Consider the following 57,671-nt stretch of genomic DNA (forward strand, 5'->3'; position numbering starts at 1 on the left):
GGCAGGAGTTCAGCGAGAGCGTCTTCCAGCCGCTGCAGGTCGCGGTAGTCAGGGACCACCACCACGGCGCCGCGGCCTGATCCTCGCACAGCAGCCACGGCTTCGGCAATGAGCCGGGGCCATGCGGAGGGCCCAAACCCTTGCAGCGGGCTGAAGACAGCACGTGGCGCGCCGCCATCCTGCAGGTGCCGGATAAAGGGCTGGCCATTGGCGTAGCTTGCCCAGCCGCCTGCGGAAGCAGGGAGGGTGCCGGAAACAGCCGCGGCGTCCGCCCCGGGCCCACCGTCCACAGCGGATCGGCTGTCCACATCGGGCCCGCTGGCTTCGGCCAAAAATTCCTTTTCGAGCCGGGCCACCCTGGGCGGAATGGCGACCCGAAGGACGTCGCTGACTGTCCCTGCATAGCGGGCGGCTACTGCCGTGATGAGCTCACGGACCTCTGGTGTGAGGACGGATAGCGGCGAGACCACCTTCTGCAGGGGCACCAACGTATGGCCCGCATCGGATTCGGCCACGCGCTCAATGATGAAGCCGGACAAGTCCTGGCCGTTGAACCGGATCTTGACCCTCACGCCGGCCTGGGCCTCAGCATCCAGCCCTGCAGGCACACTGTAATCAAAGGGACGGTCCAGATGCGGCAATGAGGATTCGACGAGCACCCTGGCCACGGGCAGGTTCGCGGCCAGAGCAGGGCCTGACTGAGGCGCCCTGGACGGGAATCCCTGCAGCAGGGAAAGCTGGACAGCGCCATTCTCTTCGGCGGTCATGGGTTCAGCCAATCACGTGTCGCCGACATTTACGGCGGGCAGCACGCACTTAGGCGTTGAAGAAGGCCTTGAGGTCGTCCACACGGTCCAGCCGCTCCCAAGTGAAGTCAGGGTCATCCCGCCCGAAGTGGCCATGAGCGGCCGTTTTGGCATAGATGGGCCGCTTGAGGTCCAGGGCGTCGATGATGGCGCGCGGGCGGAGGTCAAAGATCTCAGCGATGGCCTCGCTGATCCGCAGCGGGTCCACGGTTTCAGTGCCGAAGGTTTCCACGTAGGTGCCCACGGGGCGGGCCTGGCCGATGGCGTACGCAATCTGGATTTCGGCCCTTTTGGCCAGCCCGGCCGCTACAACGTTCTTGGCGACCCAGCGCATGGCGTATGCAGCGGAACGGTCCACCTTGGACGGGTCCTTGCCGGAGAAGGCGCCGCCGCCGTGCCGGGCCATGCCGCCGTACGTATCAACAATGATCTTGCGGCCGGTCAGGCCGGCATCGCCTACGGGCCCGCCGATGACAAATTCGCCGGCCGGGTTCAGGATGTTGGCCGCGCGGGAGATATCCAGGTTGGCGGCGGCGAGCACCGGCTCGATCACAATTTTTGCGAGGTCCGCCCGCAGCCTGTCCAGGCTGGTGCCTTCGGCGTGCTGGCTGGAAATCACGACGGTTTCGACCGAGACGGGCACGTCGCGGTCATATCCCACTGTGACCTGGGTCTTGCCGTCGGGCCGAAGGTAGGAGAGTTCGCCTGACTTGCGGACTTCGGTGAGGCGTTCGGAAAGGCGGTGGGCGAGCCAGATCGGCGTCGGCATGTAGGACGCCGTCTCGTCGCTGGCGTAGCCGAACATCAGGCCCTGGTCGCCGGCACCCTGAAGGTCGTAGTCGTCCTCCTGGCGGCCTTCGCGGGCTTCGAGGGAGTTGAAGACTCCCCCGGCGATGTCGTTTGACTGCTGCCCGATGGATACGGAGACGCCGCAACGGGCACCGTCGAAGCCGTTGGCCGAGGAGTCGTAGCCGATTCCGAGGATGGTCTCGCGGACGATCTGCGGAATTTCGACATAGGCGTCGGTGGTGACCTCACCGGCAACATGGACCAGGCCGGTGGTCGCCATCGTCTCCACGGCCACGCGGGACTCCGGGTCTGCCGCAAGCAGCGCGTCCAGGATGGCATCGCTGATCTGGTCGCAGATCTTGTCCGGGTGGCCTTCAGTGACGGACTCCGAGGTGAAGAGCCGGAGTGCGGAGGGCGTAGCCCCGTGGGTCTGGGGAATGTGCAGCGGTAAAGTCACTCAACTACCTTACTGGTTGGGAATCGAACGTCCGTCGGCGTGTGTCCCCGTGCTAAGGAAACGCTGTTTCGACTGCTGTCAGGCGCGGGGCGAAACGTGGTTCAGTTCGAGGCCGATCCGGCTAATAATGGCGGCCGAAACCTCGCTCTTGGTTCCCGAGGCAAGCTGCGGATCGGAGCCGGAACGGGCCAGGATGACGATGGAGTTGGTGTCCTGGCCGAAGACCTTGTCGGTTCCCACATGGTTCACCACCAGGAGGTCGCAGCCTTTGCGTTTCAGTTTGGCCTCGGCATAGGCGAGCACATCCCCGTGGCCGTCGCCGGTTTCGGCAGCGAACCCGACGATCAGCTGGCTGCGCTGGGACATCCCGCGGACTTCTACCAGCTCCTGGAGGATGTCCGGGTTCCGGATCAGCGTAATGACGGGGTCCGCGGTGTCATCGCGTTTTTTGATCTTTGTGTCGGAGATCTCGGCGGGACGGAAATCCGCCACAGCCGCCGCCATGATCACGACGTCGGAATCGGCTGCCGCTGCCAGCACCGCTTCGCGCAGCTGCAGGGCAGTTTCCAAGGTCACGACCTCGACGCCGGCCGGCGCCGGAACGTCCATGTGGGCAGCGAGCAGCCGCACGGTGGCGCCGGCGTTGCGGGCAGCCACGGCCAGGGCAACGCCTTGCTTGCCTGAGGAGCGGTTGCCCAGGAAGCGGACGGGATCCAGCGGTTCACGGGTTCCGCCCGCGCTGATGGTGACAGTGCGCCCGGCCAGGGGAAGCTGGTAGTCCGACTGTCCCTGGGTCAGGGCGATGGCGGCGTCGAAGATGTCCTGCGGCTCCGGCAGCCGGCCCGGCCCGGAGTCGGTGCCGGTCAGGCGGCCGCTGGCAGGATCAAGCACGGCGATGCCCCGTCCGCGCAGCGTCTCCACGTTGGCGCGGGTGGCCGCGTTGTGCCACATTTCCGTGTGCATGGCGGGGGCAAAAAGGACGGGTCCCCGGGCCATCAGCAGGGTGTTGGTGAGGAGGTCGTCAGCCAGGCCGGCTGCCGCGCGGGCGATGAGGTCCGCGGTGGCCGGCGCCACGACAACGAGGTCCGCCTCATGTCCCAGCCGCACGTGATTGACCTGGTGGACGTCATCGAAGACGCTGTTGCTGACCGGGTTGCCGGACAGGGCCTCCCAGGTGGCAACGCCGACAAAGCGCGTGGCGGCCTCGGTGGGAACCACCGTCACGTTATGGCCCGCTTCAGTAAAAAGCCGGAGGAGCGATGCCACCTTGTAGGCGGCAATCCCTCCCCCGACTCCGAGGACTATGCGCACGTGACCTCCGTCAACAGGCAGTCTGTCTGGTTTTCGACAACTGCTGTGTTACTCCGCAGCTTCGATCGGCGTGGATACAAGCTTGCCTTCGTTGATCTCGCGCAGGGCGATGGACAGCGACTTCTCGTTGAGCTTGGTGTCAACGAGCGGGCCGACGTATTCAAACAGGCCCTCGTGCAGCTGGGCGTAGTAAGCGTTGATCTGACGTGCACGCTTGGCGCCGAAGATCACCAGGCCGTACTTGGAATCAGCTGCCTCAAGCAGTGAGTCGATCGGCGGGTTGATGATGCCTTCAAGGTTCGTGGCCACGAATTCTCCAAATTCTAACGGGCTGATGCGTTCCGGCGCCTAGCGCGGGTTCGGGGTCAGCCCCATGAGTGAAACAAGCTCGTCCGCTGCCCGGCGAACGTCATCATTGATGACGGTGTGATCGAACTCCGGTTCAGCGGCAAGCTCTAGTTTAGCGGTTTCCAGCCGCTGCTGCTGTTCCTCGGCCGTTTCGGTGCCCCGGCCCACCAGCCGGCGCACCATTTCGTCCCAGCTGGGGGGCGCCAGGAAGACGAATTGGGCGTCCGGAACGGCCTCCTTGACCTGCCGGGCGCCCTGCAGGTCGATCTCCAGCAGGACGGAACGGCCGTCCGCGATGGCGCGGTCAACGGTGCTCCGCAGCGTGCCGTAGCGGTTCTTCCCGTGGACCACTGCCCACTCCAGGAGTTCGCCTGCCTCGATCAGCCGGTCAAACTCCTCGGCGGTCTTGAAAAAGTAGTGCACTCCGTCGCGCTCTCCGGGCCGCGGCTCACGGGTGGTGGCTGATACGGACAGCCAGACGCCGGGGTAGTTGTCCCGGATATAGGTGGACACGGTGCCTTTGCCAACAGCCGTCGGACCAGCGAGGACTGTCAGTCCCGGTTTCTTGCTCACGTATTCCTTTGCCGCGCAGTTTCGGATACAGGCGGCCGGTGGTCCGCCCTACTTCTCGTCTATAAAATCTACCAGCGCCTGGCGCTGGTGAACGCCCAGGCCCCTGACCCGCCGCGAGGCCGCTATGCCCAGCTGGTCCATAATGGCCGCAGCCCTGACTTTTCCGATGCCGGGCAGTGCCTCCAACAGCTCAACCACCCGCATCCGGGCAAGGGCGTCGTCCTGGGCAGCGGAGCTGATAAGGTCCGCAGCCGAGGTTTCGCCGTTCTTCAGCCGCGCTTTCGCTTCAGCCCTGGCCGCGCGGGCGGCAGCGGCTTTGTTGAGAGCGTCAGCCCGTTCCGACTCGGATAAGGGTCGCAGGCTCATCTGGTTCACCTCCGGATTCGTCGGATCGATCCAAGGCGTCCGCCGTTGGACTTTTCCTGAACCTACCCTTTGGTGCCCCCTGAATCAATGCGTCCGCGCAAACGGGCACCTATTCTCCGCGCAGGCCGTCCAGGGTGCGCCGCGACGCATCGCGGAGCCCCTGGATTTCCGGTCCGGCGGCCAGGATGTCACGGCTGGACGTGCCCAGAACCTGCGGATACGCGGGGCCGAAGGTCCTGCGCAGATCCGCCGGGGTGGCACCCTGGGCGCCGAGGCCAGGGGCAAGGATGGCGCCGCGAACAGCCTCCAGGTCAAGGTCGAGTTCGGCCAGCGCGCTGCCAACGGTAGCCCCGACCACCAGGCCAACGGAGCCGAGGGAATCCGCATACCTGCGGTTTTCAGCAGCGGCTGCCCCGATGATCCGGCGGGCCACCGAATCGCCCCCGCCGACGTGCTGCACCGAGGCGCCCTCCGGATTGGAGGTCAGCGCCAGGACAAACACACCACGGCCATGGTCCGCTGCCAGGTCCAGGGCAGGCCGGAGCGACTCGAATCCAAGGTATGGGCTTAAGGTGACCGAATCAGCGGCCAACGACGAGCCGTCCCGCAGCCAGGCATCCGCGTAGGCAGCCATGGTGGAGCCGATGTCGCCGCGCTTGGCGTCGGCGATGGTGAGGACGCCTTCATCCCGGGCAACGGCCAGTACCTCCTCAAGTACGGCCATTCCAGCGGAACCGTGGCGCTCGTAGAGCGCCACCTGCGGTTTGACCGCGGCAGCGAGGAAACTCACAGCCTCCAGGACCGTCAGCGAAAAGCGGCGCAGCCCGGCGGCGTCGTCGTTCAGCCCCCAGCTCTGCAGCAGCGCCGGATGCGGGTCAATGCCCACGCACAAGGGACCACGGGAGGCCATGGCCGCCCCCAGCCGGGAGCCAAAGGACTCCCGGCCGGGGTTGGCAGCGGTGGCTGCAACCTCAGGCATTCTGGGCGACTGCATTCTCCCGTGCCGCATTCTGTGCTGCGGCCTTCTCCAGCGCAGCCTCCTGTGAGGCTGTCAGCGCTGCAGCGTGCTCCTGGAGGCTGGTCACGGACCATTCGTACGTGCGCATGGCCTCGATCGCCTGCACGGCGGCGTTGAACTCGGCCACCGTGGTGATGCAGGGGATACCGATTGAGGTGGCAGCGGCGCGGAGTTCGTAACCGTCGCTGCGGGCTTCGCCGCCTGAGGGTGTGTTGAAGACCATGTCGATCTCACCGGCAATGACGAGGTCTGCGATGGTGCCCTCCCCCTCGGCGCTGCTGCCTTCGGCTACCTTGCGCACCGGGGTGGCCTGGATGCCGTTGCGGCGCAGGACGTCTGCGGTTCCGCCGGTGGACACGATCTCGAAGCCGAGGTCGGAGAGGCGCTTGACGCCCATGATGACCGAACGCTTGTCCCGGTTGGCGACAGAGACGAAGATCTTGCCCTCGGTGGGCAGCGCGTTGTTGGCAGCCGCCTGGCTCTTGGCGAACGCGGTGTCGAAGTGCTTGTCGATTCCCATGACCTCGCCGGTGGAGCGCATCTCGGGGCCGAGCAGCGAGTCCACTACCTTGCCCTCGGGTGTGCGGAAGCGGCTGAAGGGCAAAACGGCTTCCTTGACGGATACGGGCGCGTCCAGGGGCAGGGTGGAGCCGTCGCCGGTTTCCGGCAGCATCTTGTAGGCGCTGCGGAGCTGGCCGATGGTGACCCCGGTGCCGATCAGGGCGGCGGCCTTGGCCATTTGGACACCGGTGGCCTTGGACACGAAGGGCACGGTCCGGGAAGCGCGCGGGTTGGCTTCCAGGACGTACAGGACGTCCGAGGCCAGGGCGAACTGGATGTTGATCAGGCCGCGCACTCCCACACCTTCGGCGATGGCCCGGGTTGCGGTCCGGACCCGTTCCAGGACGTTGGTGCCCAGCGTGATGGGAGGCAGGACGCAGGCGGAGTCGCCGGAGTGGATGCCGGCTTCCTCGATGTGCTCCATGATGCCGCCCAGGTACATGTCGGTGCCGTCAAAGAGCGCGTCGACGTCGATTTCGACGGCGTCCTCCAGGAAGCGGTCGATCAGCACCGGGTGGTCCGGGGTGATCTCCGTGGCGTTGGCGATGTAGCGGGAGAGGTTGGGCTCGTCGTAGACGATTTCCATGCCACGGCCGCCCAGCACGTAGGACGGGCGCACCAGGACCGGGTAGCCGATCTCGTCGGCGATCTTCTTGGCGTCCTCGAAGGATACGGCGGTGCCGTTCTTCGGGGAGACAAGGCCGGCTTTGTCCAGGACCCGCGAGAACGCGCCGCGGTGTTCGGCAAGGTCGATCGCTTCGGGAGAGGTGCCCAGGATGGGAACACCGGCGTCTGCCAGCTGCTGCGCCAGCTTCAGCGGAGTCTGGCCGCCGAGCTGCACGAACACGCCCATCACGCCGCCGGTACGTTCCTCGGCCGCGATGACCTCCAGGACGTCCTCAAGCGTCAGCGGCTCGAAGTACAGCCGGGTGGAGACGTCGTAGTCGGTGGACACGGTTTCCGGGTTGCAGTTGACCATCACGGTCTCGTAGCCGGCCTTGCGCAGCGCCATGGAGGCGTGGACGCAGGAGTAGTCGAACTCGATGCCCTGGCCGATGCGGTTGGGGCCCGAGCCCAGGATCAGGATGGACGGCTTGGAGTGCAGCGCCACCTCGTCCTCCTCGTCGTAGGACGAGTAGTGATACGGGGTGTAGGCCGCAAACTCGGCGGCGCAGGTGTCCACGGTCTTGTAGACCGGGCGGATGCCCAGGGCCTGGCGGACACCGCGGACCACGGCTTCGGAGTTGTGCGTCAGGGCGCCGATCTGTTCGTCGGAGAAGCCGTGGCGCTTGGCGCGCTGGAGCATCTCCACGGTCAGGGCACCGGACTGGCGGATCTCGCGGGAGATCTCGTTCAGCAGCTGCAGCTGGTCCAGGAACCAGGGGTCGATCTTGGTGGCCTCGTAGAGGTCCTCGACCGTGGCGCCGCCCAGCAGGGCACGCTGCACCTGGTGCAGGCGCTCAGTAGTGGGGCGCTTGGCCTTTTCGATGAGCTCCGGCACTTCCCATTCGGGGACGGAGCTGAAGTCCAGCTGCGATCCCTTCTGTTCCAGGGAACGCAGGGCCTTCTGCAGTGCCTCGGTGAAGTTGCGGCCCATGGCCATGGCCTCGCCCACGGACTTCATGGTGGTGGTGAGCGTGTTGTCCGCCGCCGGGAACTTCTCGAAGGCGAACCGCGGAACCTTCACCACCACGTAGTCCAGGGTGGGCTCAAACGACGCCGGTGTCTTCTGCGTGATGTCGTTGGGGATCTCGTCCAGGGTGTAGCCGAGGGAGAGCTTGGTGGCGATCTTGGCAATCGCAAACCCCGTGGCCTTCGATGCCAGCGCCGAGGAGCGGGACACGCGGGGGTTCATCTCGATGACCACAACACGTCCGGTGTCCGGCTCGATGGCGAACTGGATGTTGCAGCCGCCGGTGTCAACGCCCACTTCGCGGATCACGGCAATGGAGATGTCCCGCAGCCGCTGGTATTCGCGGTCGGTGAGGGTGAGTGCGGGCGCCACCGTGATGGAGTCGCCGGTGTGGACGCCCACGGGGTCGAAGTTCTCGATGGAACAGACAACCACCACGTTGTCGTTCTTGTCCCGCATCATCTCAAGCTCGTATTCCTTCCAGCCAAGGATGCTCTCTTCGAGCAATACTTCGCTGGTGGGGCTGTACTGCAGGCCCTGGCCCACGATGCGGCGGAGGTCATCCTCGGTGTACGCCAGCCCGGAACCCAGGCCGCCCATGGTGAAGGACGGGCGGACCACCATGGGGTAGCCGAGGTCCTCAGCGGCCTTGAGGGCCTCGTCCATGGTGTGGATGATGTGGCTGCGGGCTGATTCGGCACCGCAGCGCTCCACCACGCCCTTGAACTTCTCGCGGTCCTCGCCGAGTTCGATGGCGGCAATGTTGGCACCGATCAGTTCCACGTTGTACTTCTCGAGCACACCGTTCTTGTCCAGTGCGATGGCGGTGTTCAGCGCGGTCTGTCCGCCCAGGGTGGGCAGGACGGCGTCCGGGCGCTCCTTGGCGATGATCTTCTCCACCACTTCAGGCGTGATGGGTTCGATGTAGGTGGCATCGGCGAACTCGGGGTCGGTCATGATGGTGGCCGGGTTGGAGTTCACCAGGATGACCCGGAGGCCCTCCTCCTTGAGGACACGAAGTGCCTGGGTGCCTGAGTAGTCGAATTCAGCGGCCTGGCCGATGACGATCGGGCCGGAACCGATGACCAGGACGCTCTTAAGGTCAGTTCTCTTGGGCATTACTTCTTGTCCTCAGTCTTGGTGTCATTTTTGTCTGCTGTGTCCGGCGCACCGGCGTCTGCGGGGTGTGCGGAGTCCACGGCATCCTTGGACAGGTTGGCGGTCCGGCCGTCTCGGGTGCCTTCCATCAGGTCGATGAAGCGGTCGAACAGGTAAGCGGCGTCGTGCGGGCCTGCAGCGGCTTCGGGGTGGTACTGGACGGAGAAAGCGGGAATGTCCAGGCACGCGAGGCCCTCAACAACGTCGTCATTCAGGCTGATGTGGCTGACCTCAACACGGCCGTAGCGCTCCTCGGGGGCCTGCGTGGCGCCGTCGAGCGGTGCGTCCACGGCAAAGCCGTGGTTCTGGGAGGTGATCTCCACCTTGCCCGTGCGGCGGTCCATGACCGGCTGGTTGATGCCGCGGTGGCCGTAACGCAGCTTGTAGGTGCCAAAGCCCAGGGCGCGGCCCAGGATCTGGTTGCCGAAGCAGATGCCAAAGTAGGGCAGCTTCTCGTCCAGTACCGAACGCAGCAGCTTCACCTGGGCATCCGCGGTGGCGGGGTCGCCCGGGCCGTTGGACATAAAGAAGCCGTCCGGGTTGACGGCCTTGACGTCCGCCAGGGTTGCGGTGGCCGGGAGCACGTGGACGCGGACGCCGCGTTCTGCGAAGCGGATGGGGGTCATCGCCTTAATACCGAGGTCGATCGCGGCGATGCTGAACCGCGGTTCGCCGTCCCAGCCGTGGTCCTTGGGTTCAACGACGTAGGCCTCGTCCACGCTGACTTCTTCAGCCAGGCGGGCACCTTCCATGGGTGCGCTGGCCAGGACGGCGTCAAGGAGGTCTTTGTCCGTGGCCTGGGCTGCGTCGCCGGAGAAGATGCCGGCGCGCATCGTCTTGTGCTCGCGCAGGTGCCGGGTGATGGCCCTGGTGTCCACGCCCTGGATGCCCACGATGCCCTGCTCGATGAGTTCGGAGTCAAGGGACCGCTCGGAGCGCCAGTTGGAGGGACGGCGGGCGGCGTCACGGACGATGTAGCCTGCCACCCAGATGCGGCGGGACTCGGCGTCCTCGCTGTTGACACCGGTATTGCCGATGTGCGGAGCCGTCTGGACCACTAGTTGGCGGGCGTAGGAGGGATCGGTAATGGTCTCCTGGTAGCCGGTCATTCCTGTGGCGAAGACGGCTTCACCCAAGGCGGTTCCGGTTGCCCCGTAGCTGCTGCCGCGGAAGATGCGGCCATCTTCCAGTACGAGGGCCGCTGGGGTGGAAATGGTTGCTTGACGTGCAGGCACGGGGTTCGCTGTCACTTCTGTTTTCGTCACTGTCTTACTTTCCACTGTGGGGATCTGCCTGGGGGGCTGCGGAGATCAATTGCTGAAGGGATTCAAAAAGGGCGTCTTTGTCGGCGGCATGGCGGGTCCGGAAACCGGTGTCGAGCTCGTGCGCGCCCAGCTTCCAGCTGACCACCAGGAGCCCGTCCTTTTCGACGAACTTGCCGGCCATGCCGCTGTCCTGCCGGACGGAACTCAGGTCCGCAACCGGAATGAAGACGTCGGGAGCACCGGACCGCTCGAAGAAGACACCGGAGGGATAGACGCTGAGTACGGCATTGGTCCTGATGCCAAGGCCATGCACGGCGATCCGGTCCAGCCAGTCACCGGCGGTGGTGGAGGCGACGTACTGTCCTTCCGCGCTAGTTAGCGGAGTCCCGGGCGTGGCGGGCAGGGCAGGCAACGGTTCGACGTCGGCCTGCCGCCTGAGCCGGTTGCGCCAACCGATCCAGATAAGGACAAAAACGACGGCGATGATGGCCAGCATGGCCAGGCCGGGAAGGATTTTGTCCATCAGGCGCCTGTCCCGGCGGGGGCTGTGACTGTTGGGGCGGTGGCAGCCGGTTCCCGGTAAGGCGTGTTGAGCTTGCCGTCCAGGACGGTGGGGTGGCCTTTGTAGAAGGTGGCAACCACCTTGCCCGGAAGTTCCCTGCCGGCGAAGGGCGAGTTGCGGCCCATGGTTGCCATCTTGGAGGGGTCAACCGTCCAGCGCGCGGCGGGATCAACAAGGATGATGTTGGCGGGCTCGCCTGCTTCCAAGGGACGGCCCTGGTCGGTCAGGCGGCCGATCTGCGCGGCCGCCGTGGAGGTGACCCGGGCAAAGTCGGCCCACGTCATGAGGCCGGTTTCGATCATGGTGTGCTGGACCACGGACAGTGCCGTCTCCAGGCCTGTCATGCCCATGGCGGCCTGCGCCCACTCGCATTCCTTGTGCTCGCTGGGGTGCGGGGCGTGGTCGGTGCCCACAACGTCGATGGTGCCGTCCGCCAGGCCGGCGCGCAGGGCCTGCACGTCCGCGTCGGTGCGCAGCGGCGGGTTGACCTTGTAGACAGGATCGTAGCTCCGCACCAGGTCGTCGGTGAGCAGGAGGTGGTGCGGGGTGACTTCGGCGGTGACGTTGATGCCCCGCTCCTTGGCCCAGCGGACGATTTCCACGGAACCTGCCGTGGAGACATGGCAGACGTGCAGGCGGGAGTCTACGTGCTGGGTCAACAGGACGTCGCGGGCAATGATGCTTTCCTCGGCCACGGCCGGCCAGCCGGTGAGTCCGAGCACGGCGGAAACTTCGCCCTCATTCATCTGGGCGCCGGCTGTGAGGCGGGGTTCCTGTGCATGCTGGGCCACCACGCCGTCGAACGCCTTGACGTATTCAAGGGCCCGGCGCATGAGTACCGGATCGTGGACGCAGAGGCCGTCGTCGGAAAACATGCGGACCTGCGCGCGGGAATCCGCCATGGCGCCGAGCTCGGCGAGCTGCTCCCCTGCCAGGCCCACCGTCACGGCGCCGACCGGGCGGACATCAACCCAGCCTGCGGCGCGCCCCAGGGAGTGCACCTGCTCCACCACACCCGCGGTGTCTGCCACCGGCATGCTGTTGGCCATGGCATGGACGGCGGTGAACCCGCCAAGGGCAGCGGCCCGCGTGCCGGTCTCCACGGTTTCGGCGTCTTCACGGCCCGGCTCGCGCAGGTGCGTGTGCACATCCACCATGCCGGGCAGCGCCACCAGGCCGGACGCCTCGATGACCGTGGCTCCGTCAGCCGATAGGTCAGTCCCGCGCTCAACGATCAGGCCGTCGCGAATGAGCAGGTCCTCGGCGCCGGCGCCCAGGATCGCTGCGCCGCGGATCAGGTAGGTTCCGTTGTTCTCGGCCATCAGTTGCTCTCCTTAGTGGACTGGGCGGTGCCAGTGTTTACGGCTGGTTCGCGGGTATCCCCGGAGAGCAGCAGGTACAGGGCGGCCATCCGGACGGACACGCCGTTGCGGACCTGTGCAAGCACGGTGGACCGGGGCGAGTCGGCGGCGGCAGCGGAAATTTCCAGCCCCCGGTTCATGGGACCGGGGTGCATGATGATGGTGTCCTTCATTCCCAGGGCGTCCAGCGCCAGGAGCCGGTTGTCATCAAAGCCCCAGCGGCGTGAATATTCACGTGTGGAGGGAAAGAAGGAAGCGTTCATCCGCTCACCCTGGACACGCAGCATCATCACTGCGTCCACGCCCTGTTCCAGGGTTTCGTCCATGTTGTAGCTCACCTTGCAGGGCCACTTTTCGACGCCGATGGGCAGCAGGGTGGGCGGGGCCACGAGCGTAACGTCAGCGCCCAGGGTGCGCAGCAGCCAGACGTTGGAGCGCGCCACACGGGAGTGGAGGACGTCGCCGGCGATGGCGACGCGCATTCCCTTAAGGTCGGCGCCGATGGATCCGTTTCCGGACAGTTTCGCCCAGTGCCGGCGCATCGTGAAGGCGTCCAGCAGTGCCTGGGTGGGGTGCTCGTGGGTTCCGTCGCCGGCATTGATGACGGCGGCGTCGATCCAGTCCGTGGCGGCGAGCCGGTGCGGCGCGCCGGAGGCCCAGTGGCGGATCACGACGGCGTCGGCCCCCATCGCCGAAAGGGTTTGGGCTGTGTCCTTGAGGGATTCTCCCTTGGAGACAGAGGAACCTTTCGCCGCAAAGTTGATGACGTCGGCGGACAGCCTCTTCGCTGCGGCCTCAAAGGAGATCCGGGTCCTCGTTGAATCCTCGAAGAAGAGGTTGACGACGGTTCGTCCGCGCAGGGCCGGCAGCTTTTTGACTTCCCGCTCCCCCACTGCCGCCATTTCTTCAGCGGTATCCAGGATGCGGACGGCGTTGGCGAGGCTGAGGTCTTCGGTGGAGAGCAGGTGCTTCACGCGCCGCCCTCAATGACCACTTCGTTGACGGCTGAACCGTCTCCGTTCGTGTCGGTTTCTTCGAGGCGCACGCGGACCTTTTCGGCGGAGGAGGTGGGCAGGTTCTTTCCCACGTGGTCCGCCCGAATGGGCAGCTCACGGTGTCCGCGGTCGATCAGGACGGCAAGCCGGACGATCCGGGGGCGGCCCAGGTCGATGATGGCGTCAAGGGCAGCGCGGATGGTGCGGCCTGAATACAGGACGTCATCGATGAGCACCACAACCTTGTTATCGATTCCCGTGCGCGGCAGCTGCGTGGGGTACGGCGGCCGGGTGGGCTGGTGGGAGAGGTCATCGCGGAACATGGTCACATCCAGCTGACCGACGATGGCGGCGGCGTCCACGGAGGGGTCTGTGGCGGCAATCTTTCGGGCAAGCCGGACGGCCAGCGGGTAGCCCCGGCGCGGAATGCCCAACAGGACCAGGTCCTTGGAGCCCTTGTTGGCCTCGAGGATCTCATGGGCGATACGAGTTAATGCACGGTCTATATCGGCCTGGTTGAGGACAACCCTGGCTGGAACCGGTGCGTTGGTGACAGAAGTCAACGCTCGTCTCCCCTTTCCCCGCCTCACAGGACGGAATTAAAAAAGGAACATTTGCCTTCCAAAATTACCACACCGGCAGCTTCCCTCCTTTCCCCAGCGGGGCGTTTATGGTCACACCCGGGGGTGCCTCCGGTGCGCCCTGTCTTGGTTACCGGATGCAGGAACCATAGGCTTTTCCCATGTCGATGCACCCTTTTCCGCCCGCCGACGGACAACCCGGCCGGCCCGCAGGACCCCCAGGCCCACTCCCCGGCCAGGCCAACCCCACCTGGATGGGCCACGTGGAGCCGCAGTACTACCGGCCGGCACCGGGAAATGCGGCCGGACCAGTCAATGCCGGCCAGGGTCATCCGCTGGTGCCGCCGCAAATGCGCAGCTCCGCCGGGAGCACCATCGGCACCCCGTCCCCCGGGTTGCTTGCGCTGACCATCGGCGGCGGTGTCCTGGCCTTCCTCAGCCTGTTCCTGGTGGTCCCGTTCCTGCTGGCGAACACGGGAACTGCCGGGTTCCTGGTGGGATTCGTTGCCTCCCTGATCCCGCTCTCCGCGGTGTTGCTGGCTGTTTATGTCATTGACCGCTGGGAACCGGAGCCCAAACGTCTTCTGCTCTTTGCCTTTACCTGGGGAGCGGCGGTGTCCATCGCCGTCACGCTCCTCATCCAGCCGTTTTTTGCGCTGGCCTTCCAGTTCGCTGACGAGGCCGATTTCCGGACCTACATGGCCACCATCCAGGCACCGGTGGTGGAGGAGTTCGCCAAGTCGCTGGGACTGCTGCTGCTCCTGCTGATGGCGCGAAAGCACTTCGACGGGCCGGTGGACGGGGTTGTTTTCGCCTTCACCATCGCCGGAGGCTTCGCTTTCACGGAAAATATCCTCTATTTCGGCCGGGCCATTGCCGAGTCCGCGAGTCCCGCGTCAGATCTGGCCCAGATCTTCCTGCTCCGAGGCGTGATGTCTCCCTTCGCGCACGCGATCTTCACGGGAACCACCGGCCTGATTATGGGGTTTGCCGCCCGCCGCTGGCACTCGGGCGCTTCGGTGGCGGCGTTTTTCATCGGGCTCCTGCCAGCCATGTTCCTGCACAACCGGTGGAACAGCATGGGGCAGGGCTTCCTGGTGGAATACATCCTGGTCCAGGTGCCGATCTTTGTGCTGGCCATCATCGGCATCATCCTGCTGCGCGTTGCCGAAAACCGGCTCACCCGGCAGAGGCTGCTGGAGTATGCCGCGGCGGGCTGGTTCACCCCGTCGGAGGTTGCCATGCTTGCCACTCCCAGCGGACGGCGGAGCGCCCTGAACTGGGCCGGCAGCTACAACCGAAGGCCCCAAATGAAGGCCTTCGTCAAGGCGGCAACGCAGCTCGCCTTCACCCGGCAGCGGATCCTCAGCGGCCGCGACGTCCAGTTGCACCAGGCTGAGGAACGGCAGCAGCTGCACAACATCCTGGCGCTGCGGACCGCGGTCGCCGGCTGAAATCCCCGGCTCAGGCGTTACCCTGGCCGAAGCGGGCCACATACTTCCGCTGCCAAGGGGTTTCCGCCGCACGGTGATCGTAGCGCTCCCGTACGTAGGCCACGGCCTCTGCCGGTGGAACGCCGTCGAGCACTGCGATACAGGCAAGCGCTGTACCGGTGCGTCCCCGCCCTCCCCAGCAGGCGACTTCAACCCGCATGTCCACGGCGCAGGCCCAGGCTTCCTCCAACAGCATCCTGGCCTCGGCCTTATCGCTGGGCAGCCTGAAGTCCGGCCAGCGGAGCCACCGCGACGTCCACGGAACCGTCAGCGGCTCGCGGGCCGAGAGGTACAGGCCGTGTTGCGGTTGCTGCCCTTCTGGCCTGGCCTGCCTCAGCGCCCTGCCCCGCACCGCGCGTCCGCTGGGCAGGACCACCACACCGGGACTGCCCGGATCCCACGTTTCTGACACCATTCCATGCTAGAACGGCCCGTGGTAGAACGGCCCCAAGGACATGACGGCGCCGCGCAGCCATGCGGCACCGTCCCTGGGAGAGGGAGTCTGGCTGTGGACGAAGTGCTAGTGACAGGAGGCTCGGGCCATCTGGGGACCGACGTCGTACGGCTGCTTCTGGAGCGGGGCGAGCGGGTGCGTGTTTTGTCGCGTACACCGCGCGCAGGAACCGATGTGAGAACGTTCGAGGGCGATCTCGCCACGGGCCGGGGAATCAGGGAGGCGGTATCCGGGGTCCGCGTGATCGTTCATGCCGCGACACTTTCACCGGCTGCCCGGAGGGGCCATTTCCTGCCGGTGGACTTTGTGACCAGCCCTCCTGACGTGGACGTGCACGGAACCCAACAGCTCCTGGACGAAGCACAGCGAGCCGGAGTGGAGCACTTCCTGCATGTCTCAATAGTGGGAGTCCAGCATTCCAAGGTTCCCTATCTCCGGCGGAAGGCGGAGGCGGAGAACATTGTCCGGAGCTCCGCGGTTCCGTGGACGATTGTTCCGGCCACGCCATTCTTTTGGCTATTGGCAAGGTTCCACGACCATATGAGGAAGCAGCGCGTCTGGGTTGCTCCGTCGAACCTTCGCATGCAGCCCGGTGATTCTGCCGAATTCGCTCCGTACGTCGTCGAGTCTCTGGGGGCGGGTCCGGCGGGTGACCGTCCGTGTTTTGCCGGGCCGGAAGTCTTGTCCCAGGCGGATATCGGGCGCCAGTACCAGGCGGCCCGGGACGTCCACCGGAAAATCCTGGAAATTCCGCTGCCTGGTTTTGCCGTCCGGGCAAGCGGTCCGCAAACCTGCCCCGACGGCCGGCTGGGAACAACCACCTGGGCCAAGTGGCTCGCGAAACATTAAGGTGTGGAAAACCAAAAGCCCCTGCCAGGGTGACCCGGCAAGGGGCTTTGGGTGCTTCGTGCTTTATGGTGGGGCGCAGTGAGGCCGCAGTGAAAGGCTCAGGCCAGCAGCGACGGTTTCAGCTGCTGCAGGCGGCCCAGGAGCCCGTTGATGAACGACGGCGATTCATCAGTTGAGAGCGTCTTGGCCAGTGCCACTGCCTCGCTGACGGCGACGCCGTCGGGGACGTCGTCGTTGTACAGCAGTTCCCAGGTGCCGATCCGCAGGATGATCCGGTCCACCGAAGGCATCCGGTCCAGCGTCCAGCCCTGCGAATACGTCTCGAGGAATTCATCAATGGCGGTCTGCTGTGAGATCACGCCTTCGACGATTTCCAGCGTGTACGGGTTCACGATCTGGTCGGTCTTCTCCCGCCGCGCCCTCAGTACATCAAACGCAGAAACGGAGCGCTGCTCAGCTTCAAAGAGAACATCCAGTGCCCTGTTACGGGCCTTGCCGCGTGCGCTCACTACTCGCTGACCCGGCCGAGGTAGCTGCCGTCGCGGGTGTCGACCTTGACCTTGGTGTTGTTCTCAACGAACAGGGGTACCTGGATCTCGTAGCCGGTTTCGAGGGTGGCCGGCTTGGTGCCGGCGGAGGAGCGGTCGCCCTGAAGGCCCGGCTCGGTGTAGGTGATTTCGAGGACAACGCTGGGAGGGAGTTCGATGTACAGCGGGGTTCCCTCGTGGATGGCGATGTTGACCATCTGGTTCTCGAGCATGAAGTTGGTGGCGTCGCCCACGGTGGCACCGGACACGGTGATCTGGTCGTAGTCGGAGGTGTCCATGAACACGAAGTCGGAACCGTCCTGGTACAGGTACTGGTAGTCCCGCCGGTCCACAGTTGCGGTCTCAATCTTGAGGCCGGCGTTGAACGTCTTGTCCACAACCTTGCCGGACATCACATTCCGCATCTTGGTCCGTACAAACGCACCGCCCTTGCCGGGCTTGACGTGCTGGAATTCGATGATGTTCCAGAGCTGGCCCTCAAGCTTGAGGACCGTTCCGTTCTTGATGTCGTTAGTGGTTGCCACTGGTTTCCTCTGGTTTCTATCTGTCTGGTCACTGGGTCAGACGTTCTATGCCGGCCAGGCATGCCAAACGGCCTGCCAGCGCGTGTTTATCAAAAATCCAAAAACCATTCTACCGGTAAGACGGCAGGGCTTCTGTCAGCCCGGATGGCAAGGCTGTCAGCAGGCGAGGTCCAGGACCTCGCGGGCGCGCTGCAGGGCCACCGTGGACGAGTAGATCTGCGCGGCGTCGGCGGATTCGGCAACCCGCAGGTCCAGCGCCCGGGCAAAGGATTCAACGGCCGCTGACGTTTGTCCGGCGGTGTACTGGGTCTTTCCGAGGAACTGGAGCACCAGCGCTTCACGGGGCGTTCCCTGAACTTCGGCGAGCAACTGCCGGAACAGTTCCACGGCCCGGTCCAGGCGGTTGGAGACCCGCAGCACCTCCGCTTCAAAGGCACGCAGCCGGAACGACTCGGGGTCCTTGAAGCGCGCCTCGGCCAGCAGTTCCGCGGCCTCCGGTGCATGGCCCTCCACCAGCAGGACAAAGATGTGGTCCGCGGGATCTGCAGAGGCGGCAAGGGCCGCACGGCAGACCTCCTCGTTAACGATCTGCGGCAGCAGCGTCTGCGGGTTGATCCGGATTCCCGGGAAGCCTGCCTCCGGCCAGTCTGTGGTTCCCTCGAATGCGCCCTGCATCAGGAAGCGATCTCCTGGTAGGCCGCGAACAGCAGCGAGGTATCCGGGACGTCCAGGATGCCGGGCTTGGCAATGCCGTCCAGGACAACGAACCGGAGCAGGTCCCCGCGGGACTTCTTATCCCGGCGCATTCCGTCCAGCAGCCCCTGCCAGCGGTCCCGCCGGTAGGTGACGGGCAGGCCCAGGGTTTCCAGGATGCTGCGGTGCCTGTCGGCGTCGGTGTCACTGAGCCGGCCCACACTGCGGGCAAGCTCGGCTGCGAACATCATGCCCACCGAGACGGCAGCACCGTGCCGCCAGGAGTAGCGCTCCACCAGTTCGATGGCGTGGCCCAGGGTGTGGCCGTAGTTCAGGATTTCCCGGAGTCCCGATTCCTTGAGGTCTTCGGAAACAACCTTTGCCTTAACAGCGATGGCCCGCTCAATAAGCTCCCGGAGCACGGCGGACTGCGGATCAACCACAGCCTCCGGGTCCTTTTCGACGAGGTCCAGGATGGTTGGATCGGCGATAAAGCCGCATTTAACCACTTCGGCCATTCCGGAAATCAGTTCGTTGCGGGGCAGCGTGTCCAGGGTGTCAAGATCCACCAGCACTCCGGCGGGCGGGTGGAAGGACCCCACCAGGTTCTTTCCCTCCGCAGTGTTGATTCCTGTCTTGCCGCCTACCGAGGCGTCCACCATGCCCAGCAGGCTGGTGGGCATATGGATCACCTTGACGCCACGCAGCCAGGTGGCGGCCACAAAGCCGGCAAGGTCCGTCACTGCGCCGCCGCCCACGGCCACAATGGCGTCGGACCGGGTGAAGTCATTTTGGCCCAGGACCTGCCAGCAGAACGCGGCCACCTGGATGTGCTTGCCTTCTTCGGCGTCGGGAATTTCCGCGGTCAGGGACGTAAAGCCCGCAGCGGCGAGCTCGTCCCTGACAGTGTCCCCGGTGAGCCGCAGGGCCCTGGGGTGGATGACCAGCACCCGCCGGACGCGCTCCCCCAGCAAGGCAGGAACGCTCCCCAGGAGGCCGCGGCCCACTACGACGTCGTAGTTCTGGCTGGCGGCCTCGCCGGTGACACTGATGACTGTTGATTCGTCGCTCAATTTTCAACTTCCTGTTTGGCAGCTGCGAGTTCCCGCAGCGCAGCTTCGAGCCGGCGTCCCAGTTCGGCAACCGAACCGTGGCGGACGTCCAGGACCAAATCGGCCAGGCGTTCGTAGACGGGTTTACGGGTGGCAAACAATGCGGTCCAGCGGGCCATGGCATCGCCGGCGAGCAGCGGACGGCCTGAATTGCGGGCGATCCGGCCTGCCACTGTCTCAGCATCGCATTCGAGGTAGACCACGGTGCAACGGCCCAGCAGTTGTTGCGTTCCCGAATCCAGCACGGCGCCGCCACCCAGGGAGATCACCGCTGCCGAACCTGCCGCGTCCTCCACGGCACTTGCAACCGTCCGCGCCTCGATCTCCCGGAACGCGTGCTCCCCGCGGCCGGCAAAAATGTCAGCTATGGAGCCATGGTTTCCCACGATGACTGCATCGGTGTCCACGAAGGGGACACCAAGTTGCTGGGCAAGCTGTTGGCCGATGGCCGACTTGCCCACGGCCATGGGGCCGATAAGCACTATGGGCCGGTTCCCAACGGAACCGGATTTGCTGCTGGAGGGCACTACTGGCCGATCGAGTCCAGGGATGCCGGAATGTTGTCCAGATAGCCCTTGATATTACGTGCAGTTTCCGCGACTGAATCGCCGCCGAACTTTTCGGTGATGGCCTCCGCCAGCACCAGCGCCACCATTGCTTCCGCGACGACGCCCGCTGCCGGCACGGCGCAAACGTCAGAACGCTGGTGGTGTGCCTTGGCGGCCTCCCCCGTGGTGACGTCGATGGTTTTCAGTGCTCGCGGTACGGTGGCGATCGGTTTCATGGCCGCCCGGACGCGGAGCACGTCGCCAATGCTCATGCCGCCTTCGATCCCGCCTGCGCGGTTGCTGGTGCGGATGATCCTGCCGTCGGCGTCCTTGACGATCTCGTCGTGCGCTGCAGAACCACGGCGTGCCGCGGTACGGAAGCCGTCGCCAACTTCCACACCCTTGATGGCCTGGATGCCCATGAGCGCTGCGGCCAGCCGGGAATCGAGCCTGCGGTCCCAGTGCACGTAGCTTCCAAGTCCAGGCGGAAGTCCGTAGGCCAGGACCTCCACCACACCGCCCAGGGTCTCGCCTTCCTTATGCGCCGCATCAACCTCGGCCACCATGGCGTTGGACGTGTCGCGGTCAAAGCAACGCAACGGGTCCGCGTCCAGCGCAATCACGTTGCCTGGGACCGGCAGGGGGCGGCCTTCCGGCACCATGACACTGGCGATCGAGACCGTGTGGCTGACCAGTTCGATGCCCAGGTGCTTGAGGAATTGGGCCGCTACCGTGCCCATGGCAACGCGCGTGGCCGTTTCGCGGGCACTGGCGCGCTCAAGCACGGGCCGGGCCTCCGCGAAGCCGTACTTTTGCATCCCGGTAAAGTCTGCGTGGCCCGGGCGGGGACGCGTCAGCGGGGCGTTGCGTGCCTGGTCGGCGAGGACCTCAGCGTCAACGGGGTCCGGGGACATGATCTGCTCCCATTTGGGCCATTCGGTGTTGCCCACCTGGATAGCAACAGGGCCGCCCTGGGTCAGGCCGTGCCGCACCCCGCCAAGGATGGTGACGACGTCCTGTTCGAACTTCATACGTGCGCCCCGGCCGTAACCGAGGCGGCGGCGTGCCAATGAATCGGCGATCTGCCCGCTGGTGAGTTCCACACCGGCGGGGACGCCTTCAATAATTCCCATCAGAGCCGGACCATGGGATTCACCGGCTGTCAACCAACGCAACATAATTTCCATCCTGCCACGTATGGCGGTCAGAACGCCCGTCGGGGAAGTCCGACTGCGTCACACATCACATCTATGACAGCTGCGTTAACTTCCTCGCCCCGGCGCGAAAAAAGGCGCACCTGTTCCACGGCCTGATAGAGAAGCATCTCCAGTCCGGGAACCACCGAACCGCCGCCGGACTGCCACACTGCAGCAAGCCGGCTGGGCCAGGGATCGTAGGCCACGTCCAGCAGCACGCCGGTCCCGGTGCCGGCGGAGGCCAGTCCTTTGGCCGGTCCCTTCGCCAGTTCATCCGCCAGTTCATCCGCCAGTCCGTCTGCCGCATGCGGCGGCAATGTTGAAATCACGACGTCGGCACGCGCCATGGCGCTGGCCGCTTCCGTCAGCGGACTGACGTCGATGGCAAGACCCACTCCCGCCGCGGCCGCAAGGGCTTCGGTTGCCCTGGCGGTGTCGCGCACAAATACCTGCACCCGGTCAGTTCCAAGGTCCCTGAGTGCCGCCACCGCAGATGCCGCCGTTCCGCCGCCACCCAGGACTACAGCAGCGGGCGTGGCAGCCACCCCTGCGTTCCGCACGGCATTGACGATTCCGGCGACGTCGGTGTTGTAACCGATTCTCCTGACGATGTCGCCCTGATCCTCGAAGGCAACCGTATTGACCACGCCAAGGACCCGGGCCACGCCACGGACTTCGTCCACCTCGGGAACCATAGCGGTTTTGAGCGGCATCGTGACGGAAAGCCCCCGCCAGCCTGACTGGCCACGGACGTCGCGCATAAACGCGGGCAAGCCGGCCTCGGTGACGTCAATGGCGGTGTAACTGATGTCTATTCCCAGCTTGGCGTAGGCAGCCTTATGCAGGGCGGGCGACTTCGAATGGCTGATCGGATGACCCAGGACGGCGGCCCTCAGGCTCATGCGCAACGGCCCACATTGGCCATGCACCAGGCGTTGTACTGCTCAACGTAACTGTTGTGTTCGGCCAGGGTGCGGGAGAACTTGGTCTCCTTCGTGTCCAGGTTGATGGTCACCCAGTAGAGGTAGTCATTGGACTTCGGCCGGGCCGCAGCATCGATGGCCGTCTTGCCCGGAGAACCGATCGGTCCCGGCGGAAGGCCCGGGTTGGCATAGGTGTTGTATGGGTTTCCCTTGTCCTGGCGCTCGGCGTCCGTGAAATTGTAGCTCTTGGTGCCGAGACCGTACGTGACGGCCGAATCCACCTGCAGGAAGCCGCCGGTTTGGTCGTTGGGTTTCAGCCGGTTGTAGATGGCCCCGGCCACATCACCGTACTCCGCCTGGCCGCCCTCGGCCTGGACAATGCTGGCCACAATCACGGCTTCATACTGCTTTGCAGGGTCAGTAATGCCCTGTGCCACGAGTTCATCGACTGTAATCTTGACCAGCGCCTGCAGAATGTCTTTGGCCGGTGTACCGAGCGGGAAGCGGTGCTCACCCGGAGCCAGGTAACCTTCCAGGTTCTTGGCAGTGGCGGGCAGTCCAAACTGGGCCGGCTGGTTGCTGAGCGCCTGCAGGTCCTGCAACGGCACTCCGGACCCCTCGGAGATGGCCTGCAGGGATTCACCGATGCGCAGGCCGGCGCTCAGGGCGAAGTAGATGACCTTGCCCTTGTCCTTTCCAACCAGGACATTAACGGCGTCGGAATTCTTCATCTCCGTCCGGAATATGTAGTCACCCGGGGCCAGGGTGGCGCCGGAAGCCGTAAAGGCCTGCAGGAAGGTGTCTGCGTTGGCAACCACTTTCTGGCTTTCGAGGTTGGTGGCCACAGCCCGCGGGCCCTGGCCGGGCTCCACCGTCAGCTGGACTTCCCCCGTACCGGGTCCCGGATAATCACTAAGCTTGTCAGTTCCCAGCAGCGGCTTGAGGAACTGCGCACCGACGGCGACGGCAACAACAAACACGGCAAGGGTCAAAAACAGGGCAAGGAAGCGGCGCCGCCGACGGACCTTCTTCGAGGGTCCGGCCACTACGGAGACAGCTGTTGCGCCGCCGAGGACGCCCCCTTGGTGGTGTCCGTCGTGGTGTTCATCGTGGTGCTGGTCCTCGAAGTAGTCCGCAGAATGATAGGCGTCATGATGCTGCCCGTCCGCGTGGTGGGTTCCGTCGGGTTCGTAATAGTGCCCGTACGCCTCAGTCTCGTGTGCGTCGGTCTCATGGTGGACGGCCGCTTGGACAGGAACGGGGTGGACGGCGGTATGAAGCTCCTCAGCGGCGACGTCGTCATACGGACTTCCCACGGCGTAGGCCGGTTCCACTTCCTGGATTGAGGGTGGCGTATCCGGCGCGGCGGGGATCGGGGAACTGGCGGGGGCTGCAGGAGCGGCCTGAGCAGCAGGCTCTGTCCAAGGCTGAATCACCGGCCCCGGCTGAATTACCGGCTCTACATGGGTCTCGGCGGCGGGCCTGGCCGTTGGCGCGATGACGGGTTCAGGAACCTCTGCCGCTGCCGGGAACACGTCGCCGGTTTCGTACGCCTGTTCCGGGACCACACTGCTGCCATCCGTATGCAGGGACTTTTCCCGTGCCCGGATCTCTTTACGGGTCAACGCCCTGGCCGCACCGCTGCTGGTGTTACCGGAGGAGTCGTCAATATTGGCCGGGCTCACTGTAGCCTTCCGTTTTCTGAAGATCGTGTCTTGTCCTCCGGGGCGGCTTCTGCAATCAGATCTGCCTTAACCGACCCGGAGTGCCCCGGACGGACAGGCGCAGTCACGCGGCTGCCAACATCCGTTCCCCTGGCTTTTTGCATTTCGATGGCGTGCTGGAGTATTCCTGCCGCCGCAACCTGATCCACTACTTTACGGTGGTTTCGGCTGCTCATGCCAGCTTCGTGAAGATTCCGGTGGGCTGAGACGCTGCTCAGGCGCTCGTCCACTAGGTTGACCGGCACGTCCAGGCCACGGTTTTCGAGCTCGGTGGCGACCAGCTGCGCGTACTCTGTTGCCATCCTCGCGGAGGCATGTTCCTCCCCCTTCATGGTGCGGGGAAGGCCCACAATGACCTGGACAGCGCCGAGTTCCTCAACCAGGGATCCGATGATCCTGACGTCCGAATTCTTCTTCGGGTTGCGGTCCAGGGTTTTATAAGGCGTTGCCAGAATTGAGTCCCGGTCGCAGATGGCCACCCCCACACGGACGGTGCCGACGTCCACCCCCAGTTTGATGCCCTGGGGGTAGTCGCCGGATGCAGCAGGATTGGTCACGGGATGCTTTATCGCCGGGAGATGGCATCCACGACGGCGGCAAGCGCCGGCGTGATTTTGCCAGCGTCGGTCCCGCCGCCCTGTGCAACATCGTCCTTGCCGCCACCGCCGCCGCCCAGGATGCCGGCAGCGAGCCGGACCAGGGCTCCGGCCTTGACGCCGGCGTCCCGGGCTGCCTCGTTGGTGGCCACCAGGATCATGGGCCGGTCGTTGCTGACCCCGGCCACAGCCACGGTTGACGGGGCCGAACCGAGGCGGTTCCGCAGGTCCAGCGCAAGGCCGCGGAGGTCATCCGCGCCGTTGACCTGGCCTGCGTCATGGGCAATAACACTCACACCGGACGCGTCCTTGGCGGTTCCGGCCAGCTGCCCGGCGGCTGCCGCCAGCTGTTCCTTCCGGAGGCGTTCAAGTTCCTTCTCAGCCGACTTCAGCTTCGCAAGGGTGACGGCGATCCTGTCCGCCAGCTGGCCGGAGGGGACTTTCAGCATTTCTGTCAGTTCGGTCACCAGGGCCCGCTCAGCAGCCAGGTGGCGGAAGGCGTCCATGCCCACGAACGCCTCAACACGGCGGTTCCCTGAGCCTACGGACTGTTCGCCGAGGAGCGAAAGGCTTCCAATCTGGGACGTGCTGGGCACGTGTGTCCCGCCGCACAGTTCACGGGACCACGCGCCGTCGATCTCCACCACGCGGACTTCGCTTCCGTAGTTCTCACCGAACAGCGCCATGGCGCCCAGGGCTTTGGCTTCAGCCAGCCCCATCACCTTGGTTTCAACGCGGTGGTTGTTGCGGATGGCCAGGTTGGAGACTTCCTCGATCTCGGACCGGGTGGCAGGGCTGAGCCCTTCGCCCCACGCGAAGTCGAAGCGGAGGTAGCCGGCCTTGTTGTAGGAACCGCGCTGGGTAGCTTCGGGGCCGAGGATCTGGTGCAGCGCCGCATGGACGATGTGGGTACCTGTGTGCGCCTGCTCGGCGGCGTGGCGCCGTTCCCGGTCCACCGCTGCCCGCACCAGGGCGTCGGAGCCGATCTCGCCTTCGCGGACGATCGCCTTGTGGACGCTGAGTCCCTTGAGCGGGCGCTGGACGTCCAGGACCTCGACGACGAACCCGTCGCCGGTGATCAGGCCTGTGTCGGCTGCCTGGCCGCCGGCTTCGGCATAAAACGGCGTCTCTGCCAGGACAAGCTCAATCTCGTCGCCGGTGGAGGCCTGGCCAACCTTCTGGCCTCCGCTGAGGATGCCGCGGACACGGGACTCGCCGTCAAGGTCCGTGTAACCGGTGAAGACGGTCTCGCCCTGCGCCAGCAGTTCCTGGAAGGCGCTGAGATCCGCGTGGCCGCCCTTCTTTCCCTTGGCGTCCGCCTGGGCACGCCGGCGCTGTTCGAGCATAAGCCGGCGGAATTCAGGTTCGTCCACCTTCAGCCCGGCTTCCTCAGCCATTTCCAGGGTGAGGTCGATCGGGAAGCCGTAGGTGTCGTGGAGCGCGAACGCGTCGGCACCGGACAGCGGACGGCCGGCTGCCTTGGATTCCGTGACTGCATCTTCAAGCCGGGCGGTGCCTGAGGCGATGGTGCGGAGGAAGGCACGTTCTTCTGCATAGGCAATGCGGCTGATGCGGTCGAAGTCAGTCTCCACAACCGGGTAGACGCCCTTCATGGCGTCGCGGGATTCCGGCAGCAGGTCAGGCAGGCAGGCCTTTTCGACGCCGAGCAGGCGCATGGAGCGGACGGCGCGGCGGATGAGGCGGCGCAGGACGTACCCGCGGCCTTCGTTGGACGGCGTCACGCCGTCGGCGATCAGCATCAGCGCGGAGCGGATGTGGTCCCCCACGACCCGCATCCTGACGTCGTCCGTGTGGTGCGGATCATCAGGCGTTTCCGCAGACGTGTATTCACGGCCGGAGAGTTCGGCGGCCTTGTCGATGACCGGCCGGACCTGGTCGGTCTCGTACATGTTTTCGACGCCCTGAAGGATCATGGCGAGCCGCTCCATGCCGAGCCCGGTGTCAATGTTCTTCTTCGGCAGTTCACCCACAATGTCGAAGTCGTCCTTGGACCGGACGTTGTCGATCTGGTACTGCATAAACACCAGGTTCCAGATTTCGACGTACCGGTTCTCGTCGGCGAGGGGGCCGCCTTCGACGCCGTAGGCCGGGCCACGGTCGTAGTAGATCTCGGAGCAGGGGCCCGCCGGTCCGGGCTGGCCGGTGTGCCAGTAGTTGTCCGCCTTGCCCATCCGCTGGATCCGGTCAGCGGGGACGCCGGTGTTCTTCAGCCACAGGTCCTTGGCTTCGTCGTCCTCTTCGTAGACGGTCACCCAGAGGAGTTCGGGCGGAAGGCCGTAGCCGCCGTCGTCCACGCTGGTGGTGAGCAGTTCCCAGGCGAACTTGATGGCGTCTTCCTTGAAGTAGTCGCCAAAGGAGAAGTTGCCGCACATTTGGAAGAACGTCCCGTGGCGGGCGGTCTTGCCCACCTCTTCGATGTCACCGGTGCGGATGCACTTCTGCACGCTGGTGGCGCGGGAGTAGGGCGCTTCTTCGCGCGCAGTCAGATAAGGAATGAAGGGCACCATGCCGGCAACGGTGAACAGCAGGGACGGGTCGCTGGACACCAGGGACGCGGAGGGAACCGCGGTGTGGCCTTTGCTGACAAAAAAGTCCACCCAGCGCTTTGTGATCTCCTGCGACTTCATGAGTTGATTACATACCCTTCTTGGTTCACGCTTTTCCTCGCGTGAGAGTTTGGTTCAGACGGCAGCTCCGGATGAGCGGAACTGCTGGTTTAATTCTCCGCTGTTTCCGCGGGTCAGCGGCGGGCCAGGTCCTGGGACTCAACGCCGAGGGCGGTCCGCAGATCGGTCTCGCGCTCTTGCATTCCGGAACGGACGGCGTCGGCGAACTCATAGAGGCCATCAGTCAGCCTGCCCACGGCACGGTTCAGGCCCTCCGGCCCCAGGTTGGCCTGGAGATTGGACTGCGTTTCGCTAATCTTGCGGAAAGCGATGATGCCGATGGCGACGCCGATTCCCATCCAAACTAGTCGTTTCATGTTCTTCTCCGGTGGCTTAGCGGCTGCGACGGCCGGCGGCGGGCTTCTTGCGGTTGGCCAGGGCGGTGCGGACGCCATAGCTGAAGGCTGCCACCTTGATCAGCGGTGACCCCACCGTAGCGGCAACCAGGGAGGACAGCGCTGAAAGGTTCGCGGAGGCATCGGAAACGTTGGAGGCAATGCCGTCCACTTTTTTCAGCTGCTGGTTGGTGGTGGACACCGTGGCTGTGACTTCGTCCATGAGTGGAGTGGCGCCGTCGCTGATGGAACGGATGGAGGTGCGGACCTCATCCAGCACCCTCCCGAGCTTCAGGATCGGCACGGCCAGCAGCAGCACCAGGAGCGCAAACACCCCGGCAGCGATCAGGCCGGCAATATCGCCACCAGACATAGACATTCATCTCCTCGAAATTCTGTGGATCTGCTCCAACTGCGTCTGCGCACGCCGCGCGTTCCGCAGATGTCCCCCAAGTACCTTACATACAAAGAAGCCCGCGGCGCTTGCCACGGGCTTCTTTGGATGCGCTGCTGAAATCTAGCGTGCGTAGAATTCGACGACGAGCTGCTCTTCGCAGGTTACGGGAACCTCAGAGCGCTTCGGGCGGCGGACCAGGCGTGCCTGCAGGGCGTCAAGCTTGACGTCCAGGTAGGCCGGAACCTGGGGCAGGACGTCGCGGTGTGCGCCGGCTGCTGCAACCTGGAGCGGAACCATGGTTTCGCTGCGGCTGTGGACGTGGACCAGCTGGCCTTCGCCTACGCGGAAGGACGGGCGGTCAACGCGGATGCCGTCAACCAGGATGTGGCGGTGCACCACGAGCTGGCGGGCCTGGGCGATGGTGCGGGCGAAACCTGCACGCAGCACGAGGGCGTCAAGACGCATTTCGAGCAGTTCGATCAGGTTTTCACCGGTCAGGCCCTTGGTGCGGCGTGCTTCTTCGAAGGCACGGGTCATCTGGGCTTCGCGGATGCCGTACTGGGCGCGCAGACGCTGCTTTTCGCGCAGACGTACGGCGTAGTCGGAGTCCTGCTTCTTGCGGGCACGGCCGTGCTCACCGGGGCCGTACGGACGGCGCTCCATGTACTTGGCGGCCTTGGGGGTCAGAGCGATGCCGAGTGCACGCGAGAGGCGTGCTGTACGGCGAGCACGAGTGTTGTTAGCCACTTGTGTCCTTCCAATATCTGCGGTGTGTCAGTGTTACTGGCCTCCACGATGGAGAGCATCGGCCAACCGCTGCCTTTTGCTACTGGGCACAGGGCAACCCCAACCAAACAGCATGGAATACTGAAATCAGCGGGGGTGTGCGTCTGTGCCTTGCCAGACAACGGACAATCTTACCAGCGTTCCCCAGTTTTCCCCTATTTCCCCCAGCAGGCCGGCAATGTCCTTACGACGGGCTCAGTCGCCGCGGACGATCTTTCGAAGCCGTTCAAGCCGTACGGCAATATCCCGTTCCGCGCCGTTGGCCGTGGGTTCGTAGTAGTTCCGGTCCACGAGGTCATCGGGCGGATACTGCTGGGTGGCTACCGAGTGCGGGGCATCGTGGGCGTATTTGTAGCCGAGCCCGTGCCCCAGTTGTTTTGACCCTGGATAGTGGGCGTCGCGCAGATGGGCGGGTATCCCGTTGCCCAGTCCTGCCCGGATGTCGGCAACCGCTTTGTTGATTCCCATGTAGGCGGCGTTGGATTTTGGTGCGGTGGCCAGGTGCACCACAGCCTCGGCAAGGACGATCCGACCCTCCGGCATGCCGATCAGCTGGACGGCCTGCGCAGCTGCCACCGCAGTCTGGAGTGCGGTGGGATCCGCCATGCCCACGTCTTCGGCGGCCGAGATCACAATCCGGCGGGCCACAAACCGCGGGTCCTCCCCCGCCTCCAGCATCCGGGCCAGATAGTGCAGGGCCGCATCCACATCGGAGCCGCGGATGGATTTGATGAAGGCGCTGGCCACGTCATAGTGCTGGTCGCCTGCCCGGTCGTACCGGACAGCTGCCACGTCCAGGGCCCGTTCCGTGTGCTTCAGCTCCACCATGATGGGCGCCTCCGTTCCGCCCACTGCGCTGTCGGCGTCGTCGGCGTCGCCAAACGCAACACCTGCCGCGGCCTCCAGGGCGGTCAGGGCCCGCCGAGCGTCCCCGCCGGAAAGCCGCACCAGGTGGGCCAGCGCCTCCGCGCTGAGCTCCACCTTCCCATTGAGCCCGCGTACGTCAGTGACAGCCCGGACGAGCAGCCCCTCGATATCCTCGTCGGTCAGGGGCTTGAGCGTCAGCAGGATGGACCTGGACAGAAGCGGCGAGACAACAGAGAAGGACGGATTCTCCGTAGTTGCCGCCACCAGGACTACCCACCGGTTTTCCACCCCCGGCAGCAGGGCATCCTGCTGGGCTTTGTTGAAGCGGTGGATCTCATCGAGGAAGAGGACTGTGGTGGTCTTGTACAGGTCCCTGGCAGTCAAAGCGTCGTCCATCACGCGCCGCACGTCCTTGACCCCGGCGGTGATCGCGGACAGCTCCACGAACTTCCGCCCCGGCCCCCTGGCGATCACATGGGCCAGGGTTGTTTTCCCGGTTCCGGGCGGGCCCCAGAGGATCAGCGAGCTGGGACCGGCAGGCCCTGCTGCGTTGGCGCCCGCGGCAAGCTGGCGCAGCGGTGACCCTTGCCCCAGCAGGTGCTGCTGGCCAACAACGTCATCCAATGTACGCGGCCGCATCCTGACGGCAAGGGGGCTGCGCGGCGAGGCCTTGGACCCCGAAGCGGACCTGCCCGCCGTTCCACCGGCCGGCGACGGTTCAGTGCCTTCGTCGTCGTCATTACCGGGCCCTTGGCCGAAGAGATCATCCACATAGATAGGCTACTTCCAGTTCGCCCATCAAATTCCCAGTTCCCCGCCAGCCATCCATCCATTCATTCATTCATCCCAAAGGATCCAGCAATGACCGCAAACGCCCCTACCGGTGGCGGACGTCCCGCGTCCGTCCGGACGGCCTTTGTGCCGGGGTCCAGATTGCTGGGCTGGGCAGGCCGCTTCAGTGCGGCCCACGGCGGTTTCGGACTCACGGAGGAGGATGACGGCGTCCGGCTCACCGCTGCAGACGGCGCCACTGCGCTCCTCCAGGCTCCCTGGCCGGTGGATGGCCGTCCGGGGCGCGGGGCGGACGAATTGGAACGGCTGGCGGCCCTTGCTTCCCAGCCGCGGCGGATCGCCCTTGTGCTGGTCCGACGTGGAGGTTACGGCCTTGCGGTGGCCAGCGAGGGCGTCCTCCTCGCCTCCAAAGTGGGTTCCAAGTATGTGCAGTCACGGACGGCCGCCGGAGGCCAGTCGCAGCAAAGGTTTGCCCGGCGCCGGTCCAACCAGGCTGATTCGCTGTTGCAGGCCGCCGCCGAGCAGGCCCGGCTGGTATTCTCCGGCCAGTCCTTTGAGTATGTTGTGCCGGGCGGAGACCGCACGTTGGTTGGCCTGGTGTTGGAGGATCCGCGCCTCTCGGCCTATGCCCGGCTGCCGCGGCTCGCCTATCTCGATGTGCCTGACCCCAAAGCAGCGGTGGTTCAGAAGGCGGCAGTGGATGCCTGCGCGGTGCGGATCCAGGTAACCGACCCGCCGTCGTAATGCCCCCACCCCCCTGAGTTTTTGTCCACTTATAGCGACTTTGACGGGGGCAGATTCATATGGTGGTTGCAACGCTCTGAATGATGGAGCGTTTGATGCCGAAGTTGTTTCCTGCCAATGTCCGTGGTGATTTTCTTGATCTGGTGTGCTCCGGCGCGTCTGTGAGCGAGGCTGCACGGCGTGTCGCGGCCTCCCGCGGGACCGGGAAGAAGTGGTGGGCCGAGTCTGGTCAGATGAAAGTGAAGATGGGGGTCGTTGGCGGTCTGGCGGACCCGGCGCCGGGTGCGGAAGGCCCGGGCGGGCGGACGTTGACGGAAGCCGAGAGGGGGATGATCCAGATGGGCGTGGAGGCCGGGATGGGTTACGCCCAGATTGGCAAAGCGGTCGGCCGGGACAGGTCCGTCATCTGGCGGGAGGTGAAACGTAACTCCGACGCCGGCGGCAGGTATCACGCCAAAGTTGCGCACGCCAAGGCGCATCAGGCACGGCGCCGGCCCAAGCCCTTCAAGCTCATCGAGGACGAGGACCTGTGCCGGCTGATCGCCTTCTGGATGGATGAGGGGTGGAGCCCGAAACTGATCTCGTCGATGTTGGCGTTTTACTTCGCCGGTGACCAGACTATGCAGGTGAGCCACGAGACGATCTACCAGGCGCTGTACGTCCAAACCCGCGGAAGTCTGCGCAAAGACCTGGCCGAAAACCTCAGCCTGAAACGTAAACAGCGCGTCCCGCACATCGCTGACCGGCGCAAGAACAGCCCCTACAAAGAGGCGTTCAAGATCAGTGAACGACCCGCCGAAGTCCAGGACCGGGCCATCCCGGGGCATTGGGAAGGCGATCTGATCATCGGTTCTGACGGGACCGCTATCGGCACCCTCGTGGAACGCTCAACCCGGTTCACGATCCTGCTGCACCTGCCCGGGGACCACAGCGCCGAGACCGTCGCCGCAGCGATGATCCGGGAGATGGCGAACCTCCCGGATCATCTGCGCCGCTCCATCACCTGGGACCGCGGCTCCGAACTGGCAGGCTACGCGAAGATCCAGACAGCCTTGGAAACCACGCTGTATTTCTGCGACCCGCACTCGCCCTGGCAGCGCGGCACCAACGAAAACACCAACCGGCTCCTGAGGTTCTGGTTCGAGAAAGGCTCCGACCTCTCGGCCCACACACCGGAGGACCTCCGCCGCGTCGCCGCGACACTCAACCGCCGGCCCAGGCCGACCCTGAACCTACAAACCCCAGCCAACCGGCTAAACCAGCTGCTGCAAACAGCGGCATAACCCGCGCGTTGCTCTCACCACTTGACTTTGCCGGGGTCAAAGTCGCTATAAATGGACAAAAACTCCTACAACTTCAGCAGCCGGTCAGGTGCCGTTTGGGCCGCTCCTGCCGGTACGCGTACCGGCCGGTTTCCCGGAAGCCTGCTTTTGCGTAAAGAGCCTGCGCCCCGGAGTTCGCCGCCGTCACCAGCAGCCACAGCTCTTCGGCGCCGGCTTCCGCTGCACCTTCCATGAGTGAATGCAGCACCCGGCCCGCCAGCCCTTGGCGGCGCAACCCAGGCCGGGTAGCCATCCCGTAGATGCCTCCATAACCGCTCTCCCCTGCGGCAGGAAGGGCCAAGCGTCCGACGGCGGCCGGATCGCCGTCGTCGGTCCTCACCAGTGAGTACAGGGAGGGACACCCGGTCAGGATGGTGCGGGCGGTTTCCAGTTCAGGCGCGCCGCCCCGGCCGTCAACGCCCCACCACAAGTCAAGCCACTCAGCGGTGGGCTGGTCCGACAATTCCGCTGCCGGGCCGCCTGGCGGGGTCACTGGAGCCGTTCGGCTCGTCGAACCGGAGCCGCGGGACATGATCAGGGTTTCCGACTGGTGCGTGTAGCCCTGCGCATCCAGCACCGCGTTCAGGGCTGCGTTGCGCGGAGTGTCGGTGACCTGGTAGATCGCGGGCAGCCTCCGGCGCCGGTACCACAGTGAAGCGTCGCGGACGGCAGCGGGAATGTCCCGGGCTTCGGTTTGGGGCCACACAGAATTGGCCCTTTGCGTCACACCGCCCGCGGCCCGGAGCGTCCACTCCCCCGTGTCATGCCGCTCGGGGGCAGGCCAGGCCGCATCCATCAGGGCCTCGTATTTTTCCATCGTGGGCTGCACGGTTTCCTCCTGGCCGATGACTGGGGGCACTAAGCGCTGAAGGCTCCCCTGTCTGAGCAGTTCAGTCCAGGGGAGCCTTCAGTTCATGCTGTTGTGACGGCGGCAGGGCCGCCGGTACTGGGTGCGGGCCGGACCTGTCTCCTACGCCTTTTTGGCTTCCGGCTTGAAGTCCACGCCGGCTTCCTTGCGCTGCTGCGCGGTGATGGGAGCGGGTGCCTGGGTCAGCGGGTCGTAGCCGTTGCCGGTCTTCGGGAAGGCAATGACATCGCGGATGGATTCGACACCGGCCAGAAGTGCCACCACGCGGTCCCAGCCAAAGGCGATGCCGCCGTGCGGCGGAGCGCCGAACTTGAAGCCCTCCAGCAGGAAGCCGAACTTTGTCTGGGCGTCTTCCTTATCCAGGCCCATCAGTTCAAAGACACGTTCCTGGACATCGCGCTCGTGGATACGGATGGATCCGCCGCCGATTTCGTTGCCGTTGCAGACGATGTCGTAGGCGTAGGACAAAGCCGATTCCGGGTCCTTGTCGAACGTCGCCAGGAACTCGGGCTTGGGTGAGGTGAAGGCGTGGTGGACTGCTGTCCACTTGCCGGCACCAACAGCCACGTCGCCAGAGGCCACGGCGGCAGCAGCCGGTTCGAACATCGGCGCGTCAACCACCCAGCAGAAGGCCCAGGCGCTGGGGTCGATCAGTCCGGTCCGGTAGCCGATTTCCACACGTGCAGCACCGAGGAGGGCGCGCGCCGAAGACTTCTCGCCGGCCGCAAAGAAGATGCAGTCGCCGGGCTTGGCGCCCACGGCATCCGCCAGGCCATCGCGCTCGGCGTCGGTCAGGTTCTTGGCAACCGGCCCGGCCAGTTCCCCGTCTTCCTTGAAGAGGACGTAGGCAAGACCCTTGTGCCCGCGCTGCTTGGCGAATTCCTGCCAGCCGTCCAGGGTTCGCCGTGGCTGCGAGGCGCCGCCGGGCATCACCACGGCGCCGACATACGGGGCCTTGAAGACGCCGAAGTTGGTGTCCTTGAAGAATTCGGTGAGCTCGGTCAGTTCCACGCCGAAACGAAGGTCGGGCTTGTCAGAGCCGTACCGCGCCATGGCGTCCGCATAGGTGATGCGCTGGATCGGCGTGGGGATCTCGACGTCGATCAGCTTCCACACAGCCTTCACGATGTTTTCGCCCAGGGCAATGATGTCGTCCTGGTCCACGAAGCTGGCTTCGATGTCCAACTGGGTGAACTCCGGCTGGCGGTCTGCGCGGAAGTCCTCATCCCGGTAGCAGCGGGCAATCTGGTAGTACTTCTCGAAGCCGCCCACCTGCAGCAGCTGCTTGAAAAGCTGCGGTGACTGCGGAAGCGCATACCAGGAACCCGGCGCCAGGCGGGCGGGAACCACGAAGTCCCGGGCGCCTTCCGGCGTCGAGCGCGTCAGGGTGGGTGTTTCGATCTCGACGTAGCCCTCGGTGTGAAGCAGCTCGCGGGCTACCCGGTTGGCTTCGGAGCGCAGCCGGAGGTTGCGGCTGGGGCCAGGGCGGCGCAGGTCCAGGTAGCGGTGCTTCAGGCGTGCTTCCTCGCCCACTTCAACGTGTTCGTCAATCTGGAACGGCAGGGGTTCAGAGGTGTTGAGAATGACCACCTTGTCCGCCATGACCTCGATCTCGCCGGTGGCCAGCGCCGGGTTCTCGTTGCCCTCGGGCCGCTTGGAGACGGTGCCGGTGACCTGCAGGACGTACTCATTGCGCAGACCGTGGAAGACCTCTTCCTCACGCACCACAACCTGGGCAACGCCGGAGGCATCGCGCAGGTCCACGAATGCGACACCACCGTGATCACGACGGCGGCCCACCCAGCCGGCCAGGGTTACGGTTTGTCCAATGTGCTCGGAGCGAAGGGATCCGAGGTCATGTGTGCGCAGCACAGCACGCCTTTCTGAAGGAGACAGCGGGAAAGCAGAGTGAAATTGAATAGGATCGTTCCGGGAACGATCCTGTCTGAGTTTACCCGTTCGAGAGGGACTACCGGCTCCATGACCGCGCATCAGCAACTTCAGCGCAGGCTCGGCGTCTTCGATGCCACCTCCATCGGCCTTGGTTCCATGCTGGGGGCTGGCGTGTTCGTTGTCTTCGCTCCGGCCACGGCCCTGGCGGGCAACTTCCTGGTGCTGTCGGTGCTGATCGCCGGGGCAGTGGCCTATTGCAACGCCGTCGCCTCGGCGGAACTTGCCGCCCGGTATCCGTCAAGCGGCGGCACGTACGTTTATGGCCGGGAGCGTCTGGGCGAATGGCCCGGCTTCCTGGCCGGCTGGGGTTTCGTGACAGGCAAGACCGCTTCGTGCGCAGCCATGGCCCTGACGTTCGGACACTACATCGCCCCGGCCTACGCCGTCCCGGTGGCGGTGGCTGCGGTAGTGGCCTTGACGGTGGTCAACCTGCTGGGGATCACCCGCACGGCGCTGCTGACCAGGATCCTCCTGTGTGTTGTGCTTGCAACCCTCATTTTTGTGGCGATCGCCAGTGTTGTTGGCCCGCACCCTGCCGTAACTGCAGCGGACACCGATGCCTTGGGTGGCGCCGGGGGTGTTCTGCCCGCCGCAGGCCTGATGTTCTTCGCCTTTGCCGGTTACGCGCGGATTGCGACGTTGGGCGAAGAGGTCAAGGATCCGGCCAAGACCATTCCCCGCGCCATTCTCGCGGCCCTTGCCGCTGCCTTTGCCATCTATCTGGCGCTGGCGCTGCTGCTGCTGAACCATCTGCCTGGCGGCCAGCTCGCTGCCTCACGAGCGCCCCTGCTGGATGCTGTTCTGCACTCCGGATTGGCTGCGGGCGCTCCCCTTGTTCAGGCCGGCGCGGCGGCGGCGTGCCTGGGCGCCCTCCTGGCGTTGATTACGGGAGTGGGCAGGACCACCCTGGCCATGGCCCGGGAACGCGACCTGCCCGGCCCGTTGGCGCGTGTTGGGGGCAAGCACACGGTTCCCTTTGTCGCGGAACTGACAGTGGGCGCCGTCGTAATTCTCCTGCTGCTGACCACGGACGTGATGACCGTGGTGGGATTCTCCAGCTTTGGCGTGCTGATCTACTACGCGGTGGCCAACGCTGCCGCCTACACCCTGGCCGAGCACCCCGGACACGCGCCACGGTGGCTCAATGGCGTGGGCTTCTTCAGCTGCCTGCTCCTGGCCTTCACCCTGCCGGCCATGTCGGTGCTGGGCATGGCCTTGGTGCTGGCTGCAGGGGTTGCTGGGCGTTTCCTGGTGCTCCGGCTGCGCCGCTGACTCCAGCCGTCGTGGGGCACTTTGCTCCGCCGGACGACCGAAACCGGCTCACGGCGCGGCGAGTCCGTGTCGAAGTGCCCCGTTTCGGTTGACTGGTCGCTCAGACCGGCTGCGCCGCCACCGTTTTCACCTGGACAGAAAGGTCTTCCGACGGCGGAGTCCACCGTGCGGGGTCGGCGTCGGCCTGGTCTCCGGAACGGATGTCCTTGACCTGGTGATTGCCGTCGTCGTCCGTGAACCAGACGAATGGAATTCCGCGGCGGTCAGCGAACTTGATCTGCTTGCCGAACTTCTCGGCCTTGGCCGCCACCTCGGTGGCGATTCCGCGTTCCCGAAGCTGGGCCGCGACGTCCTGGGCCGCACCCCAGCTGTCGTCGTTGGTGAGGGCGACCAGGACAACTGTGGGTACCGAACGCGACGCCTTGGCCAAGTCCTGGCTGAGGATCCTCGACACCAGCCGTGTGACTCCAATGGACAGGCCGACGCCGGGAAACTTGCGGTTGCCTTTGCTGGCCAGTGCGTCATAACGGCCGCCGGAGCAGATGGACCCCAGCTGCTCGTGCCCCACCAGCACGGTTTCCACCACCGTTCCCGTGTAGTAGTCCAGGCCGCGGGCGATGCTGAGATCAGCCACGACCTTGCCGGGCGCACGCTGCACCGCCGCCTCGATCACCTGTTCAAGTTCGTTCAAGCCCTCTTCCAGCAGGTCGTTGCTGACACCAAGCGCGCGGACCTGCGCCACAAATGACGTGTCTTCGGTGCGGATTGCGGCCAGCTGCAGCGCGGCGTGGGCCTGTTCATCTGTGGCGCCGAGCTCGGTCTTCAGGAGTTCGGCCACCTTGGCGGGACCGATCTTTTCCAGCTTGTCGATGCTGCGCAGCACCCCTGCGGTGTCATCGAGGCCAATGCCCCGGTAGAAGCCTTCGGCCAGTTTGCGGTTGTTGATGCGCAGCCGGAAGTCCGGAATGGGCAGGGCACTGAGCGCCTCGGCAATGACCAGCGCGATCTCCACGTCATAGCGGAACGGCAGCTCGCCGTCGCCCACTACATCGATGTCTGCCTGGGTGAATTCCCGGGCGCGGCCCTCCTGGGGACGTTCGCCGCGCCAGACCTTCTGGATCTGGTAACGCCGGAACGGGAAGGCAAGGTAACCGGCATTTTCCACCACGTACCTGGCAAAGGGCACCGTGAGGTCGAAGTGCAGGGCCAGGGCGTGGGGATCGTGTTTGCCCGCCTTGGAGTCGTCCTCATCATCCTGAAGACGGCTCAGGCCATAGACTTCCTTGTCAATCTCGCCCTTCCGCAGCAGCTGGCCCACAGTTTCAACGGCCCGCGTCTCGATCGAGGCAAAGCCGTGCAGCTCGAAAACCCGGCGCAGCGTATCCAGCACGTGCAGCTCCACCAGCCGCTCCTCGGGAAGCCACTCGGGGAAGCCGGACAGGGAGGCGGTGCGTGCCATGGTGGAAATTCTCCTCTTGATGAAGGGTGCCTGGGACTTGCCCGGCATTCGGGCCGAAACGGAGCCAGAACGGCGGCAGTCCAGCCAGTCATGCATAAACTATGTGCGGCAGTCAGTTTATGCGCCTTCCGCCTGCATCTCTAATGGGGCGGAACAGGGCGCCCTACCGATGCCGTCAGACATCCTGCGCGCGGCCGTCCAGGCGGGCCGTACCGCAGCCAGACAAACAGGAGGATCCCTTGGCGGCCAGTTCACGCAGTGCCCGCGAAGCCAAACGGCGCATCCAGCAGATGGAGGCAAAGCGCGAGCTGCGGCGGGAGCAGGAGAAACGGCGCAAGCGGGACAATATCATCGCCGTCGGCGCGGGTACCGCCGCGGTGGTGCTCGCCGTCGTGCTTCAGCTCACCGCGTTTGCCGGCAATCCCACCGAAGAGGAGTTCGCGGCAGCTGAAGCCGGGCTCAAGACGCCGTCTGCCTCCCCCACGCCGTCCGCCCCACCCACCAACGCCGCCAACATTCCGGCACCCGACATCGCAGCCGACAAGGTATTTACCGGCGAGTTGATGCTGAACAGGGGGACGGTAGGGGTGGAACTCGACGGCACCAAGGCACCGCAGGCTGCTGCCGTTTTCAAGTCCTTGAGTGACCAGGGCTATTACAACGGGTCCAACTGCCACCGGCTGGCTACGGGCGAAACCTTCGGCCTGCTTCAGTGCGGGTCCAAGACCGGTGACGGCGCCTCGGACCCGGACTACAACTGGGGCCCGCTGGAAAACACGCCCGCGGACAACACCTATCCTGCCGGCACCATTGCCGTTGCCAGGTCCGGAAACAATGCCTATGGGAACGGGACCCAGTTCTTCATCGTCTACAAGGACACCGTCATACCGGCCGATACGGCCGGCGGTTACAGCGTCGTGGGCAGGGTGACATCAGGACTGGACGTGGTGACGAATATAGCCGCCGCCGGAATCGCGGAAGGCGGAAATCCCACAGACGGCGCACCCGCGGAACCAGTCACGATAGACTCGTTTTCTCTGAAGTAGGAAGCCCGGTCCTTGGGACTGCGGTGCAGTACGTGAGTATTTCCCTCCAAGCGAAAGACTTTTAGCGGTGACAGACAGTCAGAAATCCGACGAAACAGCAGCAGACCTGACCGAGGCGACGGCGCCTGCGGTAGACGGGACCGCTGCTGGGCAGGCCGCGGCCGGCGACGCAGCACGTGACGAGACCGTGGCCGTCGTGCCTGCGGTCGACGAGGGAGCGGCTGACGAGGCTGTTGCCGAACCGGCAGCCGCGGAGTCCCCCGTGGAACAGGCCCCGGAAGCTAGCGAATCCGCAGCAGCCGAAGCCGAGCCGGCTGAATCCGAACAAGCTGAGTCAGAGCAAGCCGAATCAGAACAGGCTGAAGAGGCCGTGGTGCCGGACGCTGCACCCCAGGAGCCTGCCGCTGAAGAAGCCGCCGAATCCCCCGCGGAGGATGCACCCGCAGAGGACGCCGCCGCTGAGGCGCCGGCCATGGAGGACGCGCGTGCTGAGGCGCGTGCCGAATCCGAGGCACCAGCCGAATCTGAGGCGCCCGCGGAAGCCGGTGCACCTGCTCAGGGCCCCGCTGCTGAAGAATCAGCTGCAGAAGCCCCCGCTACAGAGGAATCAGCTGCAGAAGAAACAGCCGCGGCCGCAGCTGCGCCGGTGCCCGCTCCGGCACCGCGTCCGGCACCGTCGCCCGCAGCTTTCGCAGCCCGTCCCAAGCCGGCCGCCGCGGCACCCGCAGCAGCTCCGGCACCGGTGGCATCGGCAACCTCGCTGGCAGAAGCCGCACGCTGGGGCCGCGTCGAGGGCGACGGCCACGTCTTCCTGACCATCGACGGTGAAGAGCACCCCGTGGGCCAGTACCCCGGGGTCAGCGATGACGAGGCCCTGGCTTACTTCGCAAGGAAATACGACGACGTTGTAGCCCAGATCGTCCTCCTCGAGCAGCGCGTCAGTTCCAAGGCGCCCAGCACGGACATGCAGAAGACCGTGAACCACCTCCGCGAGCAGCTTGCCGAGCGGAACATGGTGGGTGACCTGCGTGCGGCAGAGGCGCGCCTGGACAGGCTCTCTGAACAGATTTCTGAACTGGAAAAGTCCGAAAAGGCAGAGCACGACGCCGTCCGCGCCTCAGAGCTGGCCGCTCGGGAAGCGATCGTGGCTGAGGCTGAGGAAATCTCCGGCCAGGACCCTTCCCAGATCCAGTGGAAGACCTCCAGCGCCCGGATGAACGAACTGTTCGAAAGCTGGAAGACGGCGCAGAAGAGCGGTGTACGGCTGGGCCGCAGCAACGAAGACGCCCTGTGGAAGCGCTTCCGTGCTGCGCGCACCGTTTTTGACCGCCACCGCAGGGCATACTTCTCCCAGCTGGACAGCAACAACTCGGCCGCGAAATCAGCCAAGGAAAAGCTCATCGCTGAGGCTGAGGCCCTCTCCACGTCAACGGACTGGGGGTACGCCGCGGGCGAATACCGCCGCCTGATGGATGAATGGAAAGCCTCCCCGCGTGCCAGCCGGAAGGACGACGACGCCCTGTGGGCCCGCTTCCGCGCTGCACAGGATGTTTTCTTCACATCACGGCAGGCCGCCAACGAGGAAATCGACCAGGAGTACGCGGCGAACCTTACCGTGAAGGAAGCGCTCCTGGTTGAAGCGAACGCCATCCTCCCCGTCAAGGATCTGGCCGCCGCCAAGAAGGCGCTCCAGTCGGTCCGTGACCGCTGGGAAGAGGCCGGCAAGGTCCCCCGTGCGGATATGGGACGGATCGAGGCGGGCCTCCGCAAGGTGGAAGACGCCGTCCGGCACGCCGAAGAGGAAAACTGGCAGCGGTCCAACCCTGAGACCAAGGCCCGCACCAACAGCGCCCTGTCCCAGCTGGAGGCAGCCATCGCCGGTCTGCAGGACGACCTGGCCAAGGCCGAGAAAGCCGGCGACCAGCACAAGATCAAGTCCGCCCGGGAAGCGCTCGAGGCACGGCAGGCCTGGTTGGACCAGATCCAGCGTTCAGCGAGCGAACTCTCCTAGGTTGCCATTCCCTCCGTCCGCCGGGCGGAACCAATGCACGGCATGAGCAGATCAGCGTAACGCAGGTCCGGCGCCGGTTATCCACATAACCGGCGCCGGACCTGTCTCGTTGGGGGCAACCACGGCAAAATAGCTGAATGGCAGCAGCGTCCCCACCCGAATACCCTGACCTCTATTCGCCGGGGCGGCCTTTTAGCTGGCCGGAACTCCAATCGCTTGCTGCGGACGGCGTGCTGGCCAGGTTCCACCAGCAGGGGTATTCACTTCCGGACGTTCACACTTCACCCCAGCTGCGCGCCAGGGCAGCGGCCAACTACGTGCCGGCAGCCATCAGGCAGCGGGTGGTTGCCGGGCGGATGACTGCTGCCTGGATCTACGGCTGTGCGGCGGAGCCGGACCGGCTGGCACTCCTGGTGGACGCGAAACGCCGGGTCTCCAGCCTGCGGAACACCCGCGGATGCACGCTCCACGAAGTCAGGCTCGGCCCGTTCGACGTCGTCAGTCTCGGTGGTCTGATGGTCTCCAGTCCCCTGCGGACAGCCCTGGACATTGCCCTGCATGTGGAACCCCAGCGGGCAATCCCGGCTTTGGAGGGGCTGCTTGCCCGGCCCGAAAAGGACGTGAGGCTGCGCCTCCTGATCCTGGCCATTGAATCGACGCCAAGGGTGCCCCATAAGAAGGCCGCGCTGGAAAAGCTTGCCCTGCTAGCTCCGGCGCTTGTTGCCTGTGGTCCTGTAAACGTCAAAGACGCCGTCGATCCGCCGGACAGCGCTGAGGACGTGGCTCAGGTACTTGGGGTCGCCCATCTCGAACGCGAACTTTGAGATTGCCACCCGGTCCGTGGAGGTATGCACGCTGGCGGCGAGGATGTTCACATGGTTGTCAGAGAGGACCCGGGTCACATCGGACAGCAGCGACTTACGGTCCAGGGCTTCAACCTGGATCTCCACCAGGAAAACACTGGACTGCGTGGGGGCCCAGTCCACATCAACAATCCTGTCCGGCTGGTCCTTAAGGTCCGAGATGTTGGTGCAGTCCGTACGGTGCACTGAAACACCGGAGCCCCGGGTAACAAACCCGAGGATCGGATCGGGCGGAACCGGGGTGCAGCAGCGGGCCAGCTTCACCCAGACGTCCCCCACGCCGCGGACCACCACGCCGGAATCCGAGAACCGGGCCTTGGTGACCTGCGTGGGGATACTGACTTCGGTGATGTCTTCGTCGGTGCTCTCGTTGCCGCCAAGGCTTTCGACGAGCTTTTCCATCACGGACTGGGCTGACGTGTGTCCGTCACCCACGCCGGCGTACAGGCCAGAGATGTCCACGTATTTGAAGTCAGCGGCCACTGCCGCCAGGGCTTCATGTGTCATCAGGCGCTGGAGGGGAAGGTTCTGTTTCCGCATGGCCCGCGTCAACAGTTCCTTGCCACGGTCAATCGCCTCTTCGCGGCGTTCCTTGCTGAACCACTGACGGATCTTGTTCCGGGCCCTGGCGCTCTTAACGAAGTGCTGCCAGTCCTGGCTGGGGCCGGCTCCTTCTGCTTTCGACGTGAAGATTTCTACCCAGTCGCCATGGTTGAGCTCGCTGTTCAGCGGAACCAGCTTGCCGTTCACCCTGGCGCCGATGGTGCGGTGCCCCACTTCGGTATGCACGGCGTAGGCAAAGTCCACCGGGGTGGATCCGGCAGGCAGGGCCATGACCTCGCCCTTTGGGGTAAAGACAAACACCTCCCGGGCATTGATCTCAAAGCGCAGGGAGTCCAGGAATTCGCCGGGATCGGAGGTTTCCTGCTGCCAGTCCACCAGGGACCTGAGCCAGCCCATGTCGCCGTCGCGTGGGCTGCCCGGTCCGGTGGCCGTCCGGTTTGGCTGGTCCTTGTACTTCCAGTGTGCCGCCACGCCGTACTCTGCGCGCCGGTGCATTTCGTGAGTCCGGATCTGGATCTCCACAGGCTTTCCGCCCGGGCCGATCACGGTGGTGTGGAGGGACTGGTACATGTTGAACTTGGGCATCGCGATGTAGTCCTTGAACCGTCCGGGCAGCGGATTCCAGCGCGAATGCATGGTGCCCAGCGCGGCATAACAGTCCCGGACCGAATCCACCAGCACCCGGACACCCATGAGGTCGTTGATGTCGTCGAAGTCCTTGTCCCGCACGATCATCTTCTGGTAAATCGAGTAATAGTGCTTGGGCCTGCCGGTAATGGTGGACTTGATCCGCGCGGTCCTGAGGTCCTCGGTGATCTGGTCCCGGATGACCCCCAGGCTCTTCTCCCGCTCCGGGGTGCGGTCCCCCACCATCCGGACGATTTCCTCATAGACCTTGGGATAGAGGGCCGCGAAGGACAGGTCCTCCAACTCCCACTTGATGGTGTTCATCCCGAGGCGGTGGGCCAGGGGTGCGAAGATCTCCAGGGTTTCGCGCGCCTTGCGGGCGGAGGATTCGGCCGAGACGAAACGCCAGGTACGGGCATTGTGCAGCCTGTCCGCCAGCTTGATCATTAGGACGCGGATGTCCTTGGCCATGGCCACGACCATCTTGCGCACTGTCTCTGACTGGGCAGCTTCACCGAAACTGACTTTGTCCAGCTTTGTCACGCCGTCCACCAGCATGGCGACTTCCGGCCCGAAGTCCCGCTTCAGGTCCGCCAGCGTGTACGGGGTGTCCTCCACCGTGTCATGGAGGAGTGCGGCGGCGAGGGTAGTGCCGCTCAGCCCGAGTTCAGCCAGAATGGTCGCAACAGCCACGGGGTGGGTGATGTAGGGGTCGCCGCTCTTGCGTTTCTGGCCGCGGTGGCTGCGCTCGGCGACGTCGAAGGCGCGCTGGATGAGGTCAAAGTCTTCTTTGGGGTTGTTCGCCCGGACGGTCCGCAGCAGCGGCTCAAGGATGGGTGAATAATTGACCGCACTGCGCCCTGTGAGGCGTGCGAGCCGGGAGCGGGTCCGTTCCCGGCGGCCGGGAAAGGTGGCACGCGAACCGGAATTGTCCACGGGAATCACCGGGCCGGGGCGGCCGGAAGCGGCCAGCCCGGTCTGCGGTCCGGAGCCTGGACTGTTATCCCCGTTTGCCGTTGGCGCCGACGCCGAACGTTCTTCCAATGAAGCACCCCTCACAACCCGTTTAATTACTTCAGTCTATTCCTCCGTCAGTACACATTTGTAACCGGCACTTAAATGCGAACGGGCCGGAATGCATCGGTAGTCCGATACATTCCGGCCCGCTCCTGCAGGTTTCGCTCAGGCTTGGGCGGGCGCTGCCGGAGCAGCTGCCCGTGACGCCGTCTCTGCCCGGCGGTGCTCCACGCGTTTGGCCTGCTTCACCAGTTCTGGTTCGTTCTGGCGCAACCAGGCGTACATCGGTGCGGCGATGAAGATGGTGGCGGCCGTTCCGATCAGGATCCCGACGAACAGCGCCAGCGAAAGGTCGCGAAGGGTGCCCGCCCCCAGCAGCCCGGCACCAATGAAGAGGATGGCACCAACGGGCAGGATGGCAACCATCATGGTGTTGATGGAGCGCACCAAGGTCTGGTTCACGGCGAGGTTGACCTCTTCACCAAAGGTACGGCGGGTTGAGGCATCAATGTCGGCCGTGTTCTCACGGATCTTATCGAACACCACCACCGTGTCATACAGCGAGTAGCTGAGCACAGTCAGGAAGCCGATGATGGCTGACGGTGTCACTTCAAAGTCACTGAGTGCGTAAACTCCGGCGGTAATGAACATGGTCACCGCCATGCCCGCAATCGCGGAGAGCGACATTTTCCAGGTCCTGAAGTACAGCGCCATCAGCACGGCCGCCAAGACCACAAAGATCACAAGCCCCAGCAGGGCCTGTTTGGTGACGTCAGCTCCCCACGTCGGTCCCACAAAGGTGGATGTCACCTCGTTGTCGGTCACGCCATAGGCGGCGGTGAGGCCCTCTTTGATCTTGAGGGTCTCTTCATCCGTGAGCTTGTCAGTCTGGATGCGCATGGTGGTGCCGGCCACGTTGGCCACCCGGGGAATGCTGCCGGCCACAACGTCCTGGACCGCTTTTTCGCCGGCGGCAGCGTCGGTGGTCTTGACATTCGAGACGGTGAACTCGGAACCGCCACGGAACTCGATCCCCAGATTGAACCCGCCCTTGGCGACCGGGATCAGGATGGACAGGGCAACGGCAACCGCCGCGATGAGGAACCAGATTTTCTTGGCACCCACGAAGTCGTAGGAGCGCTTGCCGGTGTAGAGCTCGTTACCGAAATTGGCAAAGCTGGACATTACTTGTTCTCCTTGGCTGCGCTCTTGGAGGAGCCAGCGAGCTGCTCCTGCTTTTCAGCTAGGCGGCGTTCCGCGATGGTCATCCTGCGTTCTGCCTCCGCTGCTGCTCCGCTGTTCTTGGCACGGACCACCGAGGGCTTGGCCTCGGGGGTGCGCAGGCGCCCGGCTCCACGGTAAAGCGGAACTGCGCCAAGGCGCTTCGGGTCAAGGCCGGAGAAACGGTGGCCCTCGCCGAAGAATTTGGTGCGTGCCAGCAACCGCAGCGTGGGGTGGGTGAACATAAACACCACGATGAGGTCGGCGATGGCCGTGAGCCCGAGGGTGAAAGCGAAGCCGCGGACGTTGCCAACAGCCACGAAGTACAGCACCAGGGCAGCCAGCAGGTTCACGGCCTTCGAGGCCAGCACAGTGCGTTTGGCCCGCTTCCAGCCATTCTCGACTGCGGAAACCAGGCCGCGGCCCTCGCGAAGCTCATCACGGATTCGTTCGAAGTAAACAATGAAGGAGTCAGCGGTCTGGCCAATGGCCACGATGATGCCGGCGACGCCTGCCAGGGAGAGCCGATAGTTCTCGGTCCAGCCCAGGATTGCGATAGCGAGGTACGTCAGCACACCGGCTACCGCCAGGGAGGCAATGGTGACAAAGCCCAGCGCACGGTACTGGAACAGCGAGTACACCACCACCAGGAGCAGGCCGATCACACCGGCGAGGAGTCCCATACGGAGCTGTTCGCCACCGAGGGTTGCGGAAATCTGCTGCTCGCTCTGAATTTCGAAACTGATGGGAAGCGCGCCAAAGCGGAGCTGGTCGGACAGTGCCTTCGCTGTCTGCTCGGTGAATCCGCCGGTGATCTGCGGCCGCCCGTCGGTGATGACGGCAAGGGCGCGGGGAGCAGAGATGACCTGGTCATCCAGGACAATGGCGAACTGGGCCTTGGGGTCGGTTCCGGCGTCACCGCCGGCAGCGACGTAGAACTGGTTCAGGCGCTCTGTGACCTCTTTGAACTTCGCGGTGCCTTCATCGTTGAACTGGATGTTGACGGCCCATTCGTTCGTGACAGCACCCTGCGCGCCCTGCTGAAGCTGGAACGAGGACGTCACGATGTTGGTGCCCTTAACCTCGACGGGACCGAGGATGTACTTGACCGCGGGCGACGACGCCGTGGCGGGCTCACATGTCACCAGAGGCTTGGTGGGGTCTGAACGTTCCTGCCGGTCCTGGGACGGGTTGTCACAGTCAAGGCTCTCGAACTGGCGGTAGAGCTCAGGGGTGATCCAGTTGATGTCGCTGCTGTTGGCAGGCTCGGCCGTGGGCTTGGGCAGCTGCTCCTCAGGCGTCTGCGACTCAGCGGGAACAGCGGCGCCCGGTCCATTCAGCAGGACGGGGCGGAAGTTCATGTCCGCCGACGCCTGGATCAGGGCCCGGGTCTGGGATGACGGGGTGCCCGGAAGGCTGACCACAACGTTCCGGCCCGACTGGGTGCTGATTTCCGCCTCAGCCACACCGGAACCATCAACGCGCTGGCGAATGATGGACACCGCCTGGTTGAGCTGCTCCTCATTAATGTCCGAATTGCCCTCAACCTTGGGCGCCAGGATCATCTGCGTGCCGCCTTCAAGGTCCAGCGCCAGCTTGGGAGCCCAGCTTGCCTGCCCGGACATGGTGCCGCCGGCCAGCACTGCGGTCAGCACGGCGATAATTACGCCGAGCCAGACCAGCACCCTGAGCGCTGAGTTTTTGGGGCCAGTTCGTGCCATTGTCGATCTTTCTCTTATTGACGGAGGAACCGCCGGTGCGAGCCTTTGCTCTCACCGGCGGAAGATCCCCCAGCCGTAGACGCGTGGTAGCGAGGGTTGCCTTGCGGCAGCCTGACTAGCTGTCCTTTTTACCTTCGTCGTTGAGGCGCTTGAGGGTCTCGTCCGGCGTCTCGGCAGCAGGTGCGGTCGGCCCTGTTTCCTCAGCAGTCAGGGACGAAGCATCATTGGGGACGACAGACGGCTCATCCTCGGTAACGACGGCCGGCTCAACAATCTTGGTGACGGCCTGGCGGTGAACGGTGGCAAGGTTGCCGGGTGAAAGCTCCAGGACGACCTTGTTCTCTTCATCGTCCATCGAGACGATGCGGCCAAAGAGACCGAAGCTCGTCATGACCTCAACGCCAGGGGCGAACTGGGACTGCAGCGTTGCCTGCTGCTCCTTGGTCTTCTTGTTGCGGCGGAACATCATAAAGACAAAGATTCCGAGCATGGCGAACAAGACGATGTTCATTGGATCCACAGGGAAGTTTCCGTTCTGTACTGGCGTATTTTTGGTGTAGGCAGCGTCCGCTTTGAACCGTGTGGCCTGGCGGAAAACTGTGTGCCGTCCACCGGCGGCTGGTAATGCCGCCTGCGGGAACAAAGACCCGAAGGTGCCGGGCGTCATACCAGTCTAAAGGGAAAACCTGAAAGGACGGTGCTATTGGCCGTTCGGAGCCCAATCGGCCGCAGATTCTTCATCGTCAGGACCGGTCTCGAACAGATCCAGGGGCTCCTGCCCAAACACCCCGGCCGGGACGGCAAAACCAAGGTGCGTCCACGCGGGGGCCATGGCGATACGGCCACGCGGAGTTCGTCCCAGCAGCCCTTCCCGGACCAGGAACGGCTCAGCTACCGTTTCGACGGTCTCTGTCTCCTCCCCCACGGCGATGGCCAGGGTGGACAGACCCACGGGCCCGCCGCCGAATTTGGTGATAAGCGCTTCCAGGACGGCACGGTCCAGCCGGTCCAGGCCCTTCTTGTCCACTTCATACATGTCCAGCGCGGCGGAGGCAGCGCGGGCATCGATCTGCTCAATTCCATGCACCAGGGCCCAGTCGCGCACACGGCGGAGCAGGCGGTTGGCTATACGGGGTGTGCCACGGGACCGTCCTGCGATTTCGCTGAACCCGGCAGAGTTGACCTTGAGGTCCAGCAGGCCGGCGGACCGTCTCAGGACCAGTTCCAGCTCGGCCACGGAGTAGAACTCCAGGTGCCCGGTGAACCCGAACCTGTCACGCAGCGGGCCAGGCAGGAGTCCGGCCCGCGTGGTGGCGCCCACCAGGGTGAACGGCGGCAGCTCAAGCGGAATGGCGGTGGCACCGGCGCCCTTCCCCACCACGATGTCCACCCGGAAGTCCTCCATGGCCATGTAGAGCATTTCTTCGGCCGGCCGGGACATGCGGTGGATTTCGTCGAGGAACAGAACCTCGCCCTCGGAGAGCGAGGAAAGAATGGCGGCCAGGTCCCCCGCGTGCTGGATGGCGGGACCGCTGCTGATGCGCAGGGGCGCGTTCATCTCGGCGGCCACGATCATGGCCAAGGTGGTCTTACCCAGCCCCGGCGGGCCGGAGAAGAGCACGTGGTCGGCGCTCCGGCCGCGCATCCTTGAGGCCTGCAGGACCAGCGAAAGCTGCTTGCGGACCCTGTGCTGGCCGACAAAATCATCCAGGTTCTTGGGCCGAAGCGCAGCCTCGATGGCGCGGTCCTCAGGCTCTTCCACCGCGGCCACCACCGAAGGCTCAGCCACGGCTGCCTACCCGGTTGCCGGCCCGGGCGCCGTCCTGGCCAAGCCAGCGAAGGGTGGTGCGGAGAATTTCTGCCACATTGCCGCGGAAGGAAACCTCGGGCTCATCCGCCAGTGCCTTCTCGATACTCGCCGCGGCGTCCTTTTCGGACCAGCCCAGGCTGGTCATGGCTGCGACAACCTGCGGCTTCCAGGCGGCTTCAGCGGGGGTGGCCGCGGCCTGGGCGCCCGCGGTGCCGTGCGGCACCAGCTTTCCGGCGAGCTCAAGGACGATCCTGCCAGCCACCTTGGGGCCGATCCCGGGCACCTTTGTGAAGGTCTTGCTGTCCCCTGTGTGGGCAGCCACCCGGATGGCTTCGGGTTCGTGGACCGCCAGCACCGCCAGGGCCAGGCGCGGGCCAACCCCGCTGACACTGAGCAGGACATCGAAAACTTCACGTTCGTCGTCGGACGCGAACCCGAAAAGTGTCAGGGAATCCTCGCGCACTATAAGCGAGGTGAACAGTTTTCCTTCTTCGCCCGTGCGGAGCCGGCTGAGGGTCTGCGGGGTGGCGTTCACGCTCATTCCCGCCCCGTTAAGGTCAATCACGGCCGTGGAAAGACCTACGTGCGCTACTGTTCCGCGAAGGAAACTGATCAAGGCCGGGCTCCTGGTGTACCGCCGGTGTTAATGGGTGTGAAACCGGCTATCCGAACATATCTACGAATACCCTAGCAAGGCACCCGGACAATCAGCGTGCGCGGCGCGCCTTCGCCTCCGCGTCAGCCCAGGCCCGCTGGGCGGGTGTCAGGGAGGAACTGCCGGGACCGGTGGTGGCCACAGCGGCGCCGCTGCCCGCACGCCAGGCGTGGGTGATGGCAAGGGCCAGGGCGTCGGCGGCGTCGGCAGGGCGCGGCGGCGCGTCGAGCCGAAGGATCTTGGTGACCAGCTTGGTGACGGCGTCCTTATTGGACGTGCCGCTGCCGGTGACTGCAGCCTTGACTTCCGACGGCGTGTGCAGCGCCACCGGGATCCCGCGCCGGGCCGCGGCGGCGATCACCACTCCCGATGCCTGGGCCACCCCCATCACCGTGCTGACGTTGAGCTGCGAAAAAACGCGCTCAACGGCCAGGACGTGGGGTTCGTATCTGTCCAGCCAGTCATCAATGGCCAGGGCGATGACCAACAGCCGCTGGTCGAGGGTCTCTCCCGGGGAGGTGCCCACCACCCCGACGGCCACCATGGTGGCCCGCCTGTTCCGTTCGACGTCGACGACGCCGATGCCGCAGCGGGTGAGCCCGGGGTCAACCCCCAGGACGCGCAGCGTCACGGCCCGGAAACAGTGCTAGTCCGCAAGGCGGAAAATCACTCGGCTTCCAGGGCGGCCTGGACTTCGTCGCTGAGGTCGGCGTTGCTGTAGACGTTCTGGACGTCGTCGAGCTCTTCCAGGGCATCCACCAGCTTCATGAACTTCTTGGCGGCGTCGAGGTCCAGCGGCACCTGCATGGAGGGGACGAACTCGGCCTCATCGGTGTCGTATTCGATCCCGGCTTCCTTGAGGGCTTCGCGGATGGCCTGCAGGTCGGTGGGCTCCGAGTGGATTTCGAAGCTGTCGCCGTTGTCCTTGACTTCCTCGGCGCCGGCATCCAGGACCGCCATCAGGACGTCGTCCTCGGTCAGGTCCTTTTTGGGCAGGGACACAACGCCTTTGCGGCTGAAGAGGTAGCTGACGGAACCGGGATCGGCGATGGTGCCACCGTTGCGGGAGATGGCCAGGCGCACTTCTGAGGCGGCACGGTTCTTGTTGTCCGTGAGGCACTCGATGAGCAGGGCAGAACCCTGCGGCCCGCGGCATTCGTACATGATCTCGGTGTAGTCCACCACTTCACCGGTCAGGCCGGCGCCGCGCTTGATGGCACGGTCGATGTTGTCTGCTGGGACGGAGGTCTTCTTGGCCTTGGTGACGGCAAGTTCCAGGCTGGGGTTGCCGGCCAGGTCCGGTCCGCCCATGCGGGCGGCAACTTCGATGTTCTTGATCAGTTTGGCGAACGACTTGGCGCGGCGGCTATCGAGGATGGCCTTCTTGTGCTTGGTCGTCGCCCATTTGGAGTGGCCTGACATGCTTTACGCTTCTCCTCTGATCATTCGAATAAAAAGTTCGTGTACGCGTTTTTCCCCAGTCACTTCCGGGTGGAAGGAGGTGGCCAGCAGTTGGCCTGAGCGCACGGCAACAATTCTAGCCGTCCCGGGCAGGGGCGCGGCGTGGGACGCGTGCTCGGGGTCGGCAGGTTCTACCTGGGCAAGGACCTCCACGTCCGGGCCCACCCGCTCCACCCAGGGGCCGCGGATGAAGACAGCGTGGACGGGCGGGGTGCCGGCGCCGGTGGCACTGAAGTCCAGCCCTTTAAAGTCAAGGTCGGTCTCGAACGACTCCCGCTGGCGCCCGAAGGCGTTGCGGCGCACGGTGATGTCCAGGCCGCCGAAGGTCTGCTGGGGTTCGCCGGCAAGGTCGGTGGCGGGGTCCGCGATGTGGTCCGCCAGCAGGATCATGCCGGCGCAGGAACCGTAGACCGGCAGGCCGTCCTTGATCCGGGCCCGCAGCGGCTCCGCCAGATCAAAGGCACGAGCCAGTTTATCGATCGCCGTGGATTCGCCGCCGGGAATGATCAGACCGTCCAGGCCCTCGAGTTCGGAAGCACGACGGATTCCGACGCCGGCAGCACCGGCGGCCTCTACCGCGCGCAGGTGTTCGCGGAAGTCGCCCTGAAGAGCCAGGACGCCGATCCGCAGGCCTGAGCCCACGCGTGCAGGAGCAGCCGAAAGGGGGTTTGTCATCCCTTCAGCATAATGCGGATGGCGGCCCCATGTTCCGCCCAGACCGTCCGGGGCCAGGTTCCATGCCGCTGCTGGGATATATTACAGAGCATGCTTTACATCAGTATTCCGCTCGGCAAGCTGGTCCGTCGGGTATCCCGGCTCAGGGGCGGAGGTTCCGCCCTGCCCGGCCTGGTGGTCGAAAAAATCGATCCGGGCTTTATGCAGCGGACGCTCTCAACCCTCCCTCACGGTGTGGCTGTGGTCAGCGGAACCAACGGTAAGACCACCACCACCAAGATGGTGGTGGAACTCCTGGAAAGCCAGGGCCTGAAGGTCTTCACCAACCGCACCGGAAGCAACTTCACCCGTGGTGTGGCTGCGGCCCTGCTGGGAGAGGTGGACTGGCGTGGACGGCTCAAGGCCGACGTCGCTGTCCTGGAACTGGACGAAGCCCACGCCGTGCACTTTGTGAACAGCGTTCCGCCGCGCTACAGCCTTCTGCTGAATGTGCTGCGTGACCAGCTTGACCGGTTCGGTGAGATCGACAAGACAGCCCAGCTCCTGCAGCATGTCGCCGCCAACACCACCGGAACAGTGGTGCTGAACCGTGAAGACCCGAGGGTGGCACGCATAGCGGATACGCTCACCGGCCAGGAGGTCCGTTACTTCGGCCTGGACGACTCCCTGCTCAGCACTTTTCCCAACGACGACGACATGCGGGCTGCGCCCGGAAGCCCCGCGCCCGCGCCGCTGCCTGACAAGCCGCCGGCCGACGTCGTGCTCCGCCGGGTGGGCCCGGACAGCGCCGATTTTGAGTACGACGGCGTCACAGTCAGCACCGCAATGCGGCTCCGCGGGGTCTATAACATCTTCAATGCCGCGGCCGCACTGGCCCTGGCCCGCAGCATCTGCGGAAGCGGCGCCGCCACTGCTGACCACAACACGCTGCTGACCGCGCTGTCGCAGGTGGAACCGGCATTTGGCCGGGGCGAAAGCCTCACCGTTGACGGGCAGCCGCTGGATCTGGTCCTGGTCAAGAACCCCAGCGGATTCCGCCTTGGCCTGAAATCGTTCCCGGCAGGCGGCTACGCCACCATGATCGCCATTAACGACAACTATGCCGACGGCAGGGACATGTCCTGGCTGTGGGATGTGGAGTTCGAATCACTGCGCGACGGCGGCGTGGACCAGCTGACCGGATCCCGCGCCTATGACATGGCGTTGCGGCTGCAGTATGACGAAGTGCCGATCGGCGCCGTGGAGCCGGACATCGCACCTGCACTGGCGGACTTCATCCGGGACGCGAAGGACAGGCCAAAAAGGATATTCTGCACTTATACGGCAATGCTGGCCATCCGCCGCGAGCTGTCCAAAATCACCACAGTGGAGGTTGTCTCATGACTTCCGGACCCGATGGATCACAACAGGCAGGCAGCAAAGGCACTATCCGGGTTGTACTGCTGTACCCGCGTGACATGAACATTTACGGCGACTGGGGCAACGCCCTGGTTCTCCGCCAGCGCATCAGCTGGCACGGGTACACCCCCGAATTGGTGGAATACAACGTCGGGGACGAATTTCCGGATGACGTGGACATCATCGTGGGCGGCGGCGGCCAGGACAGCGGCCAGCTGGTCATCCAGGACGACCTGCAGTCCCGGGCCGGTGTCCTGACGGAACTGGCCGAGGACGGTGCACCCATGCTGGTCATCTGCGGGCTGTACCAGCTTTTCGGGCGCTTCTTCAAGACGCGCACCGGGGCAGTGATTCCGGGGATCGGGGTTCTGGACGTGGAAACGCATGGCACCGATGAACGGCTTATCGGCAACGTCAAAGTCTCCACCAGTGAGTTCGGCGAAGTGCTCGGGTACGAGAACCACAGCGGCCAGACCACCCTGGGCCCGGGCGTTCGTCCGCTGGGCACCGTGCCCAAGGGAATGGGAAACAACAGCAGCGACGGCCACGAAGGCGCCCGCTACCGCAACATTGTGGCAAGCTACCTGCACGGCTCCCTCTTGCCCAAGAACCCTGCGATCGCCGATTTCCTGATCAGGACGGCCGCCGAACGCAAGTACGGCACTTTCATCCCGGGCAACCCGGATGACCGCTACTCGGTGCTGGCCCGTGAGCACGCTGCCCGCCGGCCCCGCTGAGGCAGCCGTTGCCTTAGCGCTCCTGCGTGATGAGGAGTTCGTGTGCACCGGCAGCGGCAGCGCCCATGGAGTTCACTACGGTGGCGGTCCGCTGCCTGGTGGCTGCATCTGCTTCCGGTGACGCACACGTGCCCTGCGGCGCGTCGGAGGCTACCGGGCACCAGCGGTAGGGGTCCCGGACAATCACTGACGGCACCCAGGCCAGGTCTGCGGGCGACCATTTACCCGATTCGTCCTGGCTGAATTGTGCCCGAACCAGGAGCCCTTCGTTGTTGACCACGTACCAGGGCGAGAGTTCTGTCACGCCGTTGCCCAGGCCGTACACAATCCAGGTGCCTTTGTAATTCTCGATGGGCAGCACGGAATGTGTGTGGTGCCCGTAGATCATGGTGAACTGTCCGCTGTCCACCAGCGCATGGGCAACTTCCTGTTGCTGGGCATTCGCTTCACTGGCGTACTCATCACCGGCGTGCATGGCTCCAAGCACAATGTCCGCGCCCATTGCCCTCGCCTTTTGGGCCTTGGCGATCATGGTTGGTGCATCAAGCATGTCCACCTGCCAGGCGTAATCCGGGTACTGGCCGTTGAGCCCGTACGTCGCCTCGATGATGGCGATCTTCGCGGCCTGGGTCTGCATGATCAGGATTCCCTGGGACTCCGCTTCGGTGCGGTAGGAACCGGTGTGCTTCAAACCCGCAGCGTCCAGGGCATCAAGGGTGCGGAGCAGGCCGTCCGTGCCCCTGTCGATCGTGTGGTTGCTGGCCGTGGTGCAGGCCTGGTACCCGACAGCTTTGGCGGCGGTGATGATCTGGGGTGGAACGTTGAAGGACGGGTAGGCGGAGAATGGCCCCTCCGGGCCGGCCACGGGTGTCTCCTGGTGGCAGATGGCGAGGTCGCTGGCCTGGATGTACCTGCGCTGACCCTCCAGCAGCGGAACGAAGTCCAGGCCGGGCTTCCCTGCCGCCGCCGCATCCGCAGTGGCCTGCTGCCAAAGCTGGGTGTGCACCAGCATGTCGCCTGTGACCAGTATCGATGTGCACCGGATCGTGGGGCAGGGCGGCCCTTCGCCCGGGGTGGGAGTAGGGGTTGGCGTCGGTGACGGCGTGGGGCTTGCCTCGACCGGAACCGGGCCCGCTGACGTTGAGGGAGTGTTTTGCTCTGCCACCAGGCCGCAGCCTGCCAGCAACACCGTAAACACAGCAGCAAAAACCGCGGTGCGAACGCGGACAGCACCAGTGGCAAGCAAGTTCCCCATACGCCACATTCTAGATTCCGGCTCTCCTGAATGACGTGCATTTGGAGCATTGAGAAGCGTGCCGCGCTGTGAAAGGTTTACTTCATGACAAATCCCCTCCTGAGCTCAAGCACGCTGCCCTACGGGCTGCCGCCGTTCGCCGACATCCACTCCGGGCATTATGCCGAAGCCGTCGACGCCGGCCTGGCGGAACATCTCGAAGAGATCCGGGCCATCGTGGAGAACCCGGAGCCGGCGACCTTCCGGAACACCGCCGAGGCCATGGAGCGCGCCGGACAGCTCCTCAACCGGGCGTCTGCCTCCTTTTTCACGCTTGTGTCAGCAGATGCATCCGACGAAATACGCCATCTTGAAACCGAACTGTCCCCACGCTTCTCGGCGCACCAGGACGAAGTGTTCCTCAACCGCCGGCTCTTTGACCGGTTCGCCGCGATTGACATGACGGACTGCGATCCCGAGTCCACCCGGCTGGTGGAGGATTACCTCAAGGAATTCCGGCAGTCCGGCATCCAACTGGACGGCCCGGCCCAGGAGCGGCTGAAAGCGGTGAACGCGGAGCTGTCACGCCTGGGCACCGAATTCGGCCAGCGCGTGAAGGAGGGGATGAAATCCGCGGCGCTGCTGCTGGACAGTGAAGCCGAGCTGGTCGGCCTGCCGGCTGACGATATCGCCACGGCGGCGGAAGCTGCCCGCGCCGCCGGCCATCCAGGGAAGTTCCTGCTCACACTGATCCAGCCAACTAACCAGCCGGCCATTGCCGCGCTTGAGAACCGGGACATCCGCCGTCGGCTGTTTGAGGCCTCCGTCAGCAGGGGAAGCGATGGCGGGAGCTTTGATGTCCTGGAACTGGTCAGGTCACTGGCGGAACTCCGTGCCGAAAAGGCTGCCCTGCTCGGGTTTGCCAACTACGCGGAACTGGAAGTGGACCGGCAGACCGCTCCCGACTTTGAAGCGGTACAGGCCATGCTGAACAGGCTGGCACCGGCAGCAGTGAGGAATGCCGACGCCGAAGCGGCGGCCCTTGCGGAGATCGCGGGCCATCCGTTGGAGCCGTGGGACTGGGCTTTCTACTCCGCCAGGGTCCGCCGGGAGAAATATGCTGTCGATGAGCAGGCCCTCCGCCCCTATTTTGAGCTGGACCGGGTGCTCCGGGATGGCGTGTTCCATGCGGCTACGTCGCTTTATGGGATCACGTTCCACGAACGGAAGGATCTTGCAGGCTACCACCCCGACGTCCGCGTCTGGGAGGTCCGGAACGGGGACGGCAGCGGGCTGGGGCTGTTCCTGGGTGACTACTACACCCGGGAGTCCAAGCGGGGCGGGGCGTGGATGAATTCGCTGGTTGAACAGTCCGGCCTGCTGGGCACCCAGGCTGTGGTCATCAACAACCTGAACATTTCCAAGCCGCCGGCCGGAGAACCCACGCTGCTGACGCTGGATGAGCTGCGCACCATCTTCCACGAGTTCGGCCATGCGCTGCACGGCCTGTTCTCCGACGTAACGTATCCGCGCTTCTCCGGGACTTCAGTCCCCCGCGACTTCGTGGAGTACCCTTCGCAGGTCAACGAGATGTGGATCCTCTGGCCTGACGTGCTGGCCAGCTATGCCCGGCACCACGCCACGGGCGAACGCCTGCCGCAGGACATCGTGGACAGGCTCAACGAGTCCCGGCTCTGGGGCGAAGGGTTCGCCACCACCGAATACCTGGGCGCAGCACTGTTGGATCTTGCATGGCACGTGCTGGACAGCAACGGGATCCCGGAGGACGTCCTGGCGTTCGAAGCCAAATCGCTGGCTGCAGCCGGAGTGGCCCACGCCCTGATCCCGCCACGGTACCGGTCGGGCTACTTCCAGCACATCTTCGCCGGGGCTGGCTACGCTGCAGGCTACTACTCCTATATCTGGAGCGAAGTCCTGGATGCGGAAACGGTCGATTGGTTCACGGAGAACGGCGGCCTGACACGGGCAAACGGAGAGCGGTTCCGCCAGGAGCTGCTCTCCCGCGGCAACAGCCGGGATCCACTGGAATCTTTCCGCGCCCTCCGGGGCCGCGAAGCCAACCTGGAACCCCTGCTAAGGCGCCGCGGCCTGGAGTAGCCCAGCCCCACTTAAAGAAGTACGACGCCGGTCCCCCACCATAAGAGGTGAGGAACCGGCGTCGTACTTCAGAAGCAAACGCCCCTTGGCGAGGGGCGGTGTTATCCGGCAGCGCGCGTAAAAGGGGCCCCGCGCCGCAAGCAGCTACGTAGCTGCCGACAACGCGCGGGGAATAGCGCGCCGAGGATGACGCCGTCCGGCGCCCCCAAGGCGACTAAAGAGGGCGGAAGTTACCAGCCGCGCTCGGCCAGGCGGTGTGGCTGCGGGATCTCGTCAACATTGATGCCCACCATGGCCTCGCCCAGGCCGCGGGAGGCCTTGGCGATGACGTCCGGGTCATCGAAGAACGTGGTGGCCTTGACCACGGCGGCGGCGCGTTGGGCCGGGTTGCCGGACTTGAAGATGCCCGAGCCGACGAACACGCCGTCGGCGCCGAGCTGCATCATCATCGCAGCATCTGCCGGGGTGGCGATGCCGCCGGCGGTGAACAGCACCACCGGAAGCTTGCCCGTGAGCGCCACTTCCTTGACCAATTCGTACGGCGCCTGCAGTTCCTTCGCGGCAACGTACAGCTCGTCCTCGGGCAG

Annotated in this window: 53 protein-coding genes (2 of these 53 cut by a window edge); 11 read left to right on the plus strand and 42 right to left on the minus strand. The window is 64.8% G+C overall.

All coding sequences use genetic code 11. The features are described 5' to 3' along the window. From M1E17_RS13385 to pyrR, 13 genes are all read right to left on the minus strand, one after another. Positions 1–767, minus strand: partial view of a primosomal protein N' gene (locus M1E17_RS13385; protein WP_457962520.1) — the 5' portion only. 1,372 nt of this gene lie to the left of the window's left edge; only the first 767 of its 2,139 coding nucleotides appear in the window; the start codon lies at positions 765–767; the stop codon falls past the left edge of the window. A gap of 49 nt (positions 768–816) precedes the next feature. Beyond that, the gene (gene metK, locus M1E17_RS13390; protein ID WP_457962521.1) at positions 817–2,052 is read right to left on the minus strand and encodes a methionine adenosyltransferase; all 1,236 of its coding nucleotides are present in this window, start codon (positions 2,050–2,052) and stop codon (positions 817–819) included. Between the two features lie 78 nt (positions 2,053–2,130). Then, positions 2,131–3,363, minus strand: a complete 1,233-nt coding sequence (gene coaBC, locus M1E17_RS13395; protein ID WP_457962522.1) for a bifunctional phosphopantothenoylcysteine decarboxylase/phosphopantothenate--cysteine ligase CoaBC — start codon at positions 3,361–3,363, stop codon at positions 2,131–2,133. Positions 3,364–3,411: 48 nt separating this feature from the next. After that, positions 3,412–3,672 carry a DNA-directed RNA polymerase subunit omega gene (gene rpoZ / locus M1E17_RS13400; RefSeq protein WP_267275257.1) on the minus strand — a complete coding sequence of 87 codons (261 nt, stop codon included), beginning with the start codon at positions 3,670–3,672 and terminating at the stop codon, positions 3,412–3,414. A gap of 39 nt (positions 3,673–3,711) precedes the next feature. Then, on the minus strand, positions 3,712–4,284 hold the full coding sequence (gmk, locus tag M1E17_RS13405; protein ID WP_267275258.1) for a guanylate kinase: 573 nt from the start codon (positions 4,282–4,284) through the stop codon (positions 3,712–3,714). A gap of 48 nt (positions 4,285–4,332) precedes the next feature. Beyond that, positions 4,333–4,650, minus strand: coding sequence for an integration host factor, actinobacterial type (gene mihF, locus M1E17_RS13410; protein WP_457962523.1), 318 nt, complete (start codon positions 4,648–4,650; stop codon positions 4,333–4,335). A gap of 109 nt (positions 4,651–4,759) precedes the next feature. After that, positions 4,760–5,629: an orotidine-5'-phosphate decarboxylase gene (pyrF, locus tag M1E17_RS13415; protein WP_457962524.1), complete on the minus strand. Its 870-nt coding sequence runs from the start codon at positions 5,627–5,629 to the stop codon at positions 4,760–4,762. Next, positions 5,622–8,981: a carbamoyl-phosphate synthase large subunit gene (gene carB, locus M1E17_RS13420; RefSeq protein ID WP_457962525.1), complete on the minus strand. Its 3,360-nt coding sequence runs from the start codon at positions 8,979–8,981 to the stop codon at positions 5,622–5,624. The genes pyrF and carB overlap by 8 nt, the downstream gene beginning before the upstream one ends. Then, entirely contained in the window at positions 8,981–10,285 is a 1,305-nt protein-coding gene (gene carA, locus M1E17_RS13425) for a glutamine-hydrolyzing carbamoyl-phosphate synthase small subunit (RefSeq protein ID WP_457962526.1), read from the minus strand. Before carA ends, carB begins: the two co-directional genes overlap by 1 nt. Before the next feature lie 4 nt (positions 10,286–10,289). Further along, the gene (locus M1E17_RS13430) at positions 10,290–10,808 is read right to left on the minus strand and encodes a PH-like domain-containing protein (RefSeq protein ID WP_457962527.1); all 519 of its coding nucleotides are present in this window, start codon (positions 10,806–10,808) and stop codon (positions 10,290–10,292) included. Further along, a complete protein-coding gene (locus M1E17_RS13435; protein ID WP_457962528.1) occupies positions 10,808–12,169 on the minus strand; it encodes a dihydroorotase in 1,362 nt (453 codons plus the stop codon). The genes M1E17_RS13430 and M1E17_RS13435 overlap by 1 nt, the downstream gene beginning before the upstream one ends. After that, a complete protein-coding gene (locus M1E17_RS13440) occupies positions 12,169–13,182 on the minus strand; it encodes an aspartate carbamoyltransferase catalytic subunit (RefSeq protein WP_457962529.1) in 1,014 nt (337 codons plus the stop codon). Before M1E17_RS13440 ends, M1E17_RS13435 begins: the two co-directional genes overlap by 1 nt. Beyond that, on the minus strand, positions 13,179–13,766 hold the full coding sequence (gene pyrR / locus M1E17_RS13445) for a bifunctional pyr operon transcriptional regulator/uracil phosphoribosyltransferase PyrR (protein WP_267275265.1): 588 nt from the start codon (positions 13,764–13,766) through the stop codon (positions 13,179–13,181). The genes M1E17_RS13440 and pyrR overlap by 4 nt, the downstream gene beginning before the upstream one ends. Before the next feature lie 179 nt (positions 13,767–13,945). Between pyrR and M1E17_RS13450 the strand changes: the two genes are divergently transcribed. Beyond that, complete coding sequence (locus M1E17_RS13450) at positions 13,946–15,238, plus strand: PrsW family intramembrane metalloprotease (RefSeq protein WP_457962530.1); 1,293 nt, start codon at positions 13,946–13,948, stop codon at positions 15,236–15,238. Positions 15,239–15,248: 10 nt separating this feature from the next. On the opposite strand, the gene M1E17_RS13455 is transcribed toward M1E17_RS13450, so the two are convergent. Next, the gene (locus M1E17_RS13455) at positions 15,249–15,689 is read right to left on the minus strand and encodes a protein-tyrosine phosphatase family protein (protein WP_457962531.1); all 441 of its coding nucleotides are present in this window, start codon (positions 15,687–15,689) and stop codon (positions 15,249–15,251) included. A gap of 96 nt (positions 15,690–15,785) precedes the next feature. Between M1E17_RS13455 and M1E17_RS13460 the strand changes: the two genes are divergently transcribed. After that, entirely contained in the window at positions 15,786–16,580 is a 795-nt protein-coding gene (locus tag M1E17_RS13460) for an SDR family oxidoreductase (protein WP_457962532.1), read from the plus strand. Between the two features lie 98 nt (positions 16,581–16,678). On the opposite strand, the gene nusB is transcribed toward M1E17_RS13460, so the two are convergent. The 14 genes from nusB to M1E17_RS13530 form a co-directional block, all read right to left on the minus strand. After that, positions 16,679–17,089 carry a transcription antitermination factor NusB gene (gene nusB / locus M1E17_RS13465; RefSeq protein ID WP_267275269.1) on the minus strand — a complete coding sequence of 137 codons (411 nt, stop codon included), beginning with the start codon at positions 17,087–17,089 and terminating at the stop codon, positions 16,679–16,681. Then, on the minus strand, positions 17,089–17,652 hold the full coding sequence (gene efp, locus M1E17_RS13470) for an elongation factor P (protein WP_267275270.1): 564 nt from the start codon (positions 17,650–17,652) through the stop codon (positions 17,089–17,091). Before efp ends, nusB begins: the two co-directional genes overlap by 1 nt. A gap of 156 nt (positions 17,653–17,808) precedes the next feature. Next, positions 17,809–18,327 carry a tetratricopeptide repeat protein gene (locus tag M1E17_RS13475; protein ID WP_457962533.1) on the minus strand — a complete coding sequence of 173 codons (519 nt, stop codon included), beginning with the start codon at positions 18,325–18,327 and terminating at the stop codon, positions 17,809–17,811. Next, positions 18,327–19,418 (minus strand): 3-dehydroquinate synthase, encoded by a 1,092-nt coding sequence (gene aroB / locus M1E17_RS13480; RefSeq protein WP_457962534.1) that lies wholly within the window; start codon positions 19,416–19,418, stop codon positions 18,327–18,329. The genes M1E17_RS13475 and aroB overlap by 1 nt, the downstream gene beginning before the upstream one ends. Next, positions 19,415–19,924, minus strand: coding sequence for a shikimate kinase (locus tag M1E17_RS13485; RefSeq protein WP_457967747.1), 510 nt, complete (start codon positions 19,922–19,924; stop codon positions 19,415–19,417). Before M1E17_RS13485 ends, aroB begins: the two co-directional genes overlap by 4 nt. A gap of 59 nt (positions 19,925–19,983) precedes the next feature. Further along, a complete protein-coding gene (gene aroC, locus M1E17_RS13490; protein ID WP_457962535.1) occupies positions 19,984–21,183 on the minus strand; it encodes a chorismate synthase in 1,200 nt (399 codons plus the stop codon). A 26-nt stretch (positions 21,184–21,209) separates the two neighbouring features. Continuing rightward, positions 21,210–22,103, minus strand: a complete 894-nt coding sequence (locus M1E17_RS13495; protein WP_457962536.1) for a shikimate dehydrogenase — start codon at positions 22,101–22,103, stop codon at positions 21,210–21,212. Beyond that, positions 22,100–23,809, minus strand: a complete 1,710-nt coding sequence (gene mltG, locus M1E17_RS13500) for an endolytic transglycosylase MltG (protein WP_457962537.1) — start codon at positions 23,807–23,809, stop codon at positions 22,100–22,102. The genes M1E17_RS13495 and mltG overlap by 4 nt, the downstream gene beginning before the upstream one ends. Continuing rightward, positions 23,806–24,405, minus strand: coding sequence for a Holliday junction resolvase RuvX (gene ruvX, locus M1E17_RS13505; RefSeq protein WP_457962538.1), 600 nt, complete (start codon positions 24,403–24,405; stop codon positions 23,806–23,808). Before ruvX ends, mltG begins: the two co-directional genes overlap by 4 nt. 8 nt (positions 24,406–24,413) lie before the next feature. Continuing rightward, positions 24,414–27,092 (minus strand): alanine--tRNA ligase, encoded by a 2,679-nt coding sequence (gene alaS / locus M1E17_RS13510; protein ID WP_457962539.1) that lies wholly within the window; start codon positions 27,090–27,092, stop codon positions 24,414–24,416. A 113-nt stretch (positions 27,093–27,205) separates the two neighbouring features. After that, on the minus strand, positions 27,206–27,448 hold the full coding sequence (locus M1E17_RS13515; RefSeq protein ID WP_457962540.1) for a hypothetical protein: 243 nt from the start codon (positions 27,446–27,448) through the stop codon (positions 27,206–27,208). A gap of 16 nt (positions 27,449–27,464) precedes the next feature. Then, a complete protein-coding gene (locus M1E17_RS13520; protein ID WP_267279219.1) occupies positions 27,465–27,839 on the minus strand; it encodes a DUF948 domain-containing protein in 375 nt (124 codons plus the stop codon). Between the two features lie 144 nt (positions 27,840–27,983). Then, a complete protein-coding gene (gene rpsD / locus M1E17_RS13525) occupies positions 27,984–28,610 on the minus strand; it encodes a 30S ribosomal protein S4 (protein ID WP_111905420.1) in 627 nt (208 codons plus the stop codon). 234 nt (positions 28,611–28,844) lie between these two features. Then, positions 28,845–30,287 (minus strand): replication-associated recombination protein A, encoded by a 1,443-nt coding sequence (locus tag M1E17_RS13530; RefSeq protein ID WP_457962541.1) that lies wholly within the window; start codon positions 30,285–30,287, stop codon positions 28,845–28,847. Positions 30,288–30,377: 90 nt separating this feature from the next. On the opposite strand from M1E17_RS13530, the gene M1E17_RS13535 reads away from it, so the two are divergent. Then, positions 30,378–31,052, plus strand: a complete 675-nt coding sequence (locus tag M1E17_RS13535; RefSeq protein WP_457962542.1) for an acVLRF1 family peptidyl-tRNA hydrolase — start codon at positions 30,378–30,380, stop codon at positions 31,050–31,052. A 95-nt stretch (positions 31,053–31,147) separates the two neighbouring features. Further along, positions 31,148–32,335: an IS30 family transposase gene (locus tag M1E17_RS13540; RefSeq protein WP_457962543.1), complete on the plus strand. Its 1,188-nt coding sequence runs from the start codon at positions 31,148–31,150 to the stop codon at positions 32,333–32,335. 73 nt (positions 32,336–32,408) lie between these two features. Here the strand turns inward: M1E17_RS13540 and M1E17_RS13545 are convergent, their stop codons facing one another. Beyond that, positions 32,409–33,203: a GNAT family N-acetyltransferase gene (locus M1E17_RS13545; protein ID WP_457962544.1), complete on the minus strand. Its 795-nt coding sequence runs from the start codon at positions 33,201–33,203 to the stop codon at positions 32,409–32,411. A 141-nt stretch (positions 33,204–33,344) separates the two neighbouring features. Then, on the minus strand, positions 33,345–35,114 hold the full coding sequence (gene aspS, locus M1E17_RS13550; RefSeq protein WP_457962545.1) for an aspartate--tRNA ligase: 1,770 nt from the start codon (positions 35,112–35,114) through the stop codon (positions 33,345–33,347). A 108-nt stretch (positions 35,115–35,222) separates the two neighbouring features. Here aspS and M1E17_RS13555 point away from each other — a divergent pair, with 108 nt between their 5' ends. Next, positions 35,223–36,467: an APC family permease gene (locus M1E17_RS13555; protein ID WP_457962546.1), complete on the plus strand. Its 1,245-nt coding sequence runs from the start codon at positions 35,223–35,225 to the stop codon at positions 36,465–36,467. Between the two features lie 100 nt (positions 36,468–36,567). Here the strand turns inward: M1E17_RS13555 and hisS are convergent, their stop codons facing one another. Beyond that, positions 36,568–37,926 carry a histidine--tRNA ligase gene (hisS, locus tag M1E17_RS13560; RefSeq protein ID WP_457962547.1) on the minus strand — a complete coding sequence of 453 codons (1,359 nt, stop codon included), beginning with the start codon at positions 37,924–37,926 and terminating at the stop codon, positions 36,568–36,570. A 239-nt stretch (positions 37,927–38,165) separates the two neighbouring features. On the opposite strand from hisS, the gene M1E17_RS13565 reads away from it, so the two are divergent. The 3 genes from M1E17_RS13565 to M1E17_RS13575 all read left to right on the plus strand — a co-directional run bounded on the left by M1E17_RS13565 (position 38,166) and on the right by M1E17_RS13575 (position 41,807). Beyond that, positions 38,166–38,972 (plus strand): peptidylprolyl isomerase, encoded by an 807-nt coding sequence (locus tag M1E17_RS13565; RefSeq protein ID WP_457962548.1) that lies wholly within the window; start codon positions 38,166–38,168, stop codon positions 38,970–38,972. Between the two features lie 472 nt (positions 38,973–39,444). Then, on the plus strand, positions 39,445–40,983 hold the full coding sequence (locus tag M1E17_RS13570; protein ID WP_457967748.1) for a DUF349 domain-containing protein: 1,539 nt from the start codon (positions 39,445–39,447) through the stop codon (positions 40,981–40,983). Positions 40,984–41,120: 137 nt separating this feature from the next. Continuing rightward, positions 41,121–41,807, plus strand: coding sequence for a hypothetical protein (locus M1E17_RS13575; RefSeq protein ID WP_457962549.1), 687 nt, complete (start codon positions 41,121–41,123; stop codon positions 41,805–41,807). Here M1E17_RS13575 and M1E17_RS13580 read toward each other — a convergent pair. From M1E17_RS13580 to pdxT, 9 genes are all read right to left on the minus strand, one after another. Then, complete coding sequence (locus M1E17_RS13580; protein ID WP_457962550.1) at positions 41,688–44,081, minus strand: RelA/SpoT family protein; 2,394 nt, start codon at positions 44,079–44,081, stop codon at positions 41,688–41,690. The two genes, M1E17_RS13575 and M1E17_RS13580, sit on opposite strands and share 120 nt — an antisense overlap. Before the next feature lie 138 nt (positions 44,082–44,219). Then, the gene (gene secF / locus M1E17_RS13585; RefSeq protein ID WP_457962551.1) at positions 44,220–45,239 is read right to left on the minus strand and encodes a protein translocase subunit SecF; all 1,020 of its coding nucleotides are present in this window, start codon (positions 45,237–45,239) and stop codon (positions 44,220–44,222) included. Next, the gene (secD, locus tag M1E17_RS13590) at positions 45,239–46,996 is read right to left on the minus strand and encodes a protein translocase subunit SecD (RefSeq protein WP_457962552.1); all 1,758 of its coding nucleotides are present in this window, start codon (positions 46,994–46,996) and stop codon (positions 45,239–45,241) included. Before secD ends, secF begins: the two co-directional genes overlap by 1 nt. A gap of 115 nt (positions 46,997–47,111) precedes the next feature. After that, on the minus strand, positions 47,112–47,507 hold the full coding sequence (gene yajC, locus M1E17_RS13595) for a preprotein translocase subunit YajC (protein ID WP_457962553.1): 396 nt from the start codon (positions 47,505–47,507) through the stop codon (positions 47,112–47,114). 189 nt (positions 47,508–47,696) lie between these two features. Then, positions 47,697–48,785 carry a Holliday junction branch migration DNA helicase RuvB gene (gene ruvB, locus M1E17_RS13600; protein WP_457962555.1) on the minus strand — a complete coding sequence of 363 codons (1,089 nt, stop codon included), beginning with the start codon at positions 48,783–48,785 and terminating at the stop codon, positions 47,697–47,699. Further along, entirely contained in the window at positions 48,778–49,422 is a 645-nt protein-coding gene (ruvA, locus tag M1E17_RS13605) for a Holliday junction branch migration protein RuvA (RefSeq protein WP_457962556.1), read from the minus strand. Before ruvA ends, ruvB begins: the two co-directional genes overlap by 8 nt. Positions 49,423–49,513: 91 nt before the next feature. Next, positions 49,514–50,092, minus strand: coding sequence for a crossover junction endodeoxyribonuclease RuvC (ruvC, locus tag M1E17_RS13610; protein WP_457962557.1), 579 nt, complete (start codon positions 50,090–50,092; stop codon positions 49,514–49,516). Positions 50,093–50,127: 35 nt separating this feature from the next. After that, positions 50,128–50,883 carry a YebC/PmpR family DNA-binding transcriptional regulator gene (locus M1E17_RS13615; RefSeq protein ID WP_267275291.1) on the minus strand — a complete coding sequence of 252 codons (756 nt, stop codon included), beginning with the start codon at positions 50,881–50,883 and terminating at the stop codon, positions 50,128–50,130. Positions 50,884–50,886: 3 nt separating this feature from the next. Beyond that, a complete protein-coding gene (pdxT, locus tag M1E17_RS13620) occupies positions 50,887–51,597 on the minus strand; it encodes a pyridoxal 5'-phosphate synthase glutaminase subunit PdxT (protein ID WP_457962558.1) in 711 nt (236 codons plus the stop codon). Between the two features lie 90 nt (positions 51,598–51,687). On the opposite strand from pdxT, the gene M1E17_RS13625 reads away from it, so the two are divergent. Beyond that, positions 51,688–52,980: a MurT ligase domain-containing protein gene (locus M1E17_RS13625; RefSeq protein ID WP_457962559.1), complete on the plus strand. Its 1,293-nt coding sequence runs from the start codon at positions 51,688–51,690 to the stop codon at positions 52,978–52,980. Further along, the gene (locus tag M1E17_RS13630; protein ID WP_457962561.1) at positions 52,977–53,732 is read left to right on the plus strand and encodes a type 1 glutamine amidotransferase; all 756 of its coding nucleotides are present in this window, start codon (positions 52,977–52,979) and stop codon (positions 53,730–53,732) included. The genes M1E17_RS13625 and M1E17_RS13630 overlap by 4 nt, the downstream gene beginning before the upstream one ends. 13 nt (positions 53,733–53,745) lie before the next feature. Here the strand turns inward: M1E17_RS13630 and M1E17_RS13635 are convergent, their stop codons facing one another. Then, complete coding sequence (locus M1E17_RS13635) at positions 53,746–54,987, minus strand: CapA family protein (RefSeq protein WP_457962562.1); 1,242 nt, start codon at positions 54,985–54,987, stop codon at positions 53,746–53,748. A gap of 84 nt (positions 54,988–55,071) precedes the next feature. Here M1E17_RS13635 and M1E17_RS13640 point away from each other — a divergent pair, with 84 nt between their 5' ends. Continuing rightward, a complete protein-coding gene (locus tag M1E17_RS13640; protein ID WP_457962563.1) occupies positions 55,072–57,084 on the plus strand; it encodes a M3 family metallopeptidase in 2,013 nt (670 codons plus the stop codon). A gap of 230 nt (positions 57,085–57,314) precedes the next feature. Here M1E17_RS13640 and pdxS read toward each other — a convergent pair whose 3' ends face one another. Next, positions 57,315–57,671 carry the final stretch of a pyridoxal 5'-phosphate synthase lyase subunit PdxS gene (gene pdxS, locus M1E17_RS13645; protein ID WP_457962564.1) on the minus strand. 570 nt of this gene lie beyond the right edge of the window, so only the last 357 of its 927 coding nucleotides appear in the window; its start codon lies beyond the right edge, outside the window — the gene reads right to left on this strand; the stop codon is at positions 57,315–57,317.

Source organism: Arthrobacter sp. D1-29, assembly GCF_054130585.1.

What these genes read in the sequence shown, in the direction of transcription:
- mihF (WP_457962523.1), bottom strand. Translation starts at nt 4,650, where the DNA reads ATGAGCCTGCGACCCTTATCCGAGTCGGAACGGGCTGACGCTCTCAAC.
- pyrF (WP_457962524.1), bottom strand. Translation starts at nt 5,629, where the DNA reads ATGCCTGAGGTTGCAGCCACCGCTGCCAACCCCGGCCGGGAGTCCTTT.
- carB (WP_457962525.1), bottom strand. Translation starts at nt 8,981, where the DNA reads ATGCCCAAGAGAACTGACCTTAAGAGCGTCCTGGTCATCGGTTCCGGC.
- M1E17_RS13430 (WP_457962527.1), bottom strand. Translation starts at nt 10,808, where the DNA reads ATGGACAAAATCCTTCCCGGCCTGGCCATGCTGGCCATCATCGCCGTC.
- M1E17_RS13435 (WP_457962528.1), bottom strand. Translation starts at nt 12,169, where the DNA reads ATGGCCGAGAACAACGGAACCTACCTGATCCGCGGCGCAGCGATCCTG.
- M1E17_RS13450 (WP_457962530.1), top strand. Translation starts at nt 13,946, where the DNA reads ATGTCGATGCACCCTTTTCCGCCCGCCGACGGACAACCCGGCCGGCCC.
- M1E17_RS13475 (WP_457962533.1), bottom strand. Translation starts at nt 18,327, where the DNA reads ATGCAGGGCGCATTCGAGGGAACCACAGACTGGCCGGAGGCAGGCTTC.
- M1E17_RS13485 (WP_457967747.1), bottom strand. Translation starts at nt 19,924, where the DNA reads ATGGCCGTGGGCAAGTCGGCCATCGGCCAACAGCTTGCCCAGCAACTT.
- aroC (WP_457962535.1), bottom strand. Translation starts at nt 21,183, where the DNA reads ATGTTGCGTTGGTTGACAGCCGGTGAATCCCATGGTCCGGCTCTGATG.
- M1E17_RS13495 (WP_457962536.1), bottom strand. Translation starts at nt 22,103, where the DNA reads ATGAGCCTGAGGGCCGCCGTCCTGGGTCATCCGATCAGCCATTCGAAG.
- alaS (WP_457962539.1), bottom strand. Translation starts at nt 27,092, where the DNA reads ATGAAGTCGCAGGAGATCACAAAGCGCTGGGTGGACTTTTTTGTCAGC.
- M1E17_RS13515 (WP_457962540.1), bottom strand. Translation starts at nt 27,448, where the DNA reads ATGAAACGACTAGTTTGGATGGGAATCGGCGTCGCCATCGGCATCATC.
- M1E17_RS13520 (WP_267279219.1), bottom strand. Translation starts at nt 27,839, where the DNA reads ATGTCTGGTGGCGATATTGCCGGCCTGATCGCTGCCGGGGTGTTTGCG.
- M1E17_RS13535 (WP_457962542.1), top strand. Translation starts at nt 30,378, where the DNA reads ATGACCGCAAACGCCCCTACCGGTGGCGGACGTCCCGCGTCCGTCCGG.
- M1E17_RS13540 (WP_457962543.1), top strand. Translation starts at nt 31,148, where the DNA reads ATGCCGAAGTTGTTTCCTGCCAATGTCCGTGGTGATTTTCTTGATCTG.
- M1E17_RS13555 (WP_457962546.1), top strand. Translation starts at nt 35,223, where the DNA reads ATGACCGCGCATCAGCAACTTCAGCGCAGGCTCGGCGTCTTCGATGCC.
- hisS (WP_457962547.1), bottom strand. Translation starts at nt 37,926, where the DNA reads ATGGCACGCACCGCCTCCCTGTCCGGCTTCCCCGAGTGGCTTCCCGAG.
- M1E17_RS13570 (WP_457967748.1), top strand. Translation starts at nt 39,445, where the DNA reads ATGGAGGACGCGCGTGCTGAGGCGCGTGCCGAATCCGAGGCACCAGCC.
- M1E17_RS13575 (WP_457962549.1), top strand. Translation starts at nt 41,121, where the DNA reads ATGGCAGCAGCGTCCCCACCCGAATACCCTGACCTCTATTCGCCGGGG.
- secF (WP_457962551.1), bottom strand. Translation starts at nt 45,239, where the DNA reads ATGTCCAGCTTTGCCAATTTCGGTAACGAGCTCTACACCGGCAAGCGC.
- secD (WP_457962552.1), bottom strand. Translation starts at nt 46,996, where the DNA reads ATGGCACGAACTGGCCCCAAAAACTCAGCGCTCAGGGTGCTGGTCTGG.
- yajC (WP_457962553.1), bottom strand. Translation starts at nt 47,507, where the DNA reads ATGAACATCGTCTTGTTCGCCATGCTCGGAATCTTTGTCTTTATGATG.
- M1E17_RS13615 (WP_267275291.1), bottom strand. Translation starts at nt 50,883, where the DNA reads ATGTCAGGCCACTCCAAATGGGCGACGACCAAGCACAAGAAGGCCATC.
- pdxT (WP_457962558.1), bottom strand. Translation starts at nt 51,597, where the DNA reads ATGACAAACCCCCTTTCGGCTGCTCCTGCACGCGTGGGCTCAGGCCTG.
- M1E17_RS13625 (WP_457962559.1), top strand. Translation starts at nt 51,688, where the DNA reads ATGCTTTACATCAGTATTCCGCTCGGCAAGCTGGTCCGTCGGGTATCC.
- M1E17_RS13630 (WP_457962561.1), top strand. Translation starts at nt 52,977, where the DNA reads ATGACTTCCGGACCCGATGGATCACAACAGGCAGGCAGCAAAGGCACT.
- M1E17_RS13635 (WP_457962562.1), bottom strand. Translation starts at nt 54,987, where the DNA reads ATGGGGAACTTGCTTGCCACTGGTGCTGTCCGCGTTCGCACCGCGGTT.
- M1E17_RS13640 (WP_457962563.1), top strand. Translation starts at nt 55,072, where the DNA reads ATGACAAATCCCCTCCTGAGCTCAAGCACGCTGCCCTACGGGCTGCCG.